This window comes from Sphingomonas sp. PP-CE-1G-424 (genome assembly GCF_004341085.1).
Lineage (GTDB): Bacteria > Pseudomonadota > Alphaproteobacteria > Sphingomonadales > Sphingomonadaceae > Sphingomonas.
The window spans coordinates 1,080,963-1,128,227 of sequence record NZ_SLXW01000001.1 but is presented as its reverse complement, the minus strand read 5'-3'; the positions used below and the strand labels follow the sequence as shown (position 1 = coordinate 1,128,227).

Genomic DNA, 47,265 nt, shown 5'->3' with positions numbered 1-47,265 from the left:
TCTTAACCTACAATGTCAAAGAGCCGACAAAAATACCGACACTCGCATAACCCTCCTCTCGGAAAGCTTGGAGCATCTGGTTTTTTGCGACCGCTTCAGAAGCCGGTGAGGCACTCCGCTGCGGTGACACCCCTCTAGGCGGGGTTCCGATTCGCGTCAAACACAATCTTTCACATTTGTGGCAATTTCTGCCGGCTGACGCGTTTATGACGCCCACAGCCTCCGAACGAGTGATAGCTAGAGCGTTGGATATGAGCTGTTTTTCCTCAGTACCGCAGTGGCTCAGCCCATTCCCGGTAGCGCAACCCTTTTAAGGCCTCGCCTTAATCCGTTGTGAAGGGGCATATCGCTACATGCCCGATACGATGGATACCGCGACTCCTGCATCGATGCCGGCCGACGATCAGCCCTTGCTGGCCGGACAAGTCCGGAGCGCATTGATCTGGCGCTCGGGCAGCCAGATCGTCGCGCAACTGGTGCAATGGAGTGCCACCTTCCTGGTGATCCGGATTCTCGCGCCAGCAGATTACGGGCTGTTCGCGATGTGCCAGGTGGTTCTCACCTTCATGGCGATGCTCAATGGCTATGGCCTCGCGAGCGGGCTGATCCAGCAAAAGGAGATCAGCCACCGCGAAGTCCGGCAGCTGTTCGGAATGCTGATCGTGCTGAACGTGACGCTTGCGATCGCCCAGCTCTCGCTAGCCCCGCTCGCCGCCGCCTATTATCGGCAACCGATCGTCGGCGACATGCTGCGCGTCCAGGCGCTACTCTATCTGACGACGCCGTTCATCGCCCTTCCCTATGCCCTGCTGTCGCGCGCTATGGACTTTCGCCACCAGGCCAAGGCTAACATCACCGCATCGGTCGCATCGGCCAGCGCAGCGCTGGGTGGCGCGATGTACGGTCTGGGCGTCTGGACGCTGGTGCTCGCGCCGATCGTGCTGTTCAGCGTGCGCGGCGCAATGATGACGTGGTCGGCGCGCTCGCTGGTGTGGCCGAGCTTCGATTTTCGTGGGGCTGGGACGATCGCGCGCTATGGCGGGGTGATGGCCGCGAGCCAGCTGTTCTGGTTCCTCCAAAGCCAGGCCGACGTCTTCATCGCTGGACGCAGCTTTTCGCCGCACACGCTCGGCATCTATACCACCAGCCTGTTCCTGACGCAGATCTTCGTCTCGAAATTCGTGCCGCCGCTGAACGAGGTCGCCTTCTCCGCCTATGCGCGAATGCAGCATGATCCGGATGCGATCGGCCGGGCGTTCGTGCGCGGCGTGCGGATGGTGATGATCGTCGCGATGCCGTTCTACATGGGGTTGGCGGCGACAGCGGAGCCCTTGGTGCTGACGATGCTCGGCGAGAAGTGGCGCGAGACCGCCCCGGTGGTGCACCTGCTGGCGCTCGCGATGCCGTTCATGACGTTGCAGGTGTTGTTCACGCCGGCCTCCGATGCGCGGGGTCGCCCAGGAATCGGCGTGCGGAACGGCGCGACCGGCGCGATCATTCTCGCCAGCGCGTTCCTGGTCGGCGTGCACTGGGGACCGACCGGCATGGGCGTCGCCTGGATCCTCGCCTATCCGCTATATCTGTCGATCAGCGCGTGGCGGACCCTGCCGGTGATCGGCGTGCGCGCGCGCGACGTCGCTGCCGCGGTCGCCGCGCCAGCGTTCGGGGGAATCGCGATGGCGCTGGTGGTCGGGCTGGTCGACCGCACGCTGCCCCCGCTCGACGCGCACTGGCGGCTGGCGATACTCGTGCCGATCGGCGCGGCGGTATACGCAAGCTGGATGCTGGTTTTCGCACGCGCCACGATCCGCGAGGTGATCGCGATCGCCCGGAAACAGCCGCTTCCCGCCTAGTCTGGCGCCTAGGCTACGCCGACTGGATATACTCGCGCATCGCCGCGGCGTCCGCCTCGATCCGGTCGATGCGGTATTTGACGAGATCGCCGATCGAGACGAACCCGACCAGCGTGTCGCCGTCGATCACCGGCAGATGACGGATCCGGCGCTGGGTCATCAACGACAGTGCGCCGATCGCCGACTCGGCGGGGCCGATCGACTTCACCGCGGTGGTCATCACGTCGCCGATCCGACGCGCCAGCGCGGCGGCACCGTCCGATTGCAGACAGTGGATGACGTCGCGTTCGGAGAAGATGCCGACCACCTGGCCGTTCTCGAGCACTGGGGCCGCGCCGATCCGCTTTTCCGCGAGCAACGCCACCGCGTCCGCCACCGTCGAATCGGGGTGGAGCGAGAGGACGTCCCCTGCATCCTTGCCGCTCAGGATTGCCGCGATCGTCATGTTCGCCTCTCCATCTCTTGCGTCTTCGTAGCGCGTAGATTGAAGAAACCATGTTTGCGCGGCAATGGGAAGCGATGAGCGACCTACCGCCCGGCCTGGACGACCCTGACTATGCGGCGTTTGCCTGGGCGCGGTTTCGGGCCATCATGGCATGGATGGTGCTGGCGGCCGCAGTATGCGTCGCGGCGATCATCGCGGCGATGGCGCATATCCAAGGGCCGCTGCATTTGGTGACGATGCTGGCGGTGATCGGCGGCGTCGGCGGATCGGTGATGATGGCCGGCCTGCTGATGGGGCTCGCGTTTCTCAGTTCGGGTAGTGGCCACGACGAGGACGTGACCAGGATCGACTGAGGGGGACGGAAAGCGGGCGCTAAAATCGCGCACTGTCTTCCCCCTCCCGTGAGCGGTAGGGGCCGGAGGTGGGCACGCGGTCTTGACCAGTGGGGACGCGGATGGCGCGAGCCCACCCCCCAGCCGCCTCCCGCAAGCGGGTGGGGGAGGCGATTAGCCATCCCCCTGCCGGAAAATCCCGACGAAAAAAAAGGCCGGCACCGCGCGAAGCGGTACCGGCCTTTTTTTTCAATCCTCGGACCGACGTCGGTGCGAGGCTCAGCCAGCCTGAACTTCGTCCGGTACCGCGCGAACGCGGCGGCGGCGGGGCTTTTCTTCGGCAGCGGTGTCGGCAGGAGCCGCTTCGGCTGCGGGCGCAGGCAATGGTGCAGGGGCGACCGTTGCCGAGATGCCGAGCGACGGCGGCAGGCGATCCGCATCGAACGCGGTCGGTGCGTGCTCGTCCTGCCCGCCCTGATCTTGCGCGATAGGGGCATCGAGGCTGCGATCGCGGCGCGGGCGACCGCGACGGCGGGGCTGCTCCTCGGTCGTGGCGACAGGAATCGTCGTCTCGACGGCTTCGGTCGACTGCGCCACCTGCTCGGTGGGCTCGTTTACCGAACGAACCGCATCGGCTTCCGAATCCTGGTTGGCGTTGGCGACCGGTGCGCTCACGCGGGGCGTGCGGCGGACCGTCTCGCGCTGGGGCGTGTCGCGGTACTCGCTGCGGGGCTCGCGGACCTGCTCGTCGCGGGGCTGCTGCTCGCGCTGATGGGTCTCACGCGCCTGCGCTTCGCGAGCCTGGCCCTGCTCCTCGCCGTTGCGGTCGTCGCGTGGTTGGACGTCACGCGGGGCGTTGCGCTGGTTGCGCGGGTTGTCGCCACGGACGCGGTCTTCGCGCTGGCCCTCGTTGCGGGGCTGAGCCTCGTTACGCTGACCGTCGTTACGCTGGCCCTCGTAGCGGTTGTTTTCGTACCGCGGACGCTCTTCGCGCTGCGGACGATCGTCACGCTGAGGGCGGTCCTCGCGGTTCTGGTTGTCGCGAGCCTGGCCCTCACGATTCTGACGGGGCGCGTTCTGGTACTGGCCGTTCTGCTGGCCGCCATTCTGCTCGCCACGAGCCTGCTCGGGCGTACCCTGCTGCTCGCCGGAGCGAATCGGTTCGCCCTCGTCGCCGTAATCGTCGTCGCCGTCGAGATCGAACGGCTGCTGGCGACGCGGCTGTTGCTGCGCCTGCGGCTGGCTCTCTTCGAAGCGGGCGCGGGTTTCGCTCAGGACGCGGAAATAATGGTCCGCGAACTGGAGGTAATATTCGATGTTGACGCGGTCGCCCTGCTGCTGCGCGTCGCGCGCGAGGTTCTTGTACTTCTCGTACAGCTGGCTCGCGTTGCCGCGCGCGCGGCTGTCGATGCGGTTGCCGGTATCGCGACCACCCTGGCCGCCGCCGCCGCCCTGGCGTTGACCGCCACCACTACCGCCGCCGCCATTATTATTGTTGCCACGACCGCGACGGCGGCCGGCTTGCCGGTTGTTGATCAAGCTTGTGTCCTCAGTCGTCGAACCAAAATCTGGTCGTGCTCCGAAATGCGGTGCAAACCCCCGTCGCGCACCGACGATCTAGACGAGATCGGTGCGTCGAACTTGCCAGGGCCGCCGGACTGCAGCGACCTCAAAGCGAAGGATGCGGGTCATCGCTCTAAACCGACCAATCGTCGAGAGTGCGTGCCCCTGCCCGCGTGATAGCGTCCGCAAGGGACCTACTACAAGCGAAATGTGAGGTTTAGCGCCATATTGTTCAAGTCGCGGGGGCGTGGGTTGCCACTAACGCACGCGCGTTGCCGCCATAGTCGTGATGGAGCGCGACCTGCAGACCTTGCGCCTGGAGCAGCGCGGTGACGGGGGCGGCCTGCGTCGAACCGATCTCGATCACCGCCGCGCCACCGGGGGCGATCAAGGCGGGGAGTTGTTCGGCGAGGATGCGGTAGTCGTCCAGCCCGTCTGCGCCGGCGAACAGTGCCGCGTGGGGTTCGTGGTCGTGGACTTCGGGAGCGAGGCGTTCGTCGGTGGCGATGTAGGGCGGGTTGGCGAGGATCAGGTCGAACTGGCCGACGATCGCGCTGGCCCAGCTGCCGCGGATGAAGTGGGTGCGGTCGGCCATGCCGAGGGTTGCGGCGTTGGCGCGGGCGTAGGCGAGCGCTTGGGGGGAATAGTCGACGCCGAGGCCTACTGCGGGCCATTCGTCGAGCGCGGCGAGGAGCAGCGTGCCGGGGCCGGTGCCGAGGTCAAGTATTGTTGCGGGCGCGCGGCCGGCGAAGTGCGCCTGGGCTGCGATCAAGAGGGTTTCGCTGTCGGCGCGGGGGACGAGTGCGCCGGGGCCGACGGCGAGGTCGATCGACCAAAAGCCGCGGGTGCCGGTGATGTAGGCGATCGGCTCGTGGCGGAGACGGCGTTCGACGAGCGCGGCGAAGGTGTCGGGGACGGCGTAGCGATCCGGGTCAAGAAGGATCGCGTTGCGCTCGACGCCGAGCGCATGCGCCATCAGCAGTTCCGCGTCGAGGCGCGGGGTGGCGGAGAAGGCAAACCGCGCAGCGGCGGTGGCGAGCGCTGCACTCACTGCTCCACTCCCGCTTGCGGGAGGGATCGGGGGAGGGGTCATCACCGGGCGGCGGCGTTTGTGGGACACCCCTCCCCTAACCCCTCCCGCAAGCGGGAGGGGAATGCCGTTGCGGCTGGGGAACGCTCAGCCATCCAGCTGCGCCAGGCGGTCCGCTTCGTCCTGTGCGACCAGCGCGCCGATCAGTTCGTCCATCTCGCCCGCAACGATCTCCGGCAGGCGGTGGAGCGTCAGGTTGATGCGGTGGTCGGTCACGCGGCCTTGCGGGAAATTATACGTCCGGATCCGCTCCGAGCGATCCCCCGACCCCACCATCGACTTCCGCGCGCCCGCCCGCTCGGCGTGCAACCGGTCGCGCTCCGCCTCGTACAGCCGTGTCCGCAGCACGCGGAGGGCCTTGGCCTTGTTCTTGTGCTGCGACTTCTCGTCCTGCTGGATCACCGTCAGCCCGGTCGGGATATGCACGATTCGCACCGCCGAATCCGTCGTATTGACCGACTGGCCGCCCGGGCCCGACGAACGATAGACGTCGATGCGCAGGTCCTTGTCGTCGATCTTGACGTCGACCTCCTCTGCCTCGGGCAGCACCGCGACGGTCGCAGCCGAGGTGTGGATCCGCCCGCCCGCCTCGGTGGTCGGCACGCGCTGGACGCGGTGGACGCCGCTCTCGAACTTGAGTTTGGCGAACACGCCCTGGCCGGTGACGCTGGCGACGACTTCCTTGAAGCCGCCCGCGTCGGACGACGAGCCCGAGATCATCTCGACCCGCCAGCCCTGCGATTCGGCATAGCGCTGGTACATCCGGAACAGGTCGCCCGCGAACAGCGCCGCCTCGTCGCCACCGGTGCCGGCGCGGACCTCGAGCATCGCCGAGCGTTCGTCGGCGGAGTCGCGCGGCAACAGCGCGAGCGCGAGTTTGCGGTCCGCGGTCTCGAGCAACGTGCGGTTCTCGTGCAATTCGTCCGATGCCATCGCGCGGAGTTCGTCGTCGGCATCCTCGGCCATGAACGCGAGGCTCTCCGCCTCCTGCCGCAACCGGCGCACTTCGGTTGCGGCTTGGGCGACGGGTTCGAGCTCGGCATATTCCTTCGACACCGCGACGAAGCGGTCCGAGGGGAGATCGCCGGTCGACATCAGCGCCTGCAGCTCGTCACGCCGCGCCTCAATCGCGCGGATGCGGTCGGGGGAGATCTGGGTCATACGCCCTGTTCAATTAATTTTCGCACTATGTCCTGTGCCTGCTCCAACCGCGCCTTAGTCATACCTCCGCCGCGACTGTATTGGGTCGTACGAGCCCCGTTACGCTTGGAGAATGATACTATTAAAAGGGGATTAAGTTTAACCGCTCGATTATAACGCTTGGCCGCACTGCCAGAAGCGACCGCCTCGGCGGAAAAATGTTTGTAACGCAACTCATAAAGAACGCGAAACGCTGTACTTTCATAGTCTGCATCTTCTGCAACAACGACGATTTCCGGTTGGTCTGCTGCCGGTTCTGCCAACAACATAGCCAACCGCTCAACACCCGCAGCCCAGCCAACGCCGGCCGTCTCCGGACCGCCCAGCGACCCGATCAGCCCGTCATACCGGCCGCCCGCCAGCACGGTGCCCTGCGATCCCAACCGGTCGGTCACGAACTCGAACGCGGTGTGGCGGTAATAATCCAGCCCGCGCACCAGCCGCGCGTTGCGCTCCCACGCGACACCCGCCGCATCGAGCCCGGCGGTCACCGCCTCGAAGAACGCGCGCGCCTCGGGGGTCAGATACGCGTCGATATCCGGCGCACTGTCGGCGATCGGGCGGTCGCGCGGGTCCTTCGAGTCGAGGATCCGCATCGGGTTCTTTTCGAGCCGCGTCAGGCTGTCCTCGGACAGCTCTCCGCGATGCGCCTCGAAATGCGCGACCAGCGCCTCGCGCCAGGCATCGCGCGTCGCCGCGTCGCCCAGCGTGTTGAGCTGCAACGTCACGCCCTCGGAAATGCCGAGTTCGCGGAGCAGCTGGTCCGCCAGCACGAGCAGTTCGACGTCCGCCGCCGGCTCGGCCGCCCCGATCACCTCGGCGTCCATCTGGTGGAATTGCCGAAACCGCCCCTTTTGCGGGCGTTCGTACCGGAATACCGGGCCGCTGGTGGTGAGCTTCAGCGGCGCGAACTGCTGCCAGCCTTCGGTCAGATAGGCGCGCGCAATGCCGGCGGTGAACTCGGGGCGGAGCGTCAGCGAGTCCCCGCCGCGATCCTCGAACGTGTACATCTCCTTCGACACGACATCGGTCGTCTCGCCGAGCGAGCGCGCGAACACCGCCGTGGATTCGAACACCGGAATATCGACGCGCTGGAAGCAATACAGCGCCCGCACGCGTTCGAACGTCGACAGGACATGTGCGAACCGGCGCTGCTCGTCACCGAAAATGTCCTGGGTGCCACGGATGCGGCGCGGGGTTTCAATCTTAGCCATGATGCGCGCGTATCTAGGCGACGTCCCCGCTAAGCGCTAGCGCTGTGGCATGAACGACAAACCCAGATATTGGGGCCTCGGCCAACGCGTTGCCCCGCCGCGCTTCATCCTGTTCGTGCTGGTCTTCGCGATCGGCCTCGCCGCGCTGATCCCGCGCTTCGGGCTCGGGCGCGGTACGATGGCGGCGTTCGACGTCGCCGCGGTCGTGTTCCTGATCGCGGTCTCGACGCTGTTCCGCAACGCCACCGCCGCCCGGATGCGCCGCGCGGCGGAAGAGAACGACGCCAACCGTGCGGTGCTGCTCGGGTTCAGCGGGACGATCATGCTGGTCATCCTGGTCGCGGTGGCGAAGGAACTGCAGGGCAAGAACGACGCGGTCGGAATCGCGCTGACGATCTCGACGCTAGCGCTCGCGTGGCTGTTCTCGAACATGATCTACACGCTGCACTATGCGCATCTGTTCTATGTCGACGATCCGGACGGGAAAGACGCGAAGGGCCTCGACTTCCCGAGTTGCGACGAGCCCGATTACTGGGACTTCGCCTATTTCGCATTCACGCTGGGGATGACGTTCCAGACCTCGGACGTCGAGATCACCTCGCGCCGGGTGCGCAAAGCCGCGCTCGGGCAGTGCATGGCGGCGTTCGTGTTCAACATCGGCGTGCTGGCGTTCACGATCAACGTGCTCGGGAGTGCTGGCTGAGGGTACCGGGTAAAGGACTGGACGGCTGCCCTTTATCGCGATTACACCTCGGGTCATCGTCTCTCAGCCGGAAGGCCCTTCCTTGATCCGCACGCTTCTCGTCGCATCCCTGCTCGCGTCCGCCGCCCCTGCATTTGCGCAGGTCCCAGCGGGCAACACCGCACCGCAGCCGGTGCCGTTCGTCGACACCATCCCCGACGCGGTCGACACGCCCTATCCGGGCACGCTGCTGCTCGACGTCGATGCGACCGATACCGAGCGCGGCATTTTTCGCGTGAAGCAGACCATTCCGGTCGCCAAGTCGGGCCCGATGGCGTTGCTGTATCCGAAGTGGCTGCCCGGCGCGCATTCCCCGCGCGGCGAGATCGAGAAGCTCGCCGGCCTCGTGATCCGCGCGAACGGTAGGATCGTCCCCTGGACGCGCGATCCGGTCGACGTGTTCGCCTTCCATATCGACGTGCCGACCGGTGCGAAGACCCTCGTCGCCGAGTTCCAGTTCGTCTCCGCGACCAAGGGCGATCAGGGCCGCGTGGTGATGACGCCGACGATGATCAGCCTCGAACCGAACCTCGTCAGCCTTTATCCCGCCGGCTATTTTACGCGCCAGATCCCGATCAAGATGACCGTGCAGTATCCGACCGGCTGGACCGCCGCGGGTGCGGTGCCCGCCAAGGTCTCGGGCTCGACCTACAGCTACGACACGACCAACTACGAGATCCTCGTCGATTCGCCGACGCTGGCGGGCAAGTACGGCAAGGTCTGGCCGCTCAGCCCTAAGGTCGATCTCGACGTCTTCGCCGACAGCCCCGACCAGCTCGCCGCCAAGCCCGAACAGATCGACGCGCACAAGCGCCTCGTCGACCAGGCCGCCAAGACCTTCGGCGCGCAGCATTACGATCACTACCACTTCCTGTTGTCGATCAGCGATCTGCTCGGCGGGATCGGCCTCGAGCATCATCGCAGTTCCGAGAACGGCGTGAAGCCGGGCTATTTCACGGAGTGGGACACGACCTCCGCTGCGCGAAATCTACTTCCGCACGAGTTCACGCATAGCTGGGACGGCAAGTTCCGCCGCGGCGCGGACCTGTGGACGCCCGACTTCCGCACACCGATGCGCGATTCGCTGCTGTGGGTGTACGAAGGCCAGACGCAGTTCTGGGGCTATGTGCTCCAGGCGCGCTCGGGGCTGGTCAGCAAGCAGGACACGCTCGACGGCTATGCCGCGATCCTGGGTATCTACGACAGCGCCAAGGGTCGCGAATGGCGCCCGCTGATCGACACGACGAATGACCCGGTGATCTCGGCACGCAAGCCCAAGGGCTGGACCAGCTGGCAGCGCTCGGAGGATTACTACAACGAGGGCCTGATGGTCTGGATGGAGGTCGACGCGATGCTCCGCCAGAAGTCCGGCGGGACCAAGTCGATCGACGATTTCGCCAAGGCCTTCTTCGGCGTCCGCGACGGGGATTACGGCGAACTCACCTACACCTTCGCCGACGTGGCGAAGACGCTGAACGGCATCGTCCCCTATGACTGGGCGACGTTCCTCAACACCCGCCTGACCGAGACGGGCAAGCCTGCCCCCATCAACGGCTTCGCGATGAACGGCTACAAGCTGGTCTACGGCCCCGAGCAAAGCCCGTATCTGAAGCAGGTCGAGAAGACCCGCGGCACCGACGTCAGCTATTCGCTAGGGCTGGTGATCAACAAGGAGGGCGTGGTCACCACGTCGATCTGGGACAGCCCGGCGTTCAAGGCCGGCCTCGACGTCGGCACCGAAATCGAGGCGGTCAATAGCGAGGCCTATTCGTCCGATCGGATCAAGGCGGCGATCCTCGCAGCACGGGGAACGAAGGCGCCGATTCGCCTGACTGTGAAGAACAACGACCGATTCCGGGACATCACGCTCGATTACCATGACGGGCCGCGCTATCCGCGCCTTCAGAAGGTCGGTACAGGGGAAGGCGGGCTCGACAAGCTGCTGACGCCGCGTTGAGCCTTTGAAATCTATCGGTGCCGGCGGCTCTCCCTGACGAGAAGCGCCGGCATCGTCATATCGAAAGGACCGCCATGCGTATCGATCTCATCCCGACCGGCAAGAACCCGCCCGAGGACCTGAACGTCATCATCGAAGTGCCGACCGGCGGCGAGCCCGTGAAGTACGAGTTCGACAAGGCATCGGGCGCGCTGTTCGTCGATCGCATCCTGCACACGCCGATGCGCTATCCGGCGAACTACGGCTTCGTGCCGCACACGCTGAGCCCCGATGGCGATCCGCTCGACGCGCTCGTGATTGCGCGCTCGCCGTTCATCCCGGGCTGCGTCGTCCGCGCGCGGCCGATCGCGGTGCTGAACCTGGAAGACGAAGCCGGCGGCGACGAGAAGCTGGTCTGCGTGCCGGTCGATGCGGTGTTCCCGTATTACGCCAACATCGGCGAGCGTGCCGACATGCCCGAAATCGTGTTCGAACAGATCGAACACTTCTTCACGCACTACAAGGACCTCGAGAAGACGAAGTGGGTCCGCGTCGGCAAGTGGGGCGATGCCGAGGAAGCCAAGCGCGTCACGATCGAGGCGATCGAGCGCTATGAGGCCGAGAAGGCGAAGGGCAAGGAGCCGATGAATTCGGACGACGCCGCAGGGCGGTAAGCGCCGCCGTTACGCAGGCCTCGGCACCCCGGACTTGTTCCGGGGTCCACCGTTCCGCACGATCGAAACCATCGAGTGTGCGGAGCGGTGGATGCCGGAACCAGTCCGGCATGACGATAGGGCTACCGCCCCGCCAGCCTGAGCAGCGCATCCCCGGACATCCGCTGGATCGTCCAGTCCTCCATCCCGACCGCACCGACTTTCCGATAGAACGCGATCGCATCGGCGTTCCAGTCGAGCACAGACCATTCGAACCGCGCGCAGCCGCGATCGAGCGCCATGCCGGCCAGATGCGACAGCAGCGCACCGCCGACCCCCTGCCCGCGGGCTTCCGGTGTGACGTACAGGTCCTCCAGGTACAGCCCGCGCTTGCCGGTCCAGGTCGAGAAATTGTGGAAGAACAGTGCAAACCCGAGGGGCCCTTGCGTGGTCTCTGCGATCACGGCCTCCGCGGCAGGCCGCTCCCCGAACAACGCCTGGTCCAGCATGGCCTCGGTCGCCTTGACCGCATCCGGTTCGCGCTCGAACGCGGCGAGCTCGCGGACGAAGCGCAGGATCGTGCCAGCGTCGGCAGCGGTGGCGGAACGGATGACGGTCATGCACTAGCCTCGATCGATGTCTGCGCGATGTCACGCCGCCGCGCCGCGTACAGGCACGCGACGACGATGATCGCCGCACCCGCCAGCGTGAACGCCGATACCCGCTCGCCGAACACCAGGAAACCCAGCACGGCCGCATAGACGAACGAGGTATATTCGGTGGTCGCGAGGAACCCGGTATCGCCGTGCGCATAGGCCCAGCCAAGCAGCCACAACGACGCGGTCGCGAGCCCAGCGGCGAGTATGAGCTTCGGCCATTGCACCGCCTCAGGCACCACCGCGAGCCAAGGCGCGGCGAGCGCCAGCGTCGCGGTGATGACGAGCGCCTGGAAGAACGCGATCTCCCCCGGCCGCGCCGCCTGGCTCTGCAGTCGCGCGATGACGAGGTTGACCGCATACAGCACCGCCGAGCCGAGGATCGCGAGCGTCCCATGCAACGTCTCGGGCCCCGGCACCTCGCGCCCCTGCCCGATCACCACCACCAGCACGCCACCAAGCGCGGCGATCGACGCGACGAACGTCTTCCACCCGACGCGCTCGCCCAGCGTCACCGCGGCGAGCAACAGCGCGAGGATCGGCGCGATGTAGGTCAGCGAAATCGCCTGCGCCATCGGCACGCGTGCGAGCCCCCAGAAGAACAGCACCGCCATCGCCGTCGTCACCAGCCCGCGCGCCAGATGCAGCTTGAGCGCCCGCCCGCTCGGCCGCCCGCTGTTCCCGAGCTTCCACGCGACCGCACCGAGCCCGACGCTGATCATCTGCCGCCACAGCAGCGCGTTATAGACGCCGATCGCCAGGACCAGCGACTTCATCACCGCATCCATCATGGAGAACAGTCCGATGCCGAGCGCGGCGATCGCGAAGGCTAAAGCGGGCGACACGATGCGAGAGGTCATAGGAACAGGCGGATATCCAGATCAAGACCGAGCGTCACCCAATCCTTGTCCGCAGTCCACAAGGTCGCGGCCTGATCGATCGCCAAGGCCAGGCAGACCCGGTCGGCAATCGACACGTTCTTGCCTTTGACCACAGGCCACAGATCCGCGGCGATCTTCGCCTGCGTTGCGGTGAAGGGCATGATCACGATCTCGAGACGATCGAGGTTCGCCATCACCGCATCGACGTCGGACACGATCTCGAACAACTTGCTGCGTACCTCAACCAGATTGACGCTCGACAGCATCGCGCCGCGCGCATGCTCGATCACGACATCTGCACCGGCTTCGTTCTTCAGGATCGCCAATATGGTCGATGCGTCGAAAACGACGGTCACGCGGTATGCCGTGTCCGCCAGTCCTCGATCTCGGCGTTCTCGCGGACCGCATCAGCGCGACGGTCCGCCAACAGTTCATCGACCAAATTACGATCGACAGGCTTGGCCATCGACCGAAACTCGGACTGCACCTCGCGCACGACCTGCGCATAGGTCTTCATCGTCAGGCCGCCGTCCGGGTTGAGCTCGATGACCAGCGAGTCGCCATCTTCGATCCCTGCATCGCGGCGCAGTTCGGGAGGCAGGACGATCTGCCCACTGACGACTTTAGCGTGATAGGTCATGATCACCTCCAACGAGGTAAAACTCTACCACACCCCTATTCGGCCGCCACCGGCACCAGCGCGGCCATCGCCTCGTCCGCTGCGTCGATCTCGGCCGCTTTAGCCTCGACCAGCCGGACGATGTGGTCGACCATGTCGGCGTCTTGGACGTGGTGGTCGGTGACGCCGGACAGATACACCATGTGCTTGCCGTTGCCGCCGCCGGTTATGCCGATATCGGTCTCGCGCGCTTCGCCGGGGCCGTTCACCACGCAGCCGAGCACCGACAAGGACATCGGCGTGCGGATATGCTGCAAACGTTCCTCCAGCGCCTGCACCGTGCGGATCACGTCGAAGCCCTGCCGCGCGCATGACGGGCACGACACGACGCGGACGCCGCGGTTGCGGATGCCGAGCGCTTTCAGAATCTCGAAGCCGACGCGGACTTCCTCTTCCGGCTCGGCGGAGAGCGACACCCGGATCGTGTCGCCGATGCCGTACCAGAGCAGGCTGCCCATCCCGATCGCCGACTTGACCGTGCCGCCGACGAACCCGCCCGCTTCGGTGATGCCGAGATGCAGCGGGCAATCGACCTGTTCGGCGAGCTGCTGGTATGCCGCCACCGCGAGGAACAGGTCGGACGCCTTCACCGCGACCTTGAACTCGTGAAAGTCGTGGTCCTGCAACAGCTTGATGTGATCGAGCGCCGACTCGACCAGCGCATCGGGGCAAGGCTCGCCGTATTTCTCGAGCAGATGCCGTTCGAGCGAACCGCCGTTGACGCCGATCCGGATCGCGCAGCCGTTGGACTTGGCCGCGTCGACGACCTCCTTCACGCGCGCCGCCGAGCCGATATTGCCCGGGTTGATGCGCAGGCACGCTGCGCCCGCATCGGCAGCTTCGAGCGCGCGCTTGTAGTGGAAATGGATGTCCGCGACGATCGGCACGCGGCTGGCGCGGACGATCTGCTTCAGCGCGGCGGTCGATTCGACGTCGGGGCAGCTGACGCGGATGATGTCGACACCCGCGTCTTCGCAGCGCCGGATCTGGTCGACGGTCGCGCGCACGTCGTCGGTCGGGGTGTTGGTCATCGTCTGCACCGTGACCGGCGCATCGCCGCCGACGGGGACGTTGCCGACCATGATCTGGCGGCTCTTGCGGCGGGTGATATCGCGCCAGGGACGAAGGGACATGGAGATTCCTCGGGAGTTCGAGGCCTATATAGCGACTTGCGCTGCGGAACGGAACATTGCTGGCGGGTATGGCGAACGTCGGCCATAGCGGCGCACGGCTTTTGGAGCGAACGCGATGACCTTGTCCCTGTACGATGCGACGATTCCCTCGAACCTCCAGATCCTCCGCGCGGTCGACGCGCTGCTCGACAAGGCGGAAGCGTTCGCGGTCGAGCGCGGTATCGAAACCGCGACGCTGATCGACGCGAAGCTCGCCGACGACATGCTGCCTTTCGGCTATCAGGTGAAGGCCTGCGCCAGCCACTCGGTCGGCGGGATCGAAGGCGTCCGCGCCGGCACTTTCGCGCCCGACCGCTCGGCCTGGCCTACCGATTTTGCGGGGCTCCATGCTTTGATGCGTGACGCAATCGCCAAGCTGGAAGCGATCGACCGGGAGACGTTCGACGCGCTCGCCGACAACGACACGACCTTCGAGTTCGGCACGTTCGTCATGCCGTTCACCGGCGCGAACTTCCTGCTCTCGTTCTCGCAGCCCAACTTCTATTTCCACGCCAGCACCGCCTACGCGATCCTGCGCGCGCAGGGCGTACCGATCGGCAAGCGCGACTTCATGGGCACACCGCGCATGAAGCCGTAAGCCGACTGGAACGCAGGTACCCGGATTAAACGATCCTCCCCCGCCAGGGGGAGGTGGCACCGAAGGTGACGGAGGGGGCGGTAAGGGCAACCGCTGTTCCGTGTCCTCCCCCTCCGTCTGGCAAGTGCCAGCCACCTCCCCCTTGCGGGGGAGGATTTCAGGGGGACACCGGTCGGTCGCGAACACCGCCTCAGCCGGTCGCACGCTTGCGGCACCGGCCCCCGCCCCGTAGGGCCGCGCGATGACGCGGCATTTCGGCATGGACTGGCTGCGGATCGGTGCGTTCGCGCTGCTGATCCTCTACCATATCGGCATGGTCTTCGTGCCGTGGAACTTCCATGTGAAGTCGCTCCATGTCGAGGACTGGGTGCGGCTGCCGATGCTGGCGAGCAACGCGTGGCGGCTGACGCTGCTGTTCGTCGTCTCGGGCTATGCCAGCCGCGCGCTGCTCAACCGGTCGAACGGGACAGGCGGGTTCTTCGCCAATCGCTGCTACCGCCTGCTCGTGCCGCTGCTGTTCGGCATGGCGGTGACCGTGCCGCCCCAACCCTGGGTCGAGCTGGTCACCAAGCACGCTTATGCCGGCAGCTATCTGACGTTCTGGAGCCACGACTATTTCCGCTTCGGCAAGCTCGCCGGACTGTCGCTGCCGACCTGGAACCATCTGTGGTTCGTCGTCTATCTCTGGGTCTACACGACTGTCTTGACGCTCGGGCTGGTCGTCGTCCGCGGCGACTGGCTGCAACGCGCGTTCGACTGGGTCTTCGGCAGCTGGGCCGTGCTCGTCCTGCCGGTCGCGTGGCTCGTGTTCGTCCACGCCTGGTGGTTCCAGATGGCCGCGGAATCGCAAGCCCTGTTCGGCGACTGGGTCGCGCACGTCACCTATTTCCCCGCGTTCCTGTTCGGCTTCGGCCTCGCCCGTTCCGAGCCCGCAATGGCGGCGATCGCGCGCTGGTGGAAGGTCGGCGCGGTCGCCGCGGTGCTCGGCTATGGCGCGATCATCGGCGTCGAGCTGGAATGGCCCGGCGACATCGTCGCGCCGCGCTGGATCTACCCGGGGTACGGCGTCGCGCACGCGCTCGAGCAATGGGGCGCGATCGTCGCGCTGATCGGGATCGCCGAGCGCCACTGGAACCGCGACCATCGCTGGCGCCGCACGCTGACCGAAGCGGTGTTCCCGTTCTACCTGATCCACCAGACGATCATCGTCCTCGTGATGTACGCGCTGATCCCCGCCGGCCTGCCGGGCTGGGCGGAGTTCGCCTGCCTGCTCGCCGCGACGACGATCGGCTGCATCGCCTTCTACTGGATCGGCCGCAGCATCGCGCCGCTCCGCCCCCTCATCGGCCTTCGCGCCCTACCCTCGAAAGACTCAGCATGACCTGGACCCTCGTCATCCACGGCGGCGCCGGCAAACTCGACAGCGAGATGGTCTCGCCCGAGCAGGATGCGGGCGCGAGAGCAGGCCTGTCCCGCGCGCTCGACGCCGGGTCGAAGGTACTGGCGGACGGCGGCGGGGCGCTCGACGCGGTCGAGGCGGCGGTGCGCGTGCTGGAGGACGACCCGCACTTCAATTCGGGGCGCGGCGCGGTCTTCACGCACGACGGCACGCTGGAACTCGACGCCGCGATCATGGACGGGCGCACGCGGGCGGCGGGGGCAGTCGCTGCAGCGACCGCCACGCGCAACCCCGTCGGCCTCGCCCGAGCGATCCTCGACGACGGCCGCCACGTCTTCCTCGCCGGCAAGGGCGCGGATGCGTTCTCCCTCGAACGCGACCTGCCGCAAGCCGATGCGGACTGGTTCGCGACCGACGAACGCCGCCGGCAATTTGCGGAGTTCCAGGCCGATGGCGGCGGGTTCGACGTCGACATGAAGTACGGTACGGTCGGCGCGGTCGCCTGCGACACGCACGGCCATGTCGCCGCCGCCACCTCGACCGGCGGCGTCACCGGCAAGCGCTGGGGCCGGATCGGCGACACGCCGGTAATCGGCGCGGGCACCTTCGCCGACGATCGCGCCTGCGCGGTATCGTGCACCGGCTCTGGCGAGTTCTTCCTTCGCGTCGGCGTCGGCCACGAGATCGCCGCACGCGTCCGCCTGTCGGGCGAGTCGCTGCAAGTCGCGGCCGACGCGGTGCTTGCCGAGGTGAAGGCGCTCGGTGGCACCGGCGGCGTCATCGTCGCGGGGCCGGACGGCGACATGGCATGGAGTTTCAACACCGTTGGCATGTACCGCGGACGCGCGTCGTCCGAGGGTAGCCGGACCGTCGCGATCTACGCTAACGAGCCGACATGAAGCGCTATCTCCTCGCCGCGATCGCCTCGCTCGGCCTCGCCTCCCCCGCCGCCGCGTTCTGGGAGTACGGCCACCAGACCGTTGCGCAGATCGCCTATGCCAACGTCACGCCGAAGACCAAGGCCGCGATCCGCAAGCTGCTCGCGCAACAGGCGCTGCTCGACACGCCGACCTGCCCCGCGGGCACGATCGAGGAGGCCAGCGTCTGGGCGGACTGCATCAAGCCGCTGAAGCTGAACGACGGCTCGACGCGCTTCGGTTTCGCGTACAGCTGGCATTACCAGAACGTCGATATCTGCGCGCCGTTCGACCTGACGCCAGCGTGCAAGGAAGGCGATTGCGTCTCGTACCAGATCGATCGCGACGTGAAGATGCTCCGCGACAAGTCGACGCTGCCCCGCGACCGCGTCGTCGCGCTCGCGTTCCTGATCCACTTCGTCGGCGATCTCCACCAGCCGCTGCACGCCGGCGACCGCCACGACAAGGGCGGCAACGACGTGAAGGCGGACTACGGGATCTACGGCCCCGCGCGGTTCAACCTGCACTCGATCTGGGACGGCCCGCTGGCCGAGCGCGCGATCTCGACGCCGCCGTCGCTGGTGCGGCGCTATCCGGCGGCCGAGCGGGCTAGGATCGGGGCTGGGACGGTTACCGACTGGAGCCGTGAGTCGTGGCAGGCCTCGCATGAGGCGTATGCGGCGGCGCTTGGCGGGGATGCATGCGGTACGGTCCCGGCGCGCGTGAAAATGGACGATGCGACGATCGCGAAAATGGTCCCGGTGTCGCGCGAGGAAATCCGCCGCGGGGGTATCCGCCTGGCAAAACTGCTCGACAAGGCGCTGGGGTAAACCACTTACCCTCTCCCCTCCGGGGAGAGGGAGGGGCCCGCGGGCTCTTGCACGTGGGAGGGTGAGGGGCTCGAGGCTCGGACCGTCCGTCCCAACGGCCCCTCACCCTTCCGTCGCCAAGCGGCTCCTCCCTCCCTCTCCCCGGAGGGGAGAGGGACTGCCGCGACAAATCTTAGTTCAGCACCACCGTGACCGCGCGGCGGTTCGCCGCCCAGCTCTGGTCGTCCGAACCCATCGCCACCGGCCGCTCCTTGCCGTAGCTGATCGTCGTCATCCGAGACGCCGACACGCCCTTCGCGGCCAGATAGTTCTTGGTCGCGTTCGCACGACGATCGCCGAGCGCGAGGTTGTATTCACGCGTACCGCGCTCGTCCGCATGACCTTCGATCGTGATCCGCTGGTTCGGGAACTTCGCCAGCCACTGCGCCTGGCTGTCGAGGATCGCGCGCGCGGTCGGATCGATGTCGTACATGTCGAGCCCGAAATTCACCGTGTTCGAGCTGACCGAGCGCTGGAAGTCGGCATCCGACCCCGGCACGATCGCGCCGCCGACATTGCCGTTGTTCTGGCCCGCATTGGGATCGACAGCGGCGTTGTTGTCGACCGGTGCGGGCGGCAGCACGGCGGGACGCTTCTTCGCGCAACCGGAAACGGCGATCAACGCGGTACATGCGAGCAAGATGTTGGAAAGCTTCGACATAGACAGTCTCCCGTAGAAAATCATATTCCCCGTTATGCCCCCATAGCAGGTTCAGGGCCGCAAGGGGCCCCATGCCGGATCCGAGCCGTCGAGCGGCGTCGGGATCTTGCGCTCGTTGACGCCGGTCAGGTCGACCGACCAGAGGTCCGCCTTGCCGCCGCTGCCACGTCCCGAGCGATAGAAGTTGATCACGCGACCGTTCGGCGACCAGCTCGGCCCCTCGTCCTGCCAGTCGTTGGTGAGCAATTTCTCGCCGCCTCCGCTCGGGCTCATGATGCCGATCCGGAAGCCGCCGCCAAGCTTGGTAAATGCGATCAGGTCACCCCGCGGGCTCCACACCGGCGTCGCATACCGCCCACCGCCGAAGCTGATCCGCTGCTGGTTCGAGCCGTCTGCGTTCATCACGTAGATCTGCTGCCCCCCCGAGCGATCGCTCTCGAACACGATCTTCGAGCCATCCGGCGAATAGCTGCCGCCGGTGTCGATCCCCGGCGAGTTGGTCAGCCGCTGCGGGGTCCCTCCCTGCGAAGACACCCGGTAGACGTCGGTGTTGCCGCCCTGCGCCATCGAGAACAGGATGTTGCGACCGTCCGGCGAAAAGCGCGGCGCAAACGTCAGGTTCGCGTTCGCGACCACCAGCCGCTGCTTGCCCGAGCCGATGTCGTAGACATAGATCGCCGGGCGATTGTTGAGATAGCTCATATAGACGATCGACTGCTGGTTCGGCGCGAACCGCGGCGTCAGCACGATCGACTGCCCGTTGGTCAGGAAGCGGTGATTGGCGCCGTCCTGATCCATGATCGCCAGCCGCTTGATCCGGCGTCCCTTGGGTCCGGTCTCGGACACATAGACGACGCGACTGTCGAAATATGCGCCTTCGCCGGTCAGGCGGGTGTAGACCATGTCGGCGCACTTGTGCCCTGCGCGGCGCCAGTCGGACGGCGGCACGACGAACCCGGTGCGCGTCAGCTCGGCCTTCGACGACACGTCGTAGAGGTAGCAGCCGACCGTCAGGTTGCCGTCGCCATTGGCGCGGATGAAGCCCTGCACGAGCGCCTGCGCGCCGGTGCTGCCCCAGTAATCGAACCCGGGCGCGGTGACTTCGGGGAAGGTGATCGGGCGGAGCTGGCCGGGGGAAAGCGGCGTGAACAGCCCGGAGTTGCGGAGGTCGTTGGTGACGATATCGGCGAGCTGGCGGCCGAGCACGTCGGTCGAGCCTGCTGGGGTGGAGACGACCGCGGATGTCGGCATGACGGGAATTGCGATCGGCATCGGTGCGGAGATACCGCCGGTGACGTCGACCACGAGCCCGCCGGACTGATCGCCTGCTGGGGACTGCGCGGCCGGATCGGCGGGAGCCTGTTGCGGTGCCGGCGCGGGCGCATCCTGCGCGATGGCCGTCCCGCTGAACGCGAACGCCGTCACGGCAGCGGACGAGAAAATCGATCGAGTCATAACGGACATCCTCAGCCGGGAAGTTTGTAGCGCAGGCTGAAATTGCTCCAGCCGTTCTGCACGTCATACAGGTCGTCGGGCAAACCGCGTAGCGGCGAACACCCGACGAAGGTCGCGATCGCCAGATCGTCGACGCGGTCGACATAGCGCCGGTTGTCGTCGTCGACGCCGGCATGACCGCTGATCGTCGGCCGTGATTTCAGCGTGCCGTCGCGGTTGAGCTTCAGGTTGATCGTCACGCGGATCCGCTCCGCACCTGGCCCCGGCGTGACCTGGCGATTCGCGCAGGGTTGCACCTGCCGCAGGATCGCCGAGCCGATGTTTGCCGCCGCCTGCGCGCCGAGCTTGGCCGCCTTGGGCGCTTCCGACTTGCTCGGCGACGGATCGGCCGACAGCCCCTTGAGGAAATTGTCGCCGAGCCGCGAACCGCGTGGCCGCGAGGTCTTGGCCTCGGCGGTCGAGCCGCTGCCCTTGGTCGAGGACGGCTTGGCGGGCTTGGCCGCACTCGAAGACGACTTTGCGGCAGAGTCCTTCGACTTCGTCGCGGTCTTCGCAGGTGCCGATTTCTCCGGCGCTGGCTTGGTCGGCTTGGCCTTGGCGGGCGCCGGCTTGGGCTTCTCGGCCGGCTTTGGCACCGGAGCCGGCTTGGCCGCAGGCTTTGGTGGCGCAGGCTTGGGTTTCGGCTGCGGCTTGGGCTCGGGTTTTGGTTCGGGTGCCGGCTGCGGCTTGGGCTTCGGTGGTGCGGGCTTCGGCTGCGGCGCAGGTGGCACGGGATCGGGCTTCGGCTCGGGCTCGGCCTCTTGCGGAGCCGGCGGCGCGGCATCCTCGGGCGCCCCCTCGTCCGGCGCGACCGACTCGGCTGGCGTCTCGGTCGATTGCGGCGCCGTCGCCTCGAGCGCGACATCGGGCACGAGGCTCACGTCGATCGGCTGCTGCTGGATCTTCGGCGGTTCGGGCGCGCTGAGAAAGCTAAGCGACAGCAAGCCGAACAGCACGACATGCCCGACGACGGCAACGCCTAAGCCGATCTTCTCCGAACGATCCATCAGGCCAGCGCCATCAGTTCTGATTACCCTCGACGGTCACCAGCGCGACGCGGTTCAGCCCGGCGCGGTTGAGTTCGCCCATCACGCGCATCACGCGCCCGTAATCGAGCTTCCGGTCCGCACGCAGCAGCACCTGCGGCTCGTCGCCGACCGCTCGGCTGGCGGCAATCGCGGCCAACCGCACCGGCAGCGCGTCGTCGGTCACCTGATCCTTGTCGATGAACAGCGCTCCGGTGCCATCCATCGAGATCTCGACGGGCTTCTGCTCCTGGTCGAGCGCCTTCGCGCGCGCGTCGGGGAGGTTCACCGGTACGCCCGCGGTCATCAGCGGCGCGGTCACCATGAAGATGATCAGCAGCACCAGCATCACGTCGACCAGCGGCGTAACGTTGATATCCGCCATCGGCGCGCGGCGACCGCGCCCGCGGGAAGAAGGAAGGTTCATCGCCACTTAAAATCCTCCCCGCACGCGGGGAGGGGGACCAGCGAAGCTGGTGGTAGGGGCGTGCGTCATATGCTGTGGTGCGTAGAGGGCCTCGTTCCACGGGCGCTGTGCGACGTGGAGAACCCCCTCCACCACGCCGCTGCGCGTCGCGGTCCCCCTCCCCGTGCCGGGGAGGATTTGCGTCGCGCTCATCGCGAGCCGTCCAATTGGCGCGAGAGGGTCGTGTGGAAGCCGTCGGCGAAGCGGTTGAGGCTCGCCTCGATCCGATTGATGCCGTGTGAGAACCGGTTGTACGCGATCACCGCGGGGATCGCCGCGAACAGGCCGATCGCCGTCGCGAACAATGCCTCCGCGATCCCCGGCGCGACCACCGCGAGCGACGTGTTCTGCGCCGCGGCGATGCTGGTGAAGCTTCGCATGATGCCCCAGACCGTACCGAACAGCCCGACGAACGGCGCGACCGACCCAACCGTCGCCAGCACGTTCAGCCGGTCCGACAGCTTGTCGATCTCGCCCGCGACCGCTGCGCCCATCGTGGTCGCCAGTCGCTCGCGCGTGCCGCTCTTGTCGATCGTGCCGCCCGCGGTCGAACGCCGCCACTCGGTCACGCCCGCCGCGAACACGCGTGCCGACGGCAGATCGTTCTCGCCCTCCGCCTTGTAGAAGACGTCGATATCCTCGGCCTTCCAGAAATCGCGCTCGAACCGGGTCATGCCTTTGCGCGTCTTGCCGATCCGCCGCCAGAACGCGACGATCAGCGCCCAGGTCCAGATGCTGGCGAGCAGCAGCCCGATCATCACGCCCTTCACCACCCAGTCGGCCTGGAGGAACAAGTGGATCGGCGACAGCGTCGCGCTCTCCATAGTCAACACCGGATTCATGCTTCCCCCTGCCAGACTAGGCGTTCGTAGATATCGATCCATGCGCGTGGCTGGCGGCGTGGGCGACCATTGGGAGCGACCAACGCCGCCACAACATCCGCCTCGGCCAAGACAAGCCCGTCGCGCATGACCCTTTGATGAATGGTGACCCCGGCCGAGCGGACACGGCGTATCCGCGAGACGACCAGCAAGGCGTCGTCGAGCTTCGCCGGTGCGGCATAGCGGATGGCGACGCTGGCGATCGCGTACGAGCCCTCGCCCGCCTCGAACGTCGCGCGCTGGTCGATTCCGCCGACCCGCAGCATATCCGACCGCGCGCGCTCCATGTAGCGCAGATAATTGGCGTGATAGACCGCGCCCGACAGATCGGTGTCCTCGAAATAGACGCGCACCGGAAACCGGTGCTCGCGCCCTTCGAAGCGGCCTTCCGCCGGACGATCTGAAACTTCAGCCATTGCCGCGGCTGTTAACCCAGTCTTTGCCACGAAGCCAACCATTGCCTTCATCATGTCGGCGCTGGCCGGGTGCGAATCATGCGCCTAGTCTCGACTCATCGAACGCAGGAGACTCGCATGGCCGATCGTCCCACTCGCGGTATCACACCTTTTCTGGTTATTCGCGAAAAGCGCGCGCACGAAGCACTCGCCTTCTACGAAGCCGCGTTCGCCGCGACGCTCGTCGAGACCAACGTCGCCGATGACGGCATCCGGCTGATGCAGGCGAGCCTACGGATCAACGACGGCTGGCTGATGCTGGGCGACGAGTTTCCCGAATGGCGCGGTCGCGACGAACCCGAACCCGCCGGTATCACGCTGCACCTGCAGGTCGACGATGCGGATGGCTGGATGGAGCGCGCGGCGACGGCCGGCGCGATCGTGACGATGCCCGTCGCCGACCAGTTCTGGGGCGATCGTTATGGTCAGGTGCGCGATCCGTTCGGCCATAGCTGGTCGATCGGATCGCCGCTCAAGACCTGATTACTGGAAGACGCTGGGATCCAGTTTCAGCCTGGGCTGGGGCGGCGGCACCGGCTGAGAGATCGGCTGGAGACGCGCCTGCGTGATCGTCTGGACGGTCATGTTCGAGGCGTATTGGCGCGCGGCCAGCACCGGTCGCGGCTGCTGCGCGTACACCGGTGCCGGGGTAGCCCGACCACGCCAAGCATCGAACGCACGGTAGAAATCGGTGAACGGGCGTTCGAGCGTCGGCAGTTGCTGCGCCGCGAACGCGGGCATCGCGTCGGCCGTCACGCCAGCGCTCTGCGCCAGCACGGTGCTCGCCGCCGCGCAGAAATCGTCGCGCGCGGGCGACTGCGAGAAGAAGTTGTACAGCCGCGTCATCGCATCGTCGTAGCGGTCCTGCCAGTCGCGGCCGCCCGACTTCCACTCGCTGGCATAGGTCGCCTCGGCCTTGGCGAGCACCGGCTTCTGCGCCGACAGCATCGCGTTGTAGCCGGCGATGATCGCGCCTTCCTGCGGTCCGCGGCAGGCAAGCGCGGCGACGTTGAGCGCGGCGCGCAGGTGCCAGACCTTGGCGGCCGGGGTCAGGTTGCGATTCGGCGTGGGATAGGTCCCGTCGGGAAGCGCGACCGGGATCACCATGGTCGGCGACGCACCCTTCGGCATCGCCGGCGCAGCGACCGGAGCCGCGACCACCGGCGGCGCAACGACGGCGACCGTCTTGGGCTTCGGCGCGCACCCCGCCACCAGGGCGAGCGCGGTAAAAGAAAGCAACGCAAACCGACGACTCATCGCAACCACCTCGTGATGTCCCCCGACGGGACATGTCTGGCATGGGGAAGGTTAACGATGCGTAAGCCGTACGCGATTTGCGGCGAGTGGAGAGCGGGCGGGGTTGGTAGCTTCAAGCTTGGCAGACGGGCGCGCCCTGCCCCGGATCACTTCCACCCCGGCGAAGGCCGGGGCCCAATTGGAAAGGTTGGGGTAACGGGGTAACGGCAATCAGCAACGTCCCCCAATTGGGCCCCGGCCTCCGCCGGGGTGGTACCGTGTCGACGCCGGCACGGAGCATCACAGCAAATGAAAGACACTGCCCCCTCACGATCCTCCCCCGCCAGGGGGGGGTGGCGCCGCAGGCGACGGAGGGGGAGGACACGGAACAGAGGTTGGCGCCTGCCGCCCCCTCCGTCAGGCAAGAGCCTGCCACCTCCCCCTTGCGGGGGAGGATCAGGCGTTAAACCGCGCGCGCCTCCAGCGCAGCCGCGGCCTGCGCCATCAGCCCGCCGATGATGTCCGCGACCGGCTCCTCGCGCTTGACCATGCCGACCGACTGGCCCGCCATCACCGAACCATGCTCGACATCGCCGTCGATCACCGCACGACGCAGCGCACCCGCCCAGTAATGCTCGATCTGCAACTGCGCCTCCGCCATCTCGACGACACCACCATCGAGATGCCCGGCAACCTCGCGCTGCTTCGCCGTGAACAACTCGCTCGACGCATTCTTCAGCGCACGCACCGGGATGACGGGAAGCCGCGCATCGATCTGCACGCTGGCGATCGCATCGCGTGCCGAGGCTCGGATGAACGCCTTCTTGAAATTGGCGTGCGCGATCGATTCGGTCGCGCATACGAACAGCGTGCCGAGCTGGACACCCGCCGCACCCATGTCGAGATACCCCGCGATCGCCTCGCCGCGACCGATCCCGCCGGCGACGAACACCGGCACTTGTTCCGCGATCTCGGGCAGCATCTCCTGCGCGAGCACGCTGGTCGAGACCGGGCCGATATGCCCGCCAGCCTCCATCCCCTCGATCACCAGCGCATCGACGCCGCTGCGGATCAGCTTCTTCGCGAGCGCCAGCGCCGGCGAGAACGCGATCAGCTTGGCGCCCGTCTCCTTGATCGCCTCGATGCTGCCCTTGGGCGGCAGGCCACCGGCGAGCACGACATGGCCGACCTGATGCTTGGCGCAGACCGCGATCAGCTCGAACAGATCGGGGTGCATCGTGATGAGGTTCACGCCGAACGGCTTGGTCGTGAGAGCCTTGGTCGCGGCGATCTCGGTATCGAGCAGCGCGGGCGTCATCGCGCCGCACGCGATCACGCCGAACCCGCCAGCGTTGGAGATCGCCGACACGAGGTGACGCTCGCTAACCCACGACATCGCGCCGCCGAGAATCGCGACCTCCGACCCGAGGAACGCGGCGCCACGCGCCATCCGGCGTTGCAACCGCTCAGTACCGATCGTCATGCATCCATCCCCGTCGTCCCGGCGCCTGCCGGGATCATGTCGTTATCTATCAAGCTCAAGCCGCATCCTCGGCATCGAGGCCGTACGCCGTATGCAGCACGCGCACGGCCAGCTCGGTATAGTCCTCTTCGATCAGCACGCTGACCTTGATTTCCGACGTCGCGATCGCCTGGATGTTGATCCCGCGCTCGCCGAGCGTGGTGAACATCGTCGAGGCGACGCCCGCATGGCTGCGCATGCCGACACCAACGACCGACACCTTGGCGACGCGCGTGTCGTGGACGATCGTCGCATAGCCGATCGCGTCCTTCGCCTTGTCGAGCACGTCGAGCGAGCGCGCCAGATCCGCCGCCGGCACCGTGAAGGTCACGTCGGTCGAGCCGGTCGAATGCGCGACGTTCTGCACGATCATGTCGACGTTGATCCCCGCGTCCGCAAGCGGCGCGAAGATCGCGGCGACCGAGCCGGGCCGATCGCTGACCTGAGTCAGCGTGATCTTCGCCTCGTTCTTGTCGTGCGCGATGCCGGTGATGAGCTGGCGTTCCATATCGTCGATTTCCTCTTCGCCCACGATCAACGTGCCGCGGTGTCCGTCATTGGTATCGCCGTCCTCGAACGAAGACAGCACGCGCACACGCACATTCTCTTTCATCGCCAGGCCGACAGACCGCGTCTGCAACACCTTGGCACCGACGCTGGCGAGTTCCAGCATCTCTTCATACGTGACCTTGCTCAGCTTCCGCGCACGCGGCACGATCCTGGGGTCGGTCGTGTAGACGCCGTCGACATCGGTATAGATGTCGCAGCGATCCGCCTTCATCGCCGCCGCCATCGCCACCGCCGACGTGTCCGAGCCGCCGCGACCGAGCGTCGTCACGCGCTGGCCGTCCGCGACGCCCTGGAAACCGGGGATCACGGCGACGACGCCGTCCGCGAGGCTCGCGTCGAGCGCGGCCGTGTCGATCTCGCCGATGCGCGCCGATCCGTGCGCGTCCGACGTGTTGATCGGCAACTGCCAGCCGAGCCAAGACCGCGCCTTGCAGCCCGCCGCCTGGAGCGCGATCGCGAGCAGGCCGCTCGTGATCTGCTCGCCGGCCGAGACGACGACGTCATATTCCTTCGCATCGTACAGCGATGATGCCTCGCGGCAGAAGCCGACCAGCCGATCGGTCTCTCCGGCCATCGCGGAGACGACGACGGCGACCTGGTTGCCGGCGTCGACTTCGCGCTTCACGCGCGCGGCGACGTTGCGGATCCGCTCGATCCCGGCCATCGACGTCCCGCCGAATTTCATCACGATACGGGCCATTGGCAGCGCAAATCCCTTTGGGTCGAAGCGGCGGCCCTGATAGGTAGCGCGCATGATACTGGCAAGCGACACGCACAATAACGCAACAATCGATCCGCGCGAGGCCGCGCATTTCGGCACCATGGCGAAGGACTGGTGGGATCCGAAGGGCTCGTCCGCCCCGCTCCACAAACTCAACCCGCCGCGGTTGCGCTACATCCGCGAGCAGGTCGACGCGCATTGGGGCGGCGACGGTGCGACCTTCACGCCGCTGGAGGGGAAGACCGCGCTCGACGTCGGTTGCGGCGCTGGACTGCTGTGCGAACCGCTCGCCCGGCTCGGCGCCGAGGTTACGGGGATCGATGCTGCACCCGAGAATATCGCGGTGGCGGAGATCCATGCGGCGCAGAGTGGTCTTGCGATCGACTACCGGGCGGGGGGAGTCGAGGGGCTGGTTGGGCAGTATGATCTGGTCACCAGCCTGGAGGTGATCGAGCATGTCAGCGACCCCGCTGGCTTTGTTCGGGGTTTGGCGCGGACGTTGGCGGAGGGCGGATTGCTGATCCTGTCGACGCCTAACCGTACGCCGCTGTCGCGGCTGGCGATGATTACGATGGCGGAGGGTGCTGGGGTGATTCCCAAGGGGACTCACAACTGGAACAAGTTCCTGACGCCGGAGGAATTGACGGCGTTACTGAACGATGCGGGGCTTCGGGTAACGGATACGCGCGGGCTGAGTTTCTCGCCGGCGACCGGGTTCACGCTGAGCGATTCGACGAGCCTCGATTACTTCCTGACCGCCGTCAAAGCCTGACCTTGCCCCCTTTCACACCACCCCGGCGAAGGCCGGGGCCCAATTGGGAAAGCAGCAGTAACGGAGTGCCATCCTCAACCATGACCGTCCCCCAATTGGGCCCCGGCCTCCGCCGGGGTGGTCGCGAGCGGGGTGAGGCTCAGTAATGGACCACACCGCCCCCCAACCCTGTTCACCCGCGAAGGCGGGTGCCCAGACTGGACACCCGCCTTCGCGGGTGAACAATCTTCTGGTGCTCGCAGCGCTGGCGATCATCCTCATCACCCTCGCCCTCCTCCGCCCCGTCGACCACGACGAGAGCCAGTACGTCGCCGCCGCCGTGCTGACCGCGCACGGCCTGCTCCCGTACAGGGACTTCGCCTACCTCCAGACCCCGCTCCAGCCCTACCTCTTCGCGCCGATCGCGCTCCTAGCCGGAACCTGGACCTGGCCAGCGCTCCGCATCGTCAACGCGCTGCTCGGCGTCGCGACGATCGCCTGCGTCCACACCGCCGCCCGAACCCTCGGCGCGAAACCCAAAGCCGCGCTCGCCTGCACCGCGCTGTTCGCGACCTGCGACATTCTCCTCTTCAGCATCGGCACCGCGCGCAACGATGCGCTCCCCGCCGCACTGCTCGCCGCCGCGCTATCGCTGATCGCACGCGCGGAAACCCGTGATGCGACGCGAAACCGGGCGCTGCTGATCGGGCTGCTTCTGGCCGCCGCCGCCGCCGCCAAGATCTCCTACGCGTTCCCCGCGCTCGCTTACGGGCTGTACGCGCTGATCCACCGCCGTCACCGCCCCGGCGCGATCCTGCTCGGCACGCTGCCGGTGATCGTCTTCGTCGCCTGGAGCTACACGACGAGCCCCGCCGGCTTCGTGTTCGGGACGCTGACCTTCCCGGCGCGCGGCCCCGCCGAATATTATGCGTCCCGGCCCTGGAAGATGTCGCTCCCCGCCAAGGCGATCGACACGCTCAAATTCCTCGCGCTCGGTGCGGCGCTGCCCGCGCTGATCCTGGTAGCCCGAGACGCAAGCCGCCGCCGCGCAATCGGGCTGTTTGACGCGCTCATCCTCGCCGGGCTCGTAGCCGCCCTGCTGCCGTTTCCGACCTGGCGGCAGTACCTGCTGCCCGTCCTGCCAGCGCTGTTCGTCCGGTTCTCGCTGATCACGCGCCCCAGCCGGCCGTGGCGAGTCGCGCTCGGTGTCTTCGCAATTGCCGGACTCGCGCCGTCGATCGCAGCCTTGGCCAGTCCGGACGGACTGTCGCTAGCCCAGGCGCTGCGCGAAGGGCGCGCGCTCGGCCGGATCCTCGATCGACACGGCATCGGCGGTACGATCGCGACACTGTCTCCGCAGATGCTGCCCGCCGCGAACCGCTTGCCCGACCCGGTCTTCGCCACCGGCCCTTTCTATTTCCGCAGCACGAGCCTGCTAGATCCGCGACAGGAGCGCGCGCTCCATCTGGTCTCACGTACGCGCTTGCGCGCGATTGGCGCGCCGATTCTCACCGGCGGCGAAGCCGCGGACACCAGCGGCGACGCCGGTCTCGATCATGCGCTCGCCGCCTGGGCAATTCGCAGCGGCTATCGATCGGTCGCAGTTCCCGGCACGCGCTTCACGCTCTACGTGCCGCCGGCCGCATCGCCAAACCCAGCCCTGCGATAGCCCCTCAAGCCCGGTGATCGCGCCCGCGATCGCTTGCCCTGCCGACAATCGGTCGCATCGCGATCGCATGCGCGGCGAACGCGACGATCAGCGCGACATGCAGCAGCAGGGTCAGCGCCGCGGTGAAGGCGACCAGTTCGGACAGGGCCTGATCCTGGCCGATCAGCAGGATCGCGGCATTGGCGAACAGCAGGTCCTTGTTGGGCACCAGCGGCAGCCGCGACACGAGCAACCGCCCGGCAGCGAGAAACATCCACATGCCGATCGACACGCCAGGCAACGCGAAATGCCAGGCGAGCGCGATCAGCAAAGACCCGAGCAACAGCCGGATGCAATGGACGGAGAACACCCACCACAGCAGCGGCCTTGCCAGCGAGAACACCCGCCGCGAGAAGATCAGAAAGGGCAACGAAATCACCAGCGTGACGCCCGCAGACGCCAGCACCGCGCGAAACTGATCGTGAGTCAGCAGGTCTCGTCCGAACGGTAGCGCTATCGCCACCAGCAGCAACGTCACCGCATTGCCCGCGATCGCCGACAGGATCGAGACATCCTTGACCGCCCCGAACGGCGACGCGACCATCTGCGCCTTCGCCCGCGCCCAGGCGTAGAAATACGCATCGCCCGAATAGCCGAACACGACTTCGTTCGCGATCCGCTTCTTGATCAGCGCGACCAGCCCGCCGATCGGAATCTCCCAGAGCCGCCGAAAGATCACGTAATCGCCGGTCGGCGACGCCATGTAGAGCAGCACGAAACACAGATAGAAGCGGGGATCGGCGGGCACCGAGCGGCCGAGCCCCGCCAGGCCATGCCCGAACAGCTCGCGCGCCAGCCCGACGATCATCGCGCCGGTCAGCACCGCGCCGATGATCGCCGGCCAGCGGCTGCGCACCGTCTTCAGCGGTTCCAGCCCGACATTTGAAACGTCGGCATAACCGGCAGGATCGGCCGCAATCGGCGGTCGCGTCGTCAATCGCTTGTCCTCACGCCATGTCTGCAAGGGTCGCACGGTGCACCAGCCATTGCCGGTGTCAGGGCGCGACAATAGCCTTTAGCCGCCGGTCGTGCACGTAAAGTCGGTTTCATTCGGTCGCGATCTCCGCTCTACCAATCGTGCATTATGATGACTCCCATGTTTCAGTGTTGTGTATGTCGCCGGTCGCCCAGCACATCTTGACCTATGCCGAGGACCTCCGCGGCGGCGGGGTCGAGCGCGCGCAGCTGCGCCTCGCGCGCAGCTGGCTCGCGGCGGGGCGGCGCGTGACGCTGGCGATCGAGGATATTGCCGGGCCGCTGGCGACGGAACTGCCCGAGGGGCTGGAGATCGTTTCGCCGTTTCGGTTGCTGACATTGCCGGCGGTCGTCCGCCGCCTGTCGCCGGACGTGATCTTCTGCCCCGGCAATTTCTATACCTGGAGCGCAGCGTGGACGAGGCTGCGGCTGGGCAAGGCTTGCCCGCCGATCCTCGCCAAGATGTCCAACGCCCCCACGCGCGCCGATCATGGCCGGCTGATGCACGCGGCGCACCAGCTCTGGCTGGCGCGGCACGGCGGGTTCCTCGATCACCTCGTCGCGATGACGCCTGCGACCGCGGACGAGGCGGCGCTGGCGACCCGGATGATCGGGCGGACTAGCGTCATCCCGAACCCGCCGGCGGTGGCGATTCCGGGCGCGCTACCCGATCTGCCGCCGCGCTTCATTCTCGGGGTAGGGCGCCTCGAACCGCAGAAGCGCTGGGACCGCCTGATCGCCACGCTGCCGCTACTGGCGGACCAGACGATACCGCTCGTTCTCCTCGGTGACGGTAGCGAGCGCGGGGCGATCGAGGCGCAAATCCGTTCGCTCGGTTTGCAGGATCGCGTGCTCCTGCTCGGGCACAGCAGCGATCCGCTCCCGGTGATGGCCCGCGCGGCGGTACTGGCGCTCACCTCGGAGTATGAAGGCGTTCCCGGCGTGTTGCGCGAGGCGCTGTCGGTCGGAACGCCGGTGATCTCGACGGACTCGAGCGCGGCGGTGGCGGAGATCGTTAATCGGCCCGACCGTGGGACGGTCATCGCAAGGGACGACGCTGCTGCGTTGATCGCGACGTTGGATGCATGGCTAGCGCCGGCTACGCAGCGACCGGCGCCAGTACCGCAACCCGGTGCAGACTCAGCGGAGCGCTACCTTGCTCTCTTCGACCAATTGGTAAGGCTGTAGCTTCCCACTCGATTACCGCCCCATTGACGTCGCCGGCCCCCACCCCCCGTCATCCCCGCGGACGCGGGGACCATATTCTCAGAGGTTTGCCAGTATGGGTCCCCGCGTCCGCGGGGATGACGGAATGGGAACCTGAACCCGCAGCAGGTGGTAAGGGGAACGTCAGGCCGTAGCTTGATCGTCGGCCTCGGCCTTCTCCTCTTCCCGCTCCGACCGCCGCTCCAGGGCAGTCTTCAACATCGCGGTCATCGGATCGGCCAGCGCCAGTCCCAGGATCCCGAACAGCGCGCTCGCCAGGATCTGCGCACCCAGCGTCAACGCCGGCGGCAGATCGACCGTCCGTTTGGCGACCATCGGCACGATCACATAGCCGTCGATCGTCTGCACCACGAGATACGTGCCGATCGCCCAATACCCCGTATCGACCCCCGCGCTGAACCCGACCGCGACCATCAGCACGCCCGTCACGATCGCGCCGACGTTCGGAATGAACGCGAGGATACCCGCGATGATACCGAGCAGCATCGCCATCGGCACGCCGCCGACCGCCAAGGCAATGCCGCTCGCGACACCCTCGACCGCCATCCCGAGCAGGCGCCCGGCGAGCAACCGCCGCAACGTCGCGCCCATCTTGACCAAAGTCCTGGCGAACTCGGGGCGCAGGTCGAGCGGCACCATCCACTGGAGCCCGCGCGAGTACGTCCCCGGATCCATCGCGATGAACAGCCCGAGGATCAGGATCATGAACATGCTGGTGATCGCGCCGATCGCGCTGCCCACCCACGACGTCACGCGCCCGACCGAGCCGAGCGCCTGCTTGACGATCCCGTTGACGTCCGACGCGCCCGGCATCAGCCCCTGCGAGGTCAGATAGCCGGTGAAGCGATTGGCCTGCGATTCCAGCGTCGAGCGCAGCTGCGTCACCTGCTCGGTCACCTGCACGCCGGTCAGCACGAACGTGCCGACGAGGAACGCGAAGGTCAGCAGCACGACGATCAGCAACCGCCAGCCACGCCCGATCGGCAGTACCCGCCCGAGCAACCGCACGCCGCCATCGAGCAGCGCCGCGAACACGACGCCGGCAAAGATGATCAGCAACGGCTGGACCAGCACGATCAGCAGCGCAATCACGCACGCGAGCCCGAGCCAGATCATCGCGCGCTTCAGTTCCTTGCGCAGGAACGGATCGCGCATCTCGACCGGGCTCAGTTCGTCGACCGTCTTCGTCTCGGCCATCTCAGTTCGCCTTGGCGGGATGGAGCGAGGTGCCCGCGCGATCCGGACGCAGCGAACTCCACCAGCTCAGCGGATTGAACGTCGCATCGCCGTCGAGGCTGAAGGTGATGAACTCCGCACGGCCGCCGAGATTCTCGTACGGCACCGGCCCGCCGAGCCCGAGCTGGCTCAGCGCGAACCGGCTGTCGGCCGAGCGATCGCGGTTGTCGCCCATCAGGAAGACGTGGTTCGCGGGGATCGTGATCTCGGCAAAATTGTCGCCCTGGCTGTCGGACTCGAGATCGATCGTCTCGTAGCGGCGACCGTTGGGCAGTGTCTCGGTATAGGTCGGCAGGCGGCACATCTCGCGCCCGTCGGGCAGCGTCTCGCGCGCGCCGGGATAATCGATCTCGCTGCACGGGCTGTTGGTATCGACCGGAATCAACGTGTCATGCAACGGGCCGCGCTTCACCGCGACGCCGTTGAGGAACACGATCCCGCCACGCACGGCGAGCTTGTCGCCCGGCAGGCCGATCACGCGCTTGATATAGTCGTTGTGCGTGCCCGGCGGCGTCACGATCACCACGTCGCCGCGCGTCGGCAGCGAGCCGAACAGGCGGCCGTGGATGAACGGTAGCGACACGCTCCAGCTGTCTTCCTGCTGGCGCAGCACGACGCCCTTGAAGATCGCGACCGGGTTCGGGATCGTCGGCGACACGAACGACCAGCCATACGCGAACTTGGTCACCACCAGCCGGTCGCCGATGCGCAGGCCCGGCAGCATCGATTCGCTGGGAATATAGAAGGGCTTGGCGATGAAGCTGTGGAAGCCGAGCACGACCAGGATCAGCCAGAATATGCCCTTCACTTCGCCCCACCAGTCGGTGCCGCGGCGGCGGGTCGTTTCGGGGGTGGTGCCGGCCGGTGGCGCGATATCCGCCGCGCTGGTCTGCGCAAGGGGGGGCTGCGCGAGGGGCTTTTCGGGGAACTCGTTGCCGTCCAACGCCGCGTCCTTCATCGGTTCGTATCCTGGCGCATGTCCGGGGATATCAGAGGTATGGCTTCGATGATCACGAAGGCCTGCGCCCACGGATGATCATCGGTCATCGTCAAATGCACGCGCGCGGCGTGGCCTTCGGGGGTCAACGCGTCAAGCCTCGCTTTGGCGCCCCCGGTCAGCGCCAGCGTCGGTGCGCCGCTGGGGGCGTTGACCACGCCGATATCGCGCATGAACACGCCCGCGCGAAACCCGGTCCCCACGGCCTTCGAAAACGCCTCCTTCGCGGCGAACCGCTTCGCCAGCGTCCCCGCCTTGGTAAAAGGCCGCCGCGCTGCCTTGGCACGCTCGACATCGGTAAACACCCGCTGCTCGAACCGCTCGCCGAACCGCTCGACCGACGCCGCGATCCGCTCGATGTTACACAGGTCAGACCCGAGCCCGATAATCACGAAATCCTCCCCGGCACGGGGAGGGGGACCGCGACGCGAAGCGGCGGGGTGGAGGGGGGGCTCCACGAGCGATACGTTTGCGGTGGGCCCCCTCCCCCATGCTGCGCATGGTCCCCCTCCCCGTGCCGGGGAGGATTACCGCGCCGCATCCATCGCCTCACGCATCAGCCGAACCGCCTCGCCGAGCCCGACGAACAAAGCTTCCCCAACAAGGAAGTGCCCGATATTCAGCTCCCTAACCTGCCGGATAGCCGCGATCGGTGCGACGTTGTCGTAGGTCAGCCCATGCCCCGCATGCACCTCGATGCCGTTCTTCGCCGCCAGCGCCGCCGCGTCGCTCAGCCGTCGCAGCTCCACCGTCCGCGCCTTGCCCGAAAGTTCCGCGTACAACCCGGTGTGCAGCTCCACCACCGGCACCTTGAGCCGGACCGCCGCCTCGATCTGCCTCGCGTCGGGCTCGATGAACAGCGACACGCGGATGCCCGCCCCCGCCAGCGCATCGACCAGCCGCGCCATCCGGTCGTAATGCCCGGCGACGTCGAGCCCGCCCTCGGTCGTCAGTTCTTCGCGCTTTTCCGGTACGATGCACGCGGCGTGCGGCTTGTGGCGCAGCGCGATGCCGAGCATCTCGTCGGTCGCCGCCATCTCCAGGTTGAGCGGGATCGTCAGCTCGGCCGACAGACGCGCGATGTCGTCGTCGGTGATGTGCCGGCGATCCTCGCGCAGATGCGCGGTGATCCCGTCTGCACCCGCTGCCGCCGCGACCAAAGCCGCGCGCACCGGATCGGGATACCCCGCCCCCCGCGCATTCCGCACCGTCGCGACGTGATCGATGTTCACCCCAAGGCGCAGGTGGTCGTTGCCAAGGGGGCTCATGCCGCCGCCCGGCTTCCAGGCTTGATCGCCGGGATCGCCGCCAGCTCGCGCGGCAAGGCATCCGCCGGATAGGTCGGCACGTCGAGCCGGATCAGCGGGAAGAACGGCACGCCCAGATCGGCCGTCCCGTTCGAGCGATCGACCAGTGCCGCCGCCGCGACCGTCACGCCGCCCGCGCGCCCAATCGCCGCGATCGCCTCGCGCGACGACAGCCCGGTGGTGACGACGTCCTCCATCATCAGCACGCGCTGGCCCGGCGCGAGCCGAAACCCGCGGCGAAGCTCGAACACGCCGTCGGGCCGCTCGAGAAATACCGCCTCGACACCGAGCGCGCGGCCCATCTCGTGGCCGGCGATCACGCCACCCATCGCTGGCGAGACCACGATATCGATCTGCGACCGCAACTCGGCCGGGATCGACGCGACCAGCGCCTCCGACAACCGGGCACCCCGCGCCGGGTCCATCAACACCCGCGCGCATTGCAGGTAGCGCGAACTGCGCAGGCCGGAGGACAGGATGAAATGCCCTTCGAGCAGCGCTTCGGCAGCGCGGAATTCGGCGAGCACGTCGTCTTCGGTCATCGCGGGTCATCGCTCCAAATGGTCTGCCCGCGCTGATACGAGCGCACGAAACAGCGTGCAATGAGAACTGGCGCTTCAGGCATCACACGTCACTGACCCCGTCATCCTGACGAAAGTCAGGATCCAGAGCCACGCAGGTCGACAGTTGTTACTCTGGATCCTGACTTTCGTCAGGATGACGAGGGGTTAGTACGGGCGCCTGAAGGGCGCATGCCAGACAAGACTTGAGGCGAGCCCCCCCGCTGGGTATAGCTCTTCCCAAATCATAAGCAGACATCCGCGCGTCCGGAATCGGGTTCGCAGTAAACCGGGGTCAATAAAAACGATGCGCAAGATGGGGATGAGAGGATTTGCGATGGCAGCGGGGCTCGCACTGGCGAGTCTTGGTGGCGTCGCCGGGCACGCGGCCCAGCCGACTGCCACGCCGACGTCAGCAGCACCCGCACCGCAAGCCGCTGCCGCACCGCAAGCCGCTGCCGCTCCGGGGGGCGTGTCGAACACTGCGCCGACGACCGCCGCAGCGATGCCCACCGCCAACCCGTCCAGCCCCGAGCTCGCGATGGACGGTGCGCCCGCGATGACGGTCAAGCCGATGATCGGCCAGCCCACCGACGGCCTGTTCGGCCTCCAGCCTCAGGTCACCAAGAACGGCCAGTTCGCGCACTGGATGCACAATTCGATCCTGGTGCCGACGATCACGATCATCTCGCTGTTCGTCCTCGCGCTGCTGTTCTGGGTGTCGTTCCGCTATCGCAAGGCGCGCAACCCGGTCGCGTCGAAGACCAGCCACAACACCTTCATCGAGATCATCTGGACGCTCGCGCCGGTCGTGATCCTGGTGCTGATCGCAGTCCCGTCGATCGGTCTACTGCAAGCGCAGTTCAAGCCGGCCCCGTCGGGTGCGGTGACGCTGAAGGCGATCGGCAACCAATGGTATTGGACCTACCAGTATCCGGACAATGGCGGCTTCGAGATCACCGCCAACATGCTGAAGGAAAAGGCTGACGTCGCCGCCGGCGAGCGCCCGCGCACCGATGCCGACGGTCCCAAGCTGCTCGCCACCGACAACCGCATCGTCCTCCCCGTTGGCGTGCCGATCCGCCTGATCACCACGTCGAACGACGTGATCCACAGCTGGGCCGTCCCGGCGTTCTGGATCAAGCTCGATGCGATCCCCGGCCGCCTGAACGAGACCAGCTTCACGATCGAAAAGCCCGGCCTGTATTTCGGCCAGTGCTCGGAGCTCTGCGGCGCGCGCCACGGCTATATGCCGATCGCGGTCGAGGCGGTTCCGCCCGCCGAATACGCAGCGTGGGTCAAGGCCAAGGGCGGCACGATGCCGACCCCCGGCAAGGCATCCGACAAGGTCATCCCGCAGCCCGGCGCCGACGGCTCCGCGGCGAAGGTCGAGGAGGCCGCGGAAACCGCCAACGCCACCGGCCCGGTCGAGAACGTAGCGACCCCCGCCAACGCAACCGCCCCCGCGACGACGCAGGGCGCGACCTCAAACCCGGCCGGCGCCGGCAACGCGGGACAGTAAGATGACCGACACCGCTCTCACCCCGTCGGCCTTCGTGTCCCACGAAGCGCACGACCATCATCACGATACCGATCACAAGCCGGGCTTCTTCGCGCGTTGGTTCATGTCGACCAACCACAAGGACATCGGCACGCTGTACCTGATCTTCGCGATCGTCGCGGGGATCATTGGCGGCTCGGTCTCGGGCCTCATGCGCGCCGAGCTCGCGCATCCGGGCATCCAGTATCTCCAGGGCTGGGCGAGCATGCTCCACGGCGGCCCCGCCAGCCTCGACGAATCGCTCCATCTCTGGAACGTGCTGATCACTGCGCACGGCCTGATCATGGTGTTCTTCATGGTCATGCCGGCGATGGTCGGTGGCTTCGGCAACTGGTTCGTGCCGATCATGATCGGTGCGCCCGACATGGCGTTCCCGCGCATGAACAACGTGTCGTTCTGGCTGCTGATCCCCGCCTTCACGCTGCTGCTGGCGTCGCCGTTCTTCGGTGGCGCGGGTAACGGCTGGACGCTCTACGCACCGCTCTCGACGTATGGCGAGCCCGGGCCGTCGACCGACATGGCGATCCTCGCGCTGCATCTCGCGGGCGCATCGTCGATCCTCGGCGCGATCAACTTCATCACGACGATCTTCAACATGCGCGCGCCGGGCATGACGCTGCACAAGATGCCGCTGTTCGTGTGGTCGATGCTCGTCACCGCGTTCCTGCTGCTGCTGGCGTTGCCGGTGCTCGCCGCGGCGATCACGATGCTGCTGACCGATCGCAACTTCGGCACGACGTTCTTCGATCCGGCCGGCGGTGGCGATCCCGTCCTGTACCAGCATCTGTTCTGGTTCTTCGGCCATCCCGAAGTCTACATCATGATCCTGCCGGGCTTCGGCATCGTCAGCCAGATCATCTCGACGTTCAGCCGCAAGCCGGTCTTCGGCTATCTCGGCATGGCGTATGCGATGGTCGCGATTGGCGTGGTGGGGTTCGTCGTGTGGGCGCACCACATGTTCACCACCGGCCTCAGCGTGAACACGAAGATGTACTTCACCGCGGCGACGATGGTCATCGCGGTGCCGACCGGTATCAAGATCTTCTCGTGGATCGCGACGATGTGGGGCGGCTCGCTCACCTTCAAGACGCCGATGGTGTGGTCGATCGGCTTCATCTTCATGTTCACCGTCGGCGGCGTGACCGGCGTCGTGCTCGCCAACGGCGGCATCGACGATTACATGCAGGACACCTACTACGTGGTGGCGCATTTCCACTACGTGCTGTCGCTGGGTGCGGTCTTCTCGCTGTTCGCCGGGTTCTACTACTGGTTCCCGAAGATGACCGGCAAGATGTACAACGAGTTCCTCGGCCAGCTGCACTTCTGGGTGTTCTTCGTCGGCGTGAACGTGATGTTCTTCCCGATGCACTTCCTGGGTCTCCAGGGCATGCCGCGCCGCATCCCGGACTACACGCCGGAGTACGAGCACTGGAACACGGTCGCGTCGGTCGGCTACATGATCATGGCCGCGGGCATGGTGGTGTTCTTCGTCAACCTGATCTGGTCGCTGGCGGCCGGCAAGAAAGCGGGCGACAACCCATGGGGCGACGGCGCGACGACGCTGGAGTGGACGATCTCCTCGCCACCGCCGTACCATCAGTTCGAGACGCTGCCGAAGATCGATTAGGATGCAAGGCGACGTAGCGTCAGCTACGCGCCGGTGCGGCCCGCCGCACACATCCGACCGGCCGGCGCGGCACCGCCGCGTCCGACGACACGGGATTTACTCCCGTGTCGGGGCCAGCCAAAAACGAGAACGCCTCGGGGAAACCCGGGGCGTTTTTCGCTGAACAGCCGTCCTCAAACCCAAGAGGTTTCCCCGCGAAGGCGGGGACCCAGTCTGGGCTCCCGCCTTCGCGGGAGAACAAGGAGGCAGGAGCCCACCTGCATCGTCTCCGACCTACGTCATCTCCGACCTACGTCATCTCCGACCTACGTCATCTCTGACCTACGTCATCCCAAGTACGCGATCCCCACGCCCGCCACCTTCCACGCCACTCCCCTCAACCGTCGTCCCAGCAAAAGCTGGGATCTCACCTGTGACTCCACGCGCTGACCAAATGCGAGACCCCAGCTTTCGCTGGGATGACGGTTGGGGCGGAGGTGGCGGGAAGCGCCTGGGGCGAGGGAATGGCTCTCGGGTCAGGGAGAGGACCGGGCCGACGGGAGGAGGCTGGAACACTAGGAAGCGTCTGCGCGATGAGAAAAACCGACTGACGGAAAGGCATCGGCCCAACGCAACCTCCCGTCCCCATTCACCATTCCAAAGGACAATCACGCTAACCCCACCGCCATGCCGCGCGCGCCAACCCTAGTCCGTCCCGACGCATCCACCGGCATGCCGCGCGCGACCTTCGCCCTGCTCGCCGCCTTCGCCGCGTTCGCGTTCACGATCATCGTCCCCACCGCGTTGCGCGACGGCGACACCGGCTGGCACCTTGCGACCGGTGCGTGGATCGTCGCGCACGCCAGCGTCCCGACCACGGATCCGTTCTCGTTCACCGCCGCCGGGCGCCACTGGGTGGCGCACGAATGGCTGTCCGAACTGGCGATGTATGCGAGTTACCGCGCCGCCGGCTGGAGCGGCCTGATCGTGCTGATCGGCGCGGCGATGGCGGCCCTTTTCGCGCTCGTCGCCTATCAGAGTCGTCGCTGGCTGAGCACGCGTGCCAGCATCGCCGCCTTGCTGGTGCTCGCCACCGGCCTGCTACCGTCTCTGCTGGCGCGCCCGCATATCCTGGCGCTGCCGATGCTGGCCGGGTGGACGATCGCGCTCCTGCGTGCCCGCGACCGCGATCGATCGCCGCCGCTCGTTCTCGCCGCGCTGATGCTGGTCTGGGCGAACGCACATGGCAGTTTCGTTTTCGGTCTCGCGCTGGTCGGGGTCTTCGCGCTCGAAGCGCTGATCGCCGCAACCCCATCCGACCGGCGCCATGTCGTTATCGGCTGGGGCATGTTCGGCATCCTGTCGGCGATCGCCGCGACGGCAACCCCCGCGGGCATCGACGGCCTGATCTTCCCCTTCTACGTCAACGACCTCGCGCTCTTGAAGCATCTCAACGAATGGCAGCCCGCCGATTTCTCCGGCTTTTCCGGGTTCGAGGCGATCCTGCTCGCCACGCTGTTCGTGCTCCTAGTCCGCCCGGTCCACATCCCGCCCGTCCGCCTGATCCTGCTGCTCGGCGTGCTCCATCTGACCTTGCAGCATACCCGCCAGGAGATCGTCCTCGTCGTCGTGGGCGTGCTCCTGCTTGCCGAACCGATCGGCAAAGCCTGGACCACGACGGTCGGCGCCGCGCCCGGCTTTCGGAGTGCTCGCGACAGCGCGCCGATCATCGCGCTGCTGAGTTTGCTCGCCGCGGGTCTCTCGGCATACCGAATTGCCGTACCGGTCGTCCGCGCCGACAGCGCCGCCATTCCCGTTACGGCGCTCCGCCACGTACCGTCGCAGCTTCGCGGTCGGCCGGTCTTCAACGACTATGGCTTCGGCGGTTCGCTGATCCTCGCCGGTATCCGTCCCTATATCGATGGCCGATCCGACATGTACGGCGACCCGTTCACGCTCGACTATTTCGCGATCGCCCAAGGCGACGTGGATCGCTGGCGTGCCGCGAACGCGAAATGGCATTTCGGCTGGACGATCCTGCCGCCACGATCGAAGCTGGTGCCGTTGCTCGACCACGACCCTGCGTGGCGGCGGATCTACGCGGACGGCACCGCGGTCATCCACCAAGCCGTACCCGCGCCTCGTCCAACCCCTTGAACCGTCACGACGCGAAGGCTTTCCGACCTCCTCCGCAGCGCGTATAGCGTACCCGAACCATGACTCCTGCCACTCCCCTCCTGCCACCGGCGCATTGGCGCGATTTCCTTGCGCTGACCAAGCCGCGCGTGATGACGCTCGTCGTCTTCACCGGTCTTTGCGGGATGCTCGCGGCCCCAGTCGGCGTGCACCCGGTGATCGGCTTCACCGCGATCCTCTGCATCGCACTTGGTGCAGGCGCGGCGGGTGCGCTCAACCAATGGTATGAGTCGGACATCGACGCGGTCATGCGGCGCACGCAGAAGCGCCCGCTGCCCGATGGCCGGATGGACCGCCAGGCGGCACTCCATTTCGGCGTCGGGCTCGGCGCGTTCTCGGTGCTGTTCATGGGGTTCGCGGTCAACGTCGTCGCCGCCGCGATCCTGACGGTGTCGATCCTGTTCTACGTGCTCGTCTACACCGTCTGGCTGAAGCGCCGCACGCCGCAGAACATCGTGATCGGCGGGGCCGCGGGCGCGTTCCCGCCGCTGATCGGCTGGGCGGCTGCGACCGGCGACGTCGCGCTGCTCCCCGTCCTGCTTTTCCTGTTCGTGTTCCTCTGGACGCCGCCGCATTTCTGGGCGCTCGCGCTGTTCATGAAGAGCGATTACGCCGCCGCGGGCGTGCCGATGCTCCCGGTCGTGTCGGGCGAGCGCACCACGCGGACGCAGATCGGGCTCTACACGATCCCGATGGCGGCGGTCGCGATCCTGCCGTGGCCGCTTGGGCTGACGGGGCCGATCTACGGCATAGCCGCGGTCCTGCTGACCGGCTGGTTCGCGCTGCTCGCCGTCCGCGTCGCAAGGCGCACCACGCATGCCGACGATGCGATGAAACCGGAGAAGGCCTTGTTCAAATACTCGATCCTGTATCTGTTCGTGATGTTCGGCGCGCTGGTCGTCGACCGGTGGTTCGCATGAGCCTGCCCGATCCAGACCTGATCCGCAGCCGCCAACGCGGTCGCGCCCGCGTCATGGCGCTCTTGCTCGGCGCATTCGTAATCCTCGTCTTCGCGATCTCGATCGCCAAGATTCGCGCAGGCATGCCGCACTGATGGCTGGCTGGAAGGCCATGTCGCGCACCAACCGTACCGCGGCGCTCGCGGTTCTCTTCATCTGTTTCATGACCGGGCTCGCCTGGGCCAGCGTGCCGCTCTACCGCCTGTTCTGCGCCGCCACCGGGCTCAACGGCACCACCAACCGCGGGCTGGCTGCCCCCGGCGCAGTCGACCACAAGATCCAGATCGACTTCGACACCAACGTTAGCCCCAAGCTGCCATGGAAGTTCACGCCCGAAAATCGCTCCGACACGGTCGATATTGGCGCGCGCGACATGGCGTTCTTCACCGCCACCAACACGTCGAACAAGCCGCTGACCGGCACCGCGACGTTCAACGTCCAGCCCGCGCAGGCCGGCAAGTATTTCACCAAGATCCAGTGTTTCTGCTTCACGCAGCAGACGCTGAAACCTGGCGAGACCGCGCGGATGCCGGTGATCTTTTTCGTCGATCCGAAGATCCTGACGGATCCCGACGCCGCCGATATCCAGACGATCACGCTCAGCTATACGTTTTACCCGGTGGATTCTGCGAAAACAGCCAGCTAGAACGTCGCCAAAGAAAATAGGGGAGTACCGATGGCCGGCGCCAAGAACCATGATTACCACATCCTGCCGCCGAGCATCTGGCCGCTGGTCGGATCGTTCTCGGCGCTGATCATGGCGGTCGGCGGCATCATGTGGATGCACGGCGGCCATATCGACAAGCCCAATGGCGGTGGCTGGGTGTTCTTCATCGGCCTCGCCGGCGTGCTTTTCACGATGTATTCCTGGTGGACGCAGGTCGTGCACGAGGCACGTGCGGGCGATCATACGCCGGTCGTCCAACTCCATTTCCGCTACGGCATGATCCTGTTCATCGCCTCCGAAGTCATGTTCTTCGTGGGCTGGTTCTGGGCGTTCTTCGACTTCTCGCTGTTCCCGACCGCGATGACCTATGCCGACGGCACCGTCACGCGGGCGGTCGAAGGCGGTGCGGCGATCGTCGCGCAGTGGCCTCCCAAGGGCCTGACGGTCATCAACCCGTTCGAACTGCCGCTGCTCAACACGCTGATCCTGCTGACGTCGGGAACGACAGTGACGTGGGCGCACCACGCGCTGATCCACAACCAGCGCGGCGGCGAGAAGACGGGGGCCTGGGGTCTGATCGGCGTCGGCAACCGCGACGGCGTGCTCAAGGGCCTGTGGCTGACCGTGATCCTCGGGATCCTGTTCAGCTCGATCCAGGCGTACGAGTATGCCCATGCACCGTTCCCGTTCAAGGGCATCAACTACGGCGCGTCGTTCTTCATGGCGACCGGCTTCCACGGTTTCCACGTCCTGATCGGCACGATCTTCCTGATCGTCTGCCTGGTCCGCGCCTATCGCGGCGACTTCACCCCACGCCAGCATTTCGGCTTCGAAGCGGCGGCGTGGTACTGGCATTTCGTCGACGTCGTGTGGCTGTTCCTGTTCGTCACCGTCTACGTCTGGGGCGGCTGGGGCGCCCCCGTCCACGGCGGTTGAGCTTTGCTAATTTTGGGGTGAGCCATCACCCCGGTAGGCACCACCCCGGCGAAGGCCGGGGCCCAGTTGGCAAGGTCACAGTAGCGAAGCGACGTCCTCCGTCAGCAACGTCCCCCAACTGGGCCCCGGCCTTCGCCGGGGTGGTGGCGCTTTTGGATGCGGCCTGGACGCGAACCAAAGGTCGCCCCCTTACCTTGTTCTCCCGCGAAGGCGGGAGCCCAGTCTGGATCCCGCCTTCGCGGGGAAACAAGGGAGAGCGCTGACCGCATGACCGAAGACCCATACCCGCTCGCCAACGCCCCCACGATCGCCCAAGTCGCGCTGAAAGGCCTATGCCCCCGCTGCGGCAAGCCCACGCTCTTCGCGAAATGGTCCAACTTCGCCGATCGCTGCTCGAACTGCGGTCTCGACTTCAGCAAGTTCAACGTCGGCGACGGCCCCGCCGCATTCCTGACCCTGATCCTCGGCGCGCTAGTCGTCGCGCTCGCGATTACGCTGGAACTCAAAGTCCATCCGCCACTCTGGCTGCACATGCTGATCTGGATTCCCTTCACTGCCGGCGGAGTCGTCCTCTCGCTCCGAGCAGCCAAGGGCGCGCTCATGTCCGCCGAATACCGCAACGCAGCCCGCGAAGGCCGAATCGACCCGTGACACGACGTATCCCCGTTATCCCGACCATCCTCGTCACGCTCACGATCGCGGCGATGATCGGCCTCGGCCTGTGGCAATTCCTCGACCGCCTCCCGAAAAAGGAAACGTTCCTCGCGCAGCTCGCCGCCAATCCCGCCAAGCCACCGATGGCTTTCCCGCGCTTCTCCGACGAGACGCTGCTGTTCCGCCGCGCCTCCGGCCTCTGCCTACAGCCAAGCGACATCAAGCTCGCCGGTGCCGGCAAAGCCGGCTTCCGCGCAATCGCCGAGTGCCGCACGGGCGCGGAGGGCCCCGGTATGATCGTCCAGCTTGGCACCACGCGCGATCCGATGGCCAAGATCGCGTGGACCGGCGGCGAAGTCTCCGGTTACATCAGCCACGCGCCTGACGGCCGCTCGCTGATCGGATCGCTGTTCGATCACACCCCGCAGCGCCCGATGCTGGTCGCGGCCACGCCGCCATCTAATGTTACGGGGCCCGGCCTCAACCCCAACGGCAAGCCCGACATCGCCTCGGTCCCGAACAACCACCTCGCCTATGCCGGCCAATGGTTCTTCTTCGCCGCCATCGCCGCGATCATCTACACCCTCGCTCTCCGCCGCCGCCCTCGCTAGCCGTTCTCCTGCGGACGGAGGAGTCCAGGGCACCGCGCGCATTCCTTCGTAACCCTGGATTCCTGCGTTCGCAGGAAAACGGAAAGCGCGCAGCTTGTTCCCTTCCACTCGGCCCGCTAACCGACGGAACATGCGTTACATCAGCACCCGCGGCTCGGCGCCCATCCTCGATTTCGAAGCGGCGACGCTCGCCGGCCTCGCCTCCGATGGCGGCCTCTACCTCCCCGACGCGTGGCCGACGATGACCCGCGACGAGATCGCCGCGCTCGCCGGACTATCCTATGTCGACACCGCCGTTGCCGTAATGGCCCCGTTCGTCGGCGACGCGATGACGCGTGAGGAACTGAAGGCACTCTGCGATCAAGCCTATGGTCGCTTCTCGCACGCCGCAGTCGTCCCCCTCGTGCAGCTCGACCACGACCAATGGCTCCTCGAACTCTTCCACGGCCCGACGCTCGCGTTCAAGGACGTCGCGCTCCAGCTGCTCGGCCTCTTCTTCGAGCGCTTCCTCGCCGGCACCGACAAGCGCCTGACGATCGTCGGCGCGACCAGCGGCGACACCGGCTCGGCCGCGATCGACGCGGTCGCGGGGCGCGATGGCATCGACATCTTCATGCTCCACCCGGTCGGCCGCATCTCCGACGTGCAGCGCCGGCAGATGACAACGGTGCTCAGCCCCAACGTCTACAACATCGCGATCGAGGGCAGCTTCGACGATGCCCAAGCACTGGTGAAGGCGATGTTCAACGACCGCGCCTTCTCGACCAAGTTCGCGCTGTCCGCAGTCAACTCGATCAACTGGGCCCGGCTGATGGCGCAGGTGGTATATTTCTTCTACGCCGCCGTCCGCCTCGGCGCGCCCGATCGCGAAGTCGCGTTCGCGGTACCGACTGGCAATTTCGGCGACGTCTTCGCCGGCTATGTCGCGGCGAAGATGGGGCTGCCGGTGGCCAAGCTGGTGGTCGCGACCAACGTCAACGACATCCTCCACCGTGCGCTCAGTACCGGCGACTATTCGAAGGGGGGCGTCCAGCAGACCCCGACCCCCTCGATGGACATCCAGGTGAGCTCCAACTTCGAACGCCTCTTGTTCGACCTCGGCGACCGCGACGGCGCAGCGCTTGCCGCACAAATGGCCGGCTTCGAATCCTCCGGGGCCATGCGTCTCACCAACGCGCAGTCGCAAGGCGCCTCAGCCCTCTTCCAGAGCGAGCGCATCGACCTCGACGACATGACGCTGGCGATGCGCTGGGCACACGAGCATGCGGGCCAGGTGATCGACCCGCACACCGCGATCGGCCTCGCCGCCGCGTTGCGTACCGAAGTCCCCGCCGGCGTTCCCATGGTCACGCTCGCCACCGCGCACCCTGCCAAGTTCGGCGACGCGGTCGAACGCGCTACCGGTGTCCGCCCCTCGCTGCCCACCCGCGTGGGCGACCTGTTCGACCGCGAGGAGCGCTACGCCACGCTGCCGGCGACCTTCGAGGCGATCACCGCCTACATCACCGAGCGCGCGAAGCCGTCGGCATGAAGCTGCACACCCTCATCGGCGAACCCTGGGCGGATTACGGCCTGATCGACTCCGGCCACGGCAAGAAGCTCGAGCGCTATGGCCGCTTCCGCTTCATCCGCCCCGAGCCGCAGGCGATGTGGGCCCCCGCCTCGACCGACTGGCAGGCGCAGGGCGAATTCGTCCCCGGCTCCGACGAAGACGGCGGCGGCCGCTGGGAATTTGCCGAGCCCGTGCCCCGCGAAGGCTGGACGCTCAAGTGGAACGAGGTGTCGTACACCGCGCAGACCACCCCGTTCCGCCACCTCGGTTTCTTCCCTGATATGGCGCCGGTGTGGAGCTGGATGCGCGAGCGCGTCGCCGGGCTCGAGTCACCCGAATGCATGAACCTGTTCGGCTATACCGGGGTCGGCACGTTGGCGATGGCGACCAAGGGCGTCCGCATGGTGCACGTCGACGCGTCGAAGAAGTCGGTCGAGGCGGCCAAGGCCAACGCCAAACTCTCGGGCATGGCCGACGCACCGATCCGCTGGATGACCGACGACGCGGCGAAGTTCGTCGCGCGCGAAGTTCG

Annotated in this window: 49 protein-coding genes (1 of these 49 cut by a window edge); 24 read left to right on the top strand and 25 right to left on the bottom strand. The window is 66.5% G+C overall.

Going from position 1 to position 47,265, the window contains the following annotated elements; translation table 11 throughout:
• Positions 1-365: 365 nt before the first annotated feature.
• Positions 366-1,853 carry a lipopolysaccharide biosynthesis protein gene (locus tag C8J43_RS05245; RefSeq protein ID WP_133030055.1) on the top strand — a complete coding sequence of 496 codons (1,488 nt, stop codon included), beginning with the start codon at positions 366-368 and terminating at the stop codon, positions 1,851-1,853.
• A gap of 13 nt (positions 1,854-1,866) precedes the next feature.
• On the opposite strand, the gene C8J43_RS05240 is transcribed toward C8J43_RS05245, so the two are convergent.
• Positions 1,867-2,298, bottom strand: coding sequence for a CBS domain-containing protein (locus C8J43_RS05240; RefSeq protein WP_133029958.1), 432 nt, complete (start codon positions 2,296-2,298; stop codon positions 1,867-1,869).
• Positions 2,299-2,372: 74 nt separating this feature from the next.
• Between C8J43_RS05240 and C8J43_RS05235 the strand changes: the two genes are divergently transcribed.
• Positions 2,373-2,651 (top strand): hypothetical protein, encoded by a 279-nt coding sequence (locus C8J43_RS05235; RefSeq protein WP_056053166.1) that lies wholly within the window; start codon positions 2,373-2,375, stop codon positions 2,649-2,651.
• A gap of 258 nt (positions 2,652-2,909) precedes the next feature.
• Here C8J43_RS05235 and C8J43_RS05230 read toward each other — a convergent pair whose 3' ends face one another.
• From C8J43_RS05230 to hisS, 4 genes are all read right to left on the bottom strand, one after another.
• Positions 2,910-4,169, bottom strand: a complete 1,260-nt coding sequence (locus C8J43_RS05230) for a DUF4167 domain-containing protein (protein WP_133029957.1) — start codon at positions 4,167-4,169, stop codon at positions 2,910-2,912.
• Positions 4,170-4,425: 256 nt separating this feature from the next.
• The gene (gene prmC / locus C8J43_RS05225) at positions 4,426-5,286 is read right to left on the bottom strand and encodes a peptide chain release factor N(5)-glutamine methyltransferase (RefSeq protein ID WP_133030054.1); all 861 of its coding nucleotides are present in this window, start codon (positions 5,284-5,286) and stop codon (positions 4,426-4,428) included.
• Positions 5,287-5,370: 84 nt separating this feature from the next.
• The gene (prfA, locus tag C8J43_RS05220; protein ID WP_056053173.1) at positions 5,371-6,444 is read right to left on the bottom strand and encodes a peptide chain release factor 1; all 1,074 of its coding nucleotides are present in this window, start codon (positions 6,442-6,444) and stop codon (positions 5,371-5,373) included.
• The gene (gene hisS / locus C8J43_RS05215) at positions 6,441-7,697 is read right to left on the bottom strand and encodes a histidine--tRNA ligase (protein ID WP_243645409.1); all 1,257 of its coding nucleotides are present in this window, start codon (positions 7,695-7,697) and stop codon (positions 6,441-6,443) included. The genes prfA and hisS overlap by 4 nt, the downstream gene beginning before the upstream one ends.
• 49 nt (positions 7,698-7,746) lie before the next feature.
• On the opposite strand from hisS, the gene C8J43_RS05210 reads away from it, so the two are divergent.
• The 3 genes from C8J43_RS05210 to ppa all read left to right on the top strand — a co-directional run bounded on the left by C8J43_RS05210 (position 7,747) and on the right by ppa (position 11,049).
• Positions 7,747-8,400: a DUF1345 domain-containing protein gene (locus tag C8J43_RS05210; protein WP_060525921.1), complete on the top strand. Its 654-nt coding sequence runs from the start codon at positions 7,747-7,749 to the stop codon at positions 8,398-8,400.
• A gap of 82 nt (positions 8,401-8,482) precedes the next feature.
• A complete protein-coding gene (locus C8J43_RS05205; protein WP_133029956.1) occupies positions 8,483-10,396 on the top strand; it encodes a M61 family metallopeptidase in 1,914 nt (637 codons plus the stop codon).
• A gap of 74 nt (positions 10,397-10,470) precedes the next feature.
• Positions 10,471-11,049 (top strand): inorganic diphosphatase, encoded by a 579-nt coding sequence (gene ppa, locus C8J43_RS05200; protein ID WP_056053185.1) that lies wholly within the window; start codon positions 10,471-10,473, stop codon positions 11,047-11,049.
• A 122-nt stretch (positions 11,050-11,171) separates the two neighbouring features.
• Here ppa and C8J43_RS05195 read toward each other — a convergent pair whose 3' ends face one another.
• Genes C8J43_RS05195 through ispG form a run of 5 tightly spaced genes read right to left on the bottom strand, consistent with a single transcriptional unit; the run spans position 11,172 to position 14,377 of the window.
• Positions 11,172-11,648: a GNAT family N-acetyltransferase gene (locus C8J43_RS05195; RefSeq protein WP_133029955.1), complete on the bottom strand. Its 477-nt coding sequence runs from the start codon at positions 11,646-11,648 to the stop codon at positions 11,172-11,174.
• A complete protein-coding gene (locus C8J43_RS05190) occupies positions 11,645-12,544 on the bottom strand; it encodes a DMT family transporter (protein WP_133029954.1) in 900 nt (299 codons plus the stop codon). Before C8J43_RS05190 ends, C8J43_RS05195 begins: the two co-directional genes overlap by 4 nt.
• Positions 12,541-12,921, bottom strand: a complete 381-nt coding sequence (locus C8J43_RS05185; RefSeq protein ID WP_133029953.1) for a type II toxin-antitoxin system VapC family toxin — start codon at positions 12,919-12,921, stop codon at positions 12,541-12,543. Before C8J43_RS05185 ends, C8J43_RS05190 begins: the two co-directional genes overlap by 4 nt.
• A complete protein-coding gene (locus tag C8J43_RS05180; protein ID WP_133029952.1) occupies positions 12,918-13,205 on the bottom strand; it encodes an AbrB/MazE/SpoVT family DNA-binding domain-containing protein in 288 nt (95 codons plus the stop codon). Before C8J43_RS05180 ends, C8J43_RS05185 begins: the two co-directional genes overlap by 4 nt.
• A 35-nt stretch (positions 13,206-13,240) precedes the next feature.
• Positions 13,241-14,377: a flavodoxin-dependent (E)-4-hydroxy-3-methylbut-2-enyl-diphosphate synthase gene (ispG, locus tag C8J43_RS05175; RefSeq protein ID WP_107954038.1), complete on the bottom strand. Its 1,137-nt coding sequence runs from the start codon at positions 14,375-14,377 to the stop codon at positions 13,241-13,243.
• Positions 14,378-14,492: 115 nt separating this feature from the next.
• Here ispG and C8J43_RS05170 point away from each other — a divergent pair, with 115 nt between their 5' ends.
• The 4 genes from C8J43_RS05170 to C8J43_RS05155 all read left to right on the top strand — a co-directional run bounded on the left by C8J43_RS05170 (position 14,493) and on the right by C8J43_RS05155 (position 18,160).
• Entirely contained in the window at positions 14,493-15,014 is a 522-nt protein-coding gene (locus C8J43_RS05170) for a DUF1993 domain-containing protein (RefSeq protein WP_133029951.1), read from the top strand.
• A 241-nt stretch (positions 15,015-15,255) separates the two neighbouring features.
• On the top strand, positions 15,256-16,395 hold the full coding sequence (locus C8J43_RS05165; protein WP_133029950.1) for an acyltransferase family protein: 1,140 nt from the start codon (positions 15,256-15,258) through the stop codon (positions 16,393-16,395).
• Entirely contained in the window at positions 16,392-17,312 is a 921-nt protein-coding gene (locus C8J43_RS05160; RefSeq protein ID WP_133029949.1) for an isoaspartyl peptidase/L-asparaginase, read from the top strand. Before C8J43_RS05165 ends, C8J43_RS05160 begins: the two co-directional genes overlap by 4 nt.
• Positions 17,309-18,160: a S1/P1 nuclease gene (locus C8J43_RS05155; protein WP_133029948.1), complete on the top strand. Its 852-nt coding sequence runs from the start codon at positions 17,309-17,311 to the stop codon at positions 18,158-18,160. Before C8J43_RS05160 ends, C8J43_RS05155 begins: the two co-directional genes overlap by 4 nt.
• A gap of 172 nt (positions 18,161-18,332) precedes the next feature.
• Here C8J43_RS05155 and pal read toward each other — a convergent pair whose 3' ends face one another.
• The 6 genes from pal to C8J43_RS05125 form a co-directional block, all read right to left on the bottom strand.
• Entirely contained in the window at positions 18,333-18,860 is a 528-nt protein-coding gene (gene pal / locus C8J43_RS05150) for a peptidoglycan-associated lipoprotein Pal (RefSeq protein WP_133029947.1), read from the bottom strand.
• 51 nt (positions 18,861-18,911) lie between these two features.
• Complete coding sequence (tolB, locus tag C8J43_RS05145) at positions 18,912-20,315, bottom strand: Tol-Pal system beta propeller repeat protein TolB (RefSeq protein ID WP_133029946.1); 1,404 nt, start codon at positions 20,313-20,315, stop codon at positions 18,912-18,914.
• A gap of 11 nt (positions 20,316-20,326) precedes the next feature.
• Positions 20,327-21,361 carry a cell envelope biogenesis protein TolA gene (locus tag C8J43_RS05140; protein WP_133029945.1) on the bottom strand — a complete coding sequence of 345 codons (1,035 nt, stop codon included), beginning with the start codon at positions 21,359-21,361 and terminating at the stop codon, positions 20,327-20,329.
• A gap of 13 nt (positions 21,362-21,374) precedes the next feature.
• A complete protein-coding gene (gene tolR / locus C8J43_RS05135) occupies positions 21,375-21,812 on the bottom strand; it encodes a protein TolR (RefSeq protein WP_056053220.1) in 438 nt (145 codons plus the stop codon).
• A 182-nt stretch (positions 21,813-21,994) separates the two neighbouring features.
• On the bottom strand, positions 21,995-22,687 hold the full coding sequence (gene tolQ, locus C8J43_RS05130; RefSeq protein ID WP_060525932.1) for a protein TolQ: 693 nt from the start codon (positions 22,685-22,687) through the stop codon (positions 21,995-21,997).
• Positions 22,684-23,142 carry a YbgC/FadM family acyl-CoA thioesterase gene (locus C8J43_RS05125; RefSeq protein WP_056487236.1) on the bottom strand — a complete coding sequence of 153 codons (459 nt, stop codon included), beginning with the start codon at positions 23,140-23,142 and terminating at the stop codon, positions 22,684-22,686. Before C8J43_RS05125 ends, tolQ begins: the two co-directional genes overlap by 4 nt.
• A gap of 117 nt (positions 23,143-23,259) precedes the next feature.
• On the opposite strand from C8J43_RS05125, the gene C8J43_RS05120 reads away from it, so the two are divergent.
• Complete coding sequence (locus C8J43_RS05120; RefSeq protein ID WP_133029944.1) at positions 23,260-23,664, top strand: VOC family protein; 405 nt, start codon at positions 23,260-23,262, stop codon at positions 23,662-23,664.
• Here the strand turns inward: C8J43_RS05120 and C8J43_RS05115 are convergent, their stop codons facing one another.
• From C8J43_RS05115 to C8J43_RS05105, 3 genes are all read right to left on the bottom strand, one after another.
• Positions 23,665-24,438, bottom strand: coding sequence for a hypothetical protein (locus tag C8J43_RS05115; RefSeq protein ID WP_133029943.1), 774 nt, complete (start codon positions 24,436-24,438; stop codon positions 23,665-23,667).
• Between the two features lie 442 nt (positions 24,439-24,880).
• Positions 24,881-25,900 (bottom strand): nitronate monooxygenase, encoded by a 1,020-nt coding sequence (locus C8J43_RS05110; protein ID WP_133029942.1) that lies wholly within the window; start codon positions 25,898-25,900, stop codon positions 24,881-24,883.
• Between the two features lie 55 nt (positions 25,901-25,955).
• The gene (locus C8J43_RS05105) at positions 25,956-27,209 is read right to left on the bottom strand and encodes an aspartate kinase (RefSeq protein ID WP_056054666.1); all 1,254 of its coding nucleotides are present in this window, start codon (positions 27,207-27,209) and stop codon (positions 25,956-25,958) included.
• Positions 27,210-27,261: 52 nt separating this feature from the next.
• Between C8J43_RS05105 and ubiG the strand changes: the two genes are divergently transcribed.
• Together ubiG and C8J43_RS05095 are read left to right on the top strand one after the other, a co-directional pair.
• A complete protein-coding gene (ubiG, locus tag C8J43_RS05100) occupies positions 27,262-28,002 on the top strand; it encodes a bifunctional 2-polyprenyl-6-hydroxyphenol methylase/3-demethylubiquinol 3-O-methyltransferase UbiG (RefSeq protein ID WP_133029941.1) in 741 nt (246 codons plus the stop codon).
• Between the two features lie 217 nt (positions 28,003-28,219).
• The gene (locus tag C8J43_RS05095) at positions 28,220-29,650 is read left to right on the top strand and encodes a glycosyltransferase 87 family protein (RefSeq protein ID WP_243645408.1); all 1,431 of its coding nucleotides are present in this window, start codon (positions 28,220-28,222) and stop codon (positions 29,648-29,650) included.
• Positions 29,651-29,654: 4 nt separating this feature from the next.
• On the opposite strand, the gene C8J43_RS05090 is transcribed toward C8J43_RS05095, so the two are convergent.
• Complete coding sequence (locus C8J43_RS05090; RefSeq protein ID WP_133029939.1) at positions 29,655-30,626, bottom strand: hypothetical protein; 972 nt, start codon at positions 30,624-30,626, stop codon at positions 29,655-29,657.
• 176 nt (positions 30,627-30,802) lie between these two features.
• Between C8J43_RS05090 and C8J43_RS05085 the strand changes: the two genes are divergently transcribed.
• Entirely contained in the window at positions 30,803-31,852 is a 1,050-nt protein-coding gene (locus tag C8J43_RS05085) for a glycosyltransferase (RefSeq protein ID WP_133029938.1), read from the top strand.
• Between the two features lie 162 nt (positions 31,853-32,014).
• Here the strand turns inward: C8J43_RS05085 and C8J43_RS05080 are convergent, their stop codons facing one another.
• The 5 genes from C8J43_RS05080 to pyrE form a co-directional block, all read right to left on the bottom strand.
• Positions 32,015-33,088 carry an AI-2E family transporter gene (locus C8J43_RS05080; RefSeq protein WP_133029937.1) on the bottom strand — a complete coding sequence of 358 codons (1,074 nt, stop codon included), beginning with the start codon at positions 33,086-33,088 and terminating at the stop codon, positions 32,015-32,017.
• A 1-nt stretch (position 33,089) separates the two neighbouring features.
• A complete protein-coding gene (gene lepB, locus C8J43_RS05075; RefSeq protein WP_133029936.1) occupies positions 33,090-34,085 on the bottom strand; it encodes a signal peptidase I in 996 nt (331 codons plus the stop codon).
• Complete coding sequence (gene acpS / locus C8J43_RS05070) at positions 34,082-34,516, bottom strand: holo-ACP synthase (protein WP_056066237.1); 435 nt, start codon at positions 34,514-34,516, stop codon at positions 34,082-34,084. Before acpS ends, lepB begins: the two co-directional genes overlap by 4 nt.
• 135 nt (positions 34,517-34,651) lie before the next feature.
• A complete protein-coding gene (locus C8J43_RS05065) occupies positions 34,652-35,392 on the bottom strand; it encodes a pyridoxine 5'-phosphate synthase (protein WP_133029935.1) in 741 nt (246 codons plus the stop codon).
• The gene (pyrE, locus tag C8J43_RS05060; protein WP_133029934.1) at positions 35,389-35,973 is read right to left on the bottom strand and encodes an orotate phosphoribosyltransferase; all 585 of its coding nucleotides are present in this window, start codon (positions 35,971-35,973) and stop codon (positions 35,389-35,391) included. Before pyrE ends, C8J43_RS05065 begins: the two co-directional genes overlap by 4 nt.
• 355 nt (positions 35,974-36,328) lie before the next feature.
• Between pyrE and coxB the strand changes: the two genes are divergently transcribed.
• The 11 genes from coxB to C8J43_RS05010 all read left to right on the top strand — a co-directional run.
• Positions 36,329-37,513 carry a cytochrome c oxidase subunit II gene (gene coxB, locus C8J43_RS05055; protein WP_243645407.1) on the top strand — a complete coding sequence of 395 codons (1,185 nt, stop codon included), beginning with the start codon at positions 36,329-36,331 and terminating at the stop codon, positions 37,511-37,513.
• 1 nt (position 37,514) lies between these two features.
• On the top strand, positions 37,515-39,179 hold the full coding sequence (gene ctaD, locus C8J43_RS05050; protein ID WP_133029933.1) for a cytochrome c oxidase subunit I: 1,665 nt from the start codon (positions 37,515-37,517) through the stop codon (positions 39,177-39,179).
• A 666-nt stretch (positions 39,180-39,845) separates the two neighbouring features.
• Positions 39,846-41,315 (top strand): hypothetical protein, encoded by a 1,470-nt coding sequence (locus tag C8J43_RS05045; RefSeq protein ID WP_133029932.1) that lies wholly within the window; start codon positions 39,846-39,848, stop codon positions 41,313-41,315.
• Between the two features lie 59 nt (positions 41,316-41,374).
• Positions 41,375-42,274, top strand: a complete 900-nt coding sequence (locus C8J43_RS05040) for a heme o synthase (protein ID WP_133029931.1) — start codon at positions 41,375-41,377, stop codon at positions 42,272-42,274.
• Positions 42,271-42,408 (top strand): hypothetical protein, encoded by a 138-nt coding sequence (locus C8J43_RS21805; RefSeq protein ID WP_165886435.1) that lies wholly within the window; start codon positions 42,271-42,273, stop codon positions 42,406-42,408. The genes C8J43_RS05040 and C8J43_RS21805 overlap by 4 nt, the downstream gene beginning before the upstream one ends.
• Positions 42,408-42,959 carry a cytochrome c oxidase assembly protein gene (locus C8J43_RS05035; protein WP_093400509.1) on the top strand — a complete coding sequence of 184 codons (552 nt, stop codon included), beginning with the start codon at positions 42,408-42,410 and terminating at the stop codon, positions 42,957-42,959. Before C8J43_RS21805 ends, C8J43_RS05035 begins: the two co-directional genes overlap by 1 nt.
• Before the next feature lie 30 nt (positions 42,960-42,989).
• Positions 42,990-43,916, top strand: a complete 927-nt coding sequence (locus C8J43_RS05030) for a cytochrome c oxidase subunit 3 (protein ID WP_056053275.1) — start codon at positions 42,990-42,992, stop codon at positions 43,914-43,916.
• Between the two features lie 267 nt (positions 43,917-44,183).
• Positions 44,184-44,567: a DUF983 domain-containing protein gene (locus C8J43_RS05025; protein WP_133029930.1), complete on the top strand. Its 384-nt coding sequence runs from the start codon at positions 44,184-44,186 to the stop codon at positions 44,565-44,567.
• On the top strand, positions 44,564-45,181 hold the full coding sequence (locus C8J43_RS05020) for an SURF1 family cytochrome oxidase biogenesis protein (RefSeq protein ID WP_243645406.1): 618 nt from the start codon (positions 44,564-44,566) through the stop codon (positions 45,179-45,181). The genes C8J43_RS05025 and C8J43_RS05020 overlap by 4 nt, the downstream gene beginning before the upstream one ends.
• A 130-nt stretch (positions 45,182-45,311) precedes the next feature.
• Positions 45,312-46,712 (top strand): threonine synthase, encoded by a 1,401-nt coding sequence (gene thrC, locus C8J43_RS05015; RefSeq protein ID WP_133029929.1) that lies wholly within the window; start codon positions 45,312-45,314, stop codon positions 46,710-46,712.
• Positions 46,709-47,265: the 5' portion of a class I SAM-dependent methyltransferase gene (locus tag C8J43_RS05010; RefSeq protein ID WP_133029928.1), read on the top strand. It continues 313 nt past the right edge of the window; only the first 557 of its 870 coding nucleotides appear in the window; it begins with the start codon at positions 46,709-46,711; the stop codon falls past the right edge of the window. Before thrC ends, C8J43_RS05010 begins: the two co-directional genes overlap by 4 nt.

Bases quoted from the DNA above. Each gene is read 5' to 3' on its own strand.
- C8J43_RS05245 (WP_133030055.1), top strand. From the start codon at position 366: ATGGATACCGCGACTCCTGCATCGATGCCGGCCGACGATCAGCCCTTG.
- C8J43_RS05240 (WP_133029958.1), bottom strand. From the start codon at position 2,298: ATGACGATCGCGGCAATCCTGAGCGGCAAGGATGCAGGGGACGTCCTC.
- C8J43_RS05235 (WP_056053166.1), top strand. From the start codon at position 2,373: ATGAGCGACCTACCGCCCGGCCTGGACGACCCTGACTATGCGGCGTTT.
- prmC (WP_133030054.1), bottom strand. From the start codon at position 5,286: ATGACCCCTCCCCCGATCCCTCCCGCAAGCGGGAGTGGAGCAGTGAGT.
- prfA (WP_056053173.1), bottom strand. From the start codon at position 6,444: ATGACCCAGATCTCCCCCGACCGCATCCGCGCGATTGAGGCGCGGCGT.
- hisS (WP_243645409.1), bottom strand. From the start codon at position 7,697: ATGGCTAAGATTGAAACCCCGCGCCGCATCCGTGGCACCCAGGACATT.
- C8J43_RS05210 (WP_060525921.1), top strand. From the start codon at position 7,747: ATGAACGACAAACCCAGATATTGGGGCCTCGGCCAACGCGTTGCCCCG.
- ppa (WP_056053185.1), top strand. From the start codon at position 10,471: ATGCGTATCGATCTCATCCCGACCGGCAAGAACCCGCCCGAGGACCTG.
- C8J43_RS05195 (WP_133029955.1), bottom strand. From the start codon at position 11,648: ATGACCGTCATCCGTTCCGCCACCGCTGCCGACGCTGGCACGATCCTG.
- C8J43_RS05190 (WP_133029954.1), bottom strand. From the start codon at position 12,544: ATGACCTCTCGCATCGTGTCGCCCGCTTTAGCCTTCGCGATCGCCGCG.
- C8J43_RS05180 (WP_133029952.1), bottom strand. From the start codon at position 13,205: ATGACCTATCACGCTAAAGTCGTCAGTGGGCAGATCGTCCTGCCTCCC.
- ispG (WP_107954038.1), bottom strand. From the start codon at position 14,377: ATGTCCCTTCGTCCCTGGCGCGATATCACCCGCCGCAAGAGCCGCCAG.
- C8J43_RS05170 (WP_133029951.1), top strand. From the start codon at position 14,493: ATGACCTTGTCCCTGTACGATGCGACGATTCCCTCGAACCTCCAGATC.
- C8J43_RS05165 (WP_133029950.1), top strand. From the start codon at position 15,256: ATGACGCGGCATTTCGGCATGGACTGGCTGCGGATCGGTGCGTTCGCG.
- C8J43_RS05160 (WP_133029949.1), top strand. From the start codon at position 16,392: ATGACCTGGACCCTCGTCATCCACGGCGGCGCCGGCAAACTCGACAGC.
- C8J43_RS05155 (WP_133029948.1), top strand. From the start codon at position 17,309: ATGAAGCGCTATCTCCTCGCCGCGATCGCCTCGCTCGGCCTCGCCTCC.
- pal (WP_133029947.1), bottom strand. From the start codon at position 18,860: ATGTCGAAGCTTTCCAACATCTTGCTCGCATGTACCGCGTTGATCGCC.
- tolB (WP_133029946.1), bottom strand. From the start codon at position 20,315: ATGACTCGATCGATTTTCTCGTCCGCTGCCGTGACGGCGTTCGCGTTC.
- C8J43_RS05140 (WP_133029945.1), bottom strand. From the start codon at position 21,361: ATGGATCGTTCGGAGAAGATCGGCTTAGGCGTTGCCGTCGTCGGGCAT.
- tolQ (WP_060525932.1), bottom strand. From the start codon at position 22,687: ATGAATCCGGTGTTGACTATGGAGAGCGCGACGCTGTCGCCGATCCAC.
- C8J43_RS05125 (WP_056487236.1), bottom strand. From the start codon at position 23,142: ATGGCTGAAGTTTCAGATCGTCCGGCGGAAGGCCGCTTCGAAGGGCGC.
- C8J43_RS05120 (WP_133029944.1), top strand. From the start codon at position 23,260: ATGGCCGATCGTCCCACTCGCGGTATCACACCTTTTCTGGTTATTCGC.
- C8J43_RS05115 (WP_133029943.1), bottom strand. From the start codon at position 24,438: ATGAGTCGTCGGTTTGCGTTGCTTTCTTTTACCGCGCTCGCCCTGGTG.
- C8J43_RS05110 (WP_133029942.1), bottom strand. From the start codon at position 25,900: ATGACGATCGGTACTGAGCGGTTGCAACGCCGGATGGCGCGTGGCGCC.
- C8J43_RS05105 (WP_056054666.1), bottom strand. From the start codon at position 27,209: ATGGCCCGTATCGTGATGAAATTCGGCGGGACGTCGATGGCCGGGATC.
- ubiG (WP_133029941.1), top strand. From the start codon at position 27,262: ATGATACTGGCAAGCGACACGCACAATAACGCAACAATCGATCCGCGC.
- C8J43_RS05085 (WP_133029938.1), top strand. From the start codon at position 30,803: ATGTCGCCGGTCGCCCAGCACATCTTGACCTATGCCGAGGACCTCCGC.
- C8J43_RS05080 (WP_133029937.1), bottom strand. From the start codon at position 33,088: ATGGCCGAGACGAAGACGGTCGACGAACTGAGCCCGGTCGAGATGCGC.
- lepB (WP_133029936.1), bottom strand. From the start codon at position 34,085: ATGAAGGACGCGGCGTTGGACGGCAACGAGTTCCCCGAAAAGCCCCTC.
- C8J43_RS05065 (WP_133029935.1), bottom strand. From the start codon at position 35,392: ATGAGCCCCCTTGGCAACGACCACCTGCGCCTTGGGGTGAACATCGAT.
- pyrE (WP_133029934.1), bottom strand. From the start codon at position 35,973: ATGACCGAAGACGACGTGCTCGCCGAATTCCGCGCTGCCGAAGCGCTG.
- coxB (WP_243645407.1), top strand. From the start codon at position 36,329: ATGGCAGCGGGGCTCGCACTGGCGAGTCTTGGTGGCGTCGCCGGGCAC.
- ctaD (WP_133029933.1), top strand. From the start codon at position 37,515: ATGACCGACACCGCTCTCACCCCGTCGGCCTTCGTGTCCCACGAAGCG.
- C8J43_RS05045 (WP_133029932.1), top strand. From the start codon at position 39,846: ATGCCGCGCGCGCCAACCCTAGTCCGTCCCGACGCATCCACCGGCATG.
- C8J43_RS05040 (WP_133029931.1), top strand. From the start codon at position 41,375: ATGACTCCTGCCACTCCCCTCCTGCCACCGGCGCATTGGCGCGATTTC.
- C8J43_RS21805 (WP_165886435.1), top strand. From the start codon at position 42,271: ATGAGCCTGCCCGATCCAGACCTGATCCGCAGCCGCCAACGCGGTCGC.
- C8J43_RS05035 (WP_093400509.1), top strand. From the start codon at position 42,408: ATGGCTGGCTGGAAGGCCATGTCGCGCACCAACCGTACCGCGGCGCTC.
- C8J43_RS05030 (WP_056053275.1), top strand. From the start codon at position 42,990: ATGGCCGGCGCCAAGAACCATGATTACCACATCCTGCCGCCGAGCATC.
- C8J43_RS05025 (WP_133029930.1), top strand. From the start codon at position 44,184: ATGACCGAAGACCCATACCCGCTCGCCAACGCCCCCACGATCGCCCAA.
- thrC (WP_133029929.1), top strand. From the start codon at position 45,312: ATGCGTTACATCAGCACCCGCGGCTCGGCGCCCATCCTCGATTTCGAA.